The sequence below is a fragment of the Flavobacterium sp. WC2409 genome (genome assembly GCF_041200085.1).
GTDB lineage: Bacteria > Bacteroidota > Bacteroidia > Flavobacteriales > Flavobacteriaceae > Flavobacterium.
In genome coordinates this window covers 1,838,772-1,896,442 of sequence record NZ_CP165625.1, presented here as the reverse complement: position 1 = coordinate 1,896,442, position 57,671 = coordinate 1,838,772, and the positions used below count along the sequence as shown (strand labels likewise).

Genomic DNA, 57,671 nt, shown 5'->3' with positions numbered 1-57,671 from the left:
CGGCATCAATAACGGCAATCATAGTGTGTAAACCTTGTTTTTTAGCCAGTTCGATTAATTCCTGAAGCAATATTTTTCCAATTCCTTGACCATGGAAGTCATTATTCACATACACAGAATGCTCTACAGTGAATTTATATGCTTCGCGAAATCGAAACTCGCTATACATCCCAAAACCAGTGACAACACCATTCAATTCCGCTACAATAACAGGGAAGTTTTTCGCTATTTTGTCTTCTAAAATGGCTTTTTGTTGATCATAATTTCGGAGGTTATAATCATACAAAGCGGTTGAATTCAGAATATTATAATTGATGATATCTAATATCGCTTGTGTGTCTTCTGTTTTATAAGCTCTTAACTTGATTTTCATAGAGTAATTATTTGTTGTCAAAATTAATAAAAATCAACTAAAACGAACTAAAAAGAGAACGCAAGTTTGTAACTTTGCTGTTATTGAGGATTTAAACAATTTATTGTTTTTTGAACCTCGAACTTTAAACTAAATTTTAATGATTTACCCCAAAATACCTTTAGCTCAAAGTATCATTCAAACTTGTTTGGGCAAAGGAATCACCACAATAGTTATATCTCCAGGTTCTCGTAACGCCCCGTTGACAATTGGTTTTGCTAGTAATTCAGCTTTTAAATGTTATAGTATTGCCGATGAACGTTCCGCGGCTTTTTTTGCACTAGGTATAGCGCAACAAACGAAGCAACCAGTAGCCCTGGTTTGTACCTCGGGATCCGCATTGTTGAATTATTACCCTGCTTTTGCGGAAGCTTTTTACAGTCAGATTCCATTGATTGTAATTTCGGCTGATCGTCCACAGAGTAAGATTGATATCGGCGACGGACAAACGATTCGTCAAGAAAATGTATTCCAAAATCATTCCGTTTATAATGCTAATTTACAAGAAGGACCCTCTACTGAAAACGATCAAAAAATAAATGCGGCAATAAATACTGCAATAGATAAAAAAGGTCCAGTTCATATTAATGCTCCTTTTGAAGAACCCTTATACGAAACGGTTTCTGAACTTTCAGTTGCTGTCAATGTTTTTGCTTCCGCAAATGAAACCCAGACGATTTCTAATGATGATTTAGCAAAATTCGCAACTATTTGGAACAACTCTCATCGGAAAATGGTTTTGGTAGGTGTCAATGATCCAAACGTTGTGAACGAGAGAACAGTAGAGGCTTTGGCCAATGACAATTCGGTAGTTGTTTTAACAGAAACCACTTCCAATCTGCATCATCCCTCTTTTATCAACAACATTGATACTATTATTACACCATTCTCAAATGAAGATTTTGAAGAATTTTGTCCAGATATTTTAGTAACTTTTGGAGGAATGATTGTGTCCAAACGCATTAAAGCCTTTCTACGTAAATACAAACCAAAACACCATTGGCATATTGATCCGTTAAGGGCTTACGATACTTTTGGTGTTTTAACGGAGCATTTTGAAGCAGATACCAATGTGTTTTTTGATGCGTTTTTACCACTTACCAAAATAGTTGTCAGTGATTATTTTGAAAAAACAGAAAAAGTTACCCTTTTGCGAAAGCAAAAAAGCAATCTTTATTTAGCTAAAATTCCTTTTTCAGATTTTAAAGTTTTCGAAACCGTAATTCCTAGTTTACCTAAAAACAGCCAATTACAAATCAGTAATAGCTCTGCCATTCGATATGCACAATTAATCGATATTGATCCTTCGATTGAAGTGTATTGCAATCGAGGAACAAGTGGAATCGATGGAAGTACTTCTACGGCTATTGGTGCGGCTGTTGCCAATAAAAAACAAACTACCTTTATTACCGGAGATATTAGTTTTTTATATGATAGTAATGGGTTGTGGAATAATTATATTCCTAAGGATTTTAAGATAATTTTGATTAATAATGGTGGAGGGGGAATTTTTAGAATTTTACCTGGACATGAGGAAACTCCCGTTTTTAATACCTTTTTTGAAACATCGCATTGTCTTACTGCTGAACATTTGGCTAAAATGTATGGATTTGAATATAGTATCGCCAGTGATGAAACTTCGTTAAAAAATAGTTTAAGTAATTTATACGAGCAGAATGAAAAACCGTCTATTTTAGAGATTTTCACTCCAACTTTAGATAATGATCGAATTTTGCTTCAATATTTTAAGGAATTAGTTTAATGGGAGTTTATTTTAATGTAAAATCACTTTTTTCTTTGTCTTTAAATGGGTTTATAAAGATTTATTTTTTAAATTTGAGTCTATTCGAATATTAACAAAAAATGTAAACTATTATTTATGAGTGCAAGAGAAGATTTAATTGTAAAGTATGCCGCGGATTTAAAAGACAAATGCGGAGTTAATCCAGATATGGATTTATTGACAAAAGTAACTATTGGTTGTGGGCCTTCTATCTATAATAAAGACTCTTCAACTGTTGCAGGAAGTCAACAATCAGAATTGGATACAGTGAAGAATAACTTTTTAATCAAAAAATTAGGTCTTAAAGATGGTCCGGATTTAGATGCCGGAATTGATGCAGTTATTGAAAAGTATGGTCGCTCAAATGCAAATAAATACAGAGCAGTAGTTTATTATTTATTAGCAGTTCATTTTAAAAAAGAAAGTGTTTACAATTAGTAAATTGATATAAAAATGTAAAAGCGCCTTAGAGGCGCTTTTTTTGTGAAGTAATTTTTTGCTATCCCATCTTCAAACTTCGTACCTTTGCGCCTTAGAAAATTGAATAAAATGATTGAAATAGGAAAATACAATACGCTTACAATACTTCGTGATACCCAAGTTGGTTTATTTTTGGGTAGTCCTCAAACTGATCCAGAGGGAATTCACGATGTGCTTTTACCTAATAAATATGTGCCAAATGAATTTGAAATAGGTGAGGAGCTTATTGTTTTTGTTTATTTAGATCACGAAGAACGTCCAGTTGCAACTACATTAGAACCTTATATATTGTTGAATGAGTTTGCACTTTTACGTGTAAATTATGTCAATCAGATAGGTGCTTTTATGGATTGGGGAATGGAAAAAGATATTTTGGTTCCATTTAAAGAGCAAGCGCGTCCTATGGAAAAAGGAAAACGTTACTTGGTTTATCTTTATATGGATGAAAAAACGAATCGTTTAGTAGCTTCAAGTAAAACCAATCAATTCTTAAAAAATGACGAATTGACTATTGAAAAAGGAGAAGAAGTCGACTTGATTGTTTCACACATTACTGAATTAGGAATTAACGTTATTATTAATGAGCGCCATAAAGGGTTGTTGTATAAAGATGAGGTTTATGATGATGCTATTCGTACAGGAGATCGTATGCGAGGATACATAAAAAACATTCGTCCTGACAATAAAATTGATGTAGCGCTACAAATTCAAGGCTATCAAAGTATTGAACCTAATGCGGATAAAATACTAGATGAGTTAAGAGCGAGTAGAGGTTTTTTACGCTTGACCGATAATTCGCATCCAGAAGATATCAAGACGGTATTGAAAATGAGTAAAAAAACTTTCAAGAAGGCGATAGGTGCTTTATATAGAGAGAAATTAATTGAAATAAAAGAAGACGGAATTTATTTGGTTAAAGAATAATTAAATACAATTTAATACATAAAAAAAGAAAGACTAATCATACCGGTTAGTCTTTCTTCTTTTATGTTGGTTTGGATTATAAAAATGCAAGACAACAATAAAATAAATGTATTGTCATTCTTTAAAGTAGATTTATTCACTTTTAGAAGGAATAGTATGCTAATACTATTTTAAAAATATCGAATTAAGCGCAAATTACTTTATAAAATGGATTGTCGTTAAGTGCACAAATAGATGCTTTTTGAGTTAAGAATTAATTTCACGTTAAAGCCATTGGTTTTGTATATATATTGAAAGATCAGTTTTCTCGAAAATAATAATTATGCTAAATGCTAAACTTATTTTTGCAATCAAATAGAAATTTTATTTTAACCGTAGGTGTTACTCTTTATTATTTACTTTAGGGCAAATGCTTATACCTTTATACTCATTAATCTTAGCTTTAGAAATATTTTTATAACTTACTACCAAGGAAAAAGGAGTGACAAAAAAATGAATTGAATTCAAATTATTCTTTTTTTTAATTAATAAATCAGTGAACTAATTTTACCAATCAGGTCTCAAAAAAATCATACAATGTTGATTAGTAATGTTTAAAGATAATAAATATTTTTTTTAGGGATTGTTAAATTTAAAGATTAGTTGATTTTTTTTTCTTAAAATGGATACTAGATAAAATTTTACTTACATATAGACTCCCATACAATTGCTAAAAGTCTAAAAAATGATTTATTTTTACACTATAATAATTAAAACAATTATAATGAATTGGATTACTGTAAAAGAATATGAAGATATAACCTATAAAAAATGCAATGGTGTTGCACGAATTGCTTTTAATAGGCCAGATGTACGCAATGCATTCCGTCCTAAAACTACTTCAGAACTATACAATGCCTTTTATGATGCACAAGAAGATACTTCGATAGGTGTAGTTTTGCTATCAGCTGAAGGGCCATCATCTAAAGATGGTGTGTACTCTTTTTGTAGTGGAGGAGATCAAAATGCACGCGGGCATCAAGGATATGTTGGTGAAGATGGGCAACATCGTTTGAATATTTTAGAAGTACAACGCTTGATTCGTTTCATGCCAAAAGTAGTTATCGCTGTAGTTCCCGGTTGGGCCGTAGGAGGAGGACATAGTTTGCATGTAGTTTGTGATTTAACTTTAGCTAGTAAAGAACACGCTATTTTCAAACAAACAGATGCTGATGTAACGAGTTTTGATGGAGGATACGGGTCGGCATATTTGGCTAAAATGGTGGGACAAAAGAAAGCCCGTGAAATTTTCTTCTTAGGACGCAATTATTCTGCTCAAGATGCAATGGATATGGGAATGGTGAATGCTGTAATTCCTCATGCTGAATTGGAAGATACGGCTTACGAATGGGCGCAGGAAATTTTAGGAAAATCGCCAATGGCAATAAAAATGCTAAAATTTGCCATGAATCTTACCGATGATGGTATGGTAGGACAACAAGTTTTTGCTGGTGAAGCTACTAGATTAGCCTATATGACCGAAGAAGCCAAAGAAGGAAGAAATGCCTTTTTGGAAAAAAGAAAACCTAATTTTGAAAAAAAATGGTTACCATAAAAATAGCTTCAGGTTTAATGTTTAAAGTTATTTAAAAACGCTTTAAACGATTAAACTTTAAACATTAAACTAAATATATAAAATGAAACATTGGATTGAAGCGGCCCGTTTGCGCACGTTGCCTTTATCGGTATCAGGAATAATTGTGGGAAGTATGTACGCCTTGGCTAACCCAACAGATAATATACTTACCCCAACTGAAGTTTTTAATTGGAGACTCTTTGGTTTTGCAATACTAACTACACTTGGATTACAAATCTTATCTAATTTTGCCAATGATTATGGCGATGGAATGAAAGGAACCGACAATGAAGATCGTGTGGGACCAAAACGTGCCATACAAAGTGGAGTAATTTCACCACAAGCAATGAAACGAGCTATAATCATTACTTCGGGACTTACGTTGCTTTCAGCGATGTTACTAATTTATTTTGCTTTTGGTGATACAAACCTATTCTATTCTTTTTTCTATTTAGTACTGGGAATTTTAGCAATTGCATCGGCGATACGTTATACAGTAGGAAGTAAAGCATACGGATATCGTGGTTTTGGAGATGTATTTGTATTTATCTTTTTTGGATTAGTAAGTACTTTGGGCGTGAACTTTTTATATTCAAAACAAATTGATGTAGAACTTTTTTTACCAGCAATGGCAATAGGTTTTTTAAGCGTAGGAGTGTTGAATTTAAACAATATGCGGGATGAAGAATCTGATAAAAAAGTAGGGAAGAATACGCTGGTTGTACAAATTGGAGGTAAAAAAGCAAAATTATACCATTACTTTTTAATTCTTTTTTCAATGGCTTTAGTCTTGATTTTTGCTTTACTCAATAGCTTTCAATTTGACCAATACTTATTCCTACTGGCATACATACCTTTAACAAAACATTTAATTAACGTTTATAAAAACCAAGACCCAAAGTTATTAGATCCTGAATTAAAAAAACTAGCACTAAGTACATTTGCACTTTCAGTATTGCTTTCTTTGTGTATGATTTACTTTTTTTCGGATATTATTGTGAACACATTTATGGGGGGTAGATAAAAAATAAAACTATGAAAATAACATTTTACGGACACGCATCTTTAGGGATCAAAGTAGGAGGGAAACACATTTTAGTGGACCCATTTATCACAGCAAATCCATTGGCCGCACATATTGATATCGAAACTTTAAAAGCTGATTATATCTTATTGACGCATGCTCATGGAGATCATATTCTAGATGTAGAAGTAATCGCCAAAAGAACTGGAGCCGTTATTGTTTCAAATGCTGAAATTGCGGGTCACTATGCAGCCAAAGGTTTTACCGCGCATCCTATGAATCACGGCGGAAGTTGGAATTTTGATTTTGGAAAAGTGAAGTATGTAAATGCGATTCATTCCAGTTCATTTCCTGACGGATCTTACGGTGGGAATCCAGGAGGTTTTGTAATCGAAGGCGAGCATAAAAATATTTATATCGCTGGAGATACCGCTTTGACTATGGATATGAAATTGATTCCTATGAGAACCAAATTAGATCTAGCAATTTTACCAATCGGGAATAATTTTACCATGGATGTTGAGGACGCTATTATTGCATCTGATTTTGTGGATTGCGACAAAATACTTGGGTATCATTTCGACACTTTTGGGTATATCAAAATTGATCATAAAGAAAGCATTCAAAAGTTTTTTGATAAAGGAAAAGACTTAATGCTATTGGAAATAGGGGATAGTATCGAATTATAAATTTTCTTAAGGAGCTATTTCCAGCTGTTTTTTACAAACAAAGTTCACTGAACTCCTATGTAAATGAAAGTTAAGTGGAGTAATCTTATGTGCCAAAACCTGGCGCATAAGGATTTTTACTTCCATCTGGGCTACGCCAATTGCAATAAAAGAAACCAAAGTGAAAAAAATCATTGCATTGCTATTTATTAGCATTTTTTATCAGTCGGCTTTTGCTCAAAAAGAAGGCTATTGGGACAAAGACAGAGCAACTACTAAGGAAATTATTGTTTCAGCACGAGACAGAGTCATTGTAAAAACAGATGATTTTCCTGTAGGAACTACAGAGTTGATTTATCGCATTACTTTATTGGATGAAAATCAACAAATGGCCAGTAGTTTAGTTTCTCTATTGAAAGCCATTCCTGACCCAACAGGTATTAGTCAAGGCTCAGCAGGAGCGGTCTTTATTTTATCTAAAATTTCAGGAACGGATAAATGTAATTATGCTGTTTTTTCATCAAATGAGCTCGCTTTAGCGTATCAAAAAGACGATAAAACAGATAAGGCTTGTGTAGTTCAAGATGTACCATTAAGCAAAGATGCTAACCGATTGTCCATCGATAAATCAAGTTGCTTGAAATCCAATACGACTAATTTATGGTTTGGTTTCAAAAGCAGCAACTGGATTATGAAACAAAAAATAATTCTTGAAGTAGTGCCTTGGGTAGATACTAAGCTTAGTAGAGGATGGACTTTAGAAAATAGAAAATACATTATCAATCAATGTAAAACATCTGCTTTGGCTAGAAAACTATCTAACTCGGATGATTTTTGTATTTGTATTGAAGAAAAAATTCAAAAGCAGTACAAGTTTCAGGAATTCCAAAAACTACTCGCTATAGAACAAGCAAAAGCATACAAAGATTTTGGCAATAGTTGTTTTAATGAAATAAACGGTTCTAAAGGTGTTTTGGATAATTTACGTATACAAGCATCCAATTTCATTAAAAAAGGAGATTATGGCAACGCAATTGCACAATACAATACAATTATCAATGAAGGTAAAGCCACAGCATTAGATTATAATGCAATTGGGTACACTTATATTTTAACCAAGCAATATGGTAAAGCAATCAAATCTTTAAAAGAAGGAGTGAAGCTAGATGATACTGAACTGTTAGTAAAACTAAATTTAGCACATGCTTATTTATTCAATGACGAGTATAGAAGTGCTAAAACTATTTACAAAGAATATCAAACTCAAAACGTAACGGATAGCTTAAGTTGGATTCAAAAAATCAATAGTGACTTTGCTATCTTCAAGAAAGTAGGTTTGCCTTCGGGAGATTTTGAAAGAGTTTTGAAGTTGATGGAAAAATAGTTTTTGTAACCATATAAGTCATTTAAGTTTAGCAGATGTTGAGGAAACTCAAATGTCCTTAAATGGCTTATATAGTTTTAGATTTATTACTTAAAATAGGTTTTCGATTGCAATAATAAAACTTATATGACTTATACGTTTGAATTATAGAGCTAAGAACTTTAAATGCTTTAAAAAATAAATAATTTATGAAAACAGCAATTACAATTACACGTTATTTTGGGATATTTATGCTATTTATTGGCGTGGTTTTAAATCTTAAAATGTATCTATTGGTGGAAAGTCCAACCTATATGTTTACTATATTGAGTTTTTTCGGAATTTTATTAATTGGAATCTCCTACTTGATGAAACCAAAATCGTAATTCTTTAAAAACAATTTAGTTCGCATTAAAATGAAAGCTACTTACCACAAATATATTCTCGACTTCAAGCGTCCGTCTGGGACTTCTCGTGGCGTATTAACTCAAAAAGAAACTTGGTTTATTGTGCTTGAAAAAGACGGTAAAAAAGGAATAGGAGAGTGTGGTGTTTTGCGCGGTTTGAGTATTGATGATCGACCAGATTATGAAATTAAATTGCGATGGACTTGTGCTAATATTCATCTGGGTGAAGAGCAACTTTGGGAAGCTTTAATTGAGTTTCCCTCAATACAGTTTGGGGTGGAAATGGCCTTTCAATCTTTGGCAAGTGTAACACCTTTTGAATTGTTTCCTTCGGACTTTGTTGCGGGTGAAAAATCAATTCAAATCAATGGACTTGTATGGATGGGAGAACCTTCTTTTATGAAGGAGCAAATCGAGGAAAAATTAGCCCAAGGATTCAATTGTATAAAATTGAAGATTGGAGCGATAGATTTCGATAAAGAATTGGAATTGTTAGCTTTTATTAGGGTAAATTTCAGTCCCGAACAAGTCGAAATCCGAGTGGATGCTAACGGCGCTTTTAGTTTAAATAAAGCTTTAGTTAAAATAACACAACTAGCTGGTTATGTATTGCATAGCATAGAGCAGCCTATTGCTAAAAACAACACTGACAGGATGTCAGAGCTATGTAAAACCACTCCTTTGCCGATTGCTTTGGATGAAGAACTGATTGGCGTGTTTTCATTTGAAGATAAAGAACGACTATTGCAAAAAATAATGCCACAATATATCATTTTGAAGCCTAGTTTTATAGGTGGTTTTAGAGGAACGAAAGAGTGGATTTTACTGGCCGATAAGTATCAAATTGGTTGGTGGATTACTTCGGCTTTGGAGAGTAATATTGGTTTAAATGCCATCGCACAATGGACTTATTTACAGCACAATTTAATGCCACAAGGGTTAGGGACTGGAGCACTTTATACTAATAATTTTGATTGCCCATTACAAGTTAGTCAAGGGCAATTATGGTATGAAAAAGACCGTGGTTGGGACTTTGATTTTAACCAATTAGAAACGGTTTAACTATCGAAAAGGCGTGTTTTGTAAAATGTCGATTCAGGTTTTATTAGCTTATTTTTATTGCATTTTTTTAGCAAATTTTCCAATAGTTAGTCCTTGTACTAAAATAGAAAAACAAACAATTACATAGGTGATTGTTACCCATATTTCTTTGTGATATTCTGGATTAATTGATAAAGCTAGAGCAATAGAAATGCCTCCTCTTAGACCTCCCCACGTTAATATTAGTCTCGTTTTTTGAGTTATTTTTTCTTTAAGTCGTACCGAAATAGATGGAATAAAAATGGATATGTAACGAGTAATTAGTGTAATGACTAAAATAATAAAAGCTGCAATAAGTATTTTTTGATTGGTTTGAATAACTAAAAGTTCTAATCCTATAAGTACAAAAAGAAGTGCATTTAGGATTTCATCTATTAGTTCCCAAAATCCGTCTACATATCGTGCTGTTATATCTGACATACCTAAAGTTTTTCCTTGGTTACCAGTAATCAACCCCGCAACAACCATAGCTAGTGGGCCTGAGACATGAAGATAGTGTGCAAGTGTATAACCTCCCATAACGATTGCTAAAGTGATTAATACTTCTACTTGGTAATGATCTATACTGGCTATGAATTTAAATCCAATATAACCCACTATCAGACCTAGAATTAAACCTCCGATAGCTTCTTGACCAAACAACATCATTATACTAATTGCGTCCAAGTTTGCACCAGGACTAGCTAGTTTTAATAGTGTAATGAATACTACAACAGCTACACCGTCGTTAAATAAAGATTCTCCTGCGATGATTGTTTCTAATGATTTTGAAATTCCAGTACTCTTTAAAATACTCAAAACTGAAATAGGATCTGTAGGTGAAATTAAAGCTCCAAAAAGCATGGAGTGGATCAAATCTATTTTGAAACCCATAAAAGTCAATACATAATAAGATGCAAATCCTATTAGGAAGGTACTAATCAGCACGCTTATGGTTGAAAATAATAAGATACTTAATTTTTCATTGTTCAAATCTTTGAATTTAATGTGAATTGCTCCTGCAAAAAGCATAAAACTCAACATTCCTTCCAGTAGTAATTCACTAAAATTGATATTGTACATGGTAGCAGTTATGTCTCGCTTGAAATCAGGGAAATTATTCCCGAAAACTAATATAAATAGAGAAAAAACTAAGGACACAAGCATTAAACCAATAGTGCTTGGTAATTTTAGGTAACGAAAATTAATGTAAGCAAAGACTGCTGATACTACAATTAGTATTGAAAAAAGATGAAATACGTCCATTATTATTTTTTGATATTGATATTGAAATCAGGTGCTTGAACCAAGTGGAATGTGGCGGAAGCCATTTTTACCTCTCCGTTTGTAGCTTCTATTTGGCTTAAGATTTTAGAAAACAATGCCGTTTTGGTAAATCTTCTTTTTTTATAACCTACCACATAACGAAGCGTATATTCGGCCCAATTGTCATTGGCAACCAAGGAAATCATGGGTTCAGTTTGTGCGTCTTCTAATCTATATTTATTTTGAAGTTTTTTCCATTTTTCTTTTGAAGTATTGGTTAAATCACCTGCAACTTCGATACCTACATTCAATATTATTTCTTGAGCTTTATCGTAATTGCTTCCGTATTGAATGGGTATTTTTATTTCGTCCCATAAAAAAGGAAAATCTCCAGAATAATTAAAAACAGGTTCTTTAAAAACATAACTATTGGCAATCAATACTATTCTTCCATTGTATAAATCACCATCAACCCATTGCCCTGTTTCCATAATTGTAGTTCGTAGCACTCCAATATCCATTACGTCTCCTTTTATTCCTCCTAGTTGTACGCGATCTCCTGTATTATAAAATCCACCAAACATGATGGCTAACCAACCTGCAAATGAAGCAATAACTTCCTGTAAGGCAAACGCAATTCCTGCACCTGCAACGCCTAATGCAACAGTAAATCCACCTAACTTATCACTAAAAACAACAGTCAAAAAAATAATAGTTATCAAATAACCCACAAAAGTGCTGAACTTTTTAGCTTTATATCGATTGTCATTGTCTTTAATTTTTGAAAACAGCTTTTTTTGAAGGGCATTAATAATCATCCAAATTATGGCAACACCAACAAGAAAAGTCACAATTTTCCCAACAGTGGGATTATATAGGTATTCTTGGATTTGCTTTTCCATTTTTGTCTATTTGTTGATGTGTATTACTCTTTGAGGAAAAGGAATGATGATATTATTTTCTTTAAATAATTCAAATATTTTGATCCTCATTTCACTTTTTATACTTTCGACTCTAAAAACATCTTCAGACCAGAAAATAACAGAAAAATTTAGTGATGAATCACCAAAATCAGTAAATCGAACAAAAGGATTTGGTTCCTTTAGTACACCGTTTTGACTATCAACAGCTTCCTTAAGTACTTGCATTACTTGTTTTATATCCGATGAATAATCTACACCTATATTGACGTCAAACCTTGACGAGAGATCATTATGTGTCCAGTTTATTAACTGATTTTTTGTTAAATTAGAATTAGGTAGGATAATGTATTTATCATCTCGCGTTAAAACGGTGGTTGTTCTTAAGTTGATTTCCTTTACAATACATATTAATCCGTCAGCTTCTATAACATCATTTACCTTAACTGAAGAGTCAACCAAGAGTATAATTCCAGAAACAAAATCACTAAATAGGTTTTGTAATCCCAAACCAATCCCAACTAATAATGCTGCTGAACCTGCTACTAGTACCGATAAATTAAATCCAAATAGTTGTAAACCAGTAATAATCGAAATTACAATAATTAAATATCTGACTAAACTGTAAATGGAATATTTTTTAGCTTCGTCAATTTTGTCAACTTTGTAAATTGTTTTTTTAATAATTTTCAAAAGAAGACCCGTTACGATAAGAAAGACGAATAGCTTTATAATGCTAATAATCTTAATATTGAATTCTCCATCTTGAAAAAGAGTATAGTTTAATAGTTCTTTCATTGCATTGTTATTGAGAGAATTAAATAAGAGAATATTAAAATTACATAATTAAACGTACACCACCAAGTTCAGATACTCTATAAGAGAAACGATTTCCTGGAGAACCAATAAACATAAAGTTTTTTGGAATTTTCCATTTATTTGATAGTTCATCGATGATTTCAGGACCAAAAACACCTTCTAGTTCAATAAATTCGATATCAATTTCAGGATAGGCGCGATCTAATACTTTAAGATCTTTTATAAGTAAATCGTTATTTTCCCCTTCACTTTTTACATTGACAATTTTTAATTTTTTAGTGGTTTCGTTATTTTGAACGTATTGCATTACCTTATTTATGATAGCGACGTCATCCCCTTTTGTGAAAAACACAAGTTCTTGTGAATTGATTTTTAAATTCATTTTCAATAAATAACGATTACTGAAAATAACCATTCTTCGTAATGGTTTGTAAAAATATTCTAAAGCTTCAATCAATACTTTTATAAGAAAAGATCGGTTGAGCATAATTGAGACAAAAAGTAAAGCTGGAATTAAGTATTTAATAAAAGTGTAGAAAGAGTCTACATTTAATTGAACATTTCCTATAAAGGCAGCTATGATAAGTGAAACTGCAAAAACTACTGCAATTCCTCTTGCTTTTTCTGGTCTTGGTAATTTTTTACGTTTGAATTTTAATAATAAATTTCCAATTCCAAATAATCCCATTACCGCTAAGAAAGAGAAGGTGTAAACTCCAGCTAATGCAATAAGATTACCTGCCGTAACGAATAAAACGGATACACATAATATTAAGAAACTGATGATTATTCTATAATTAGAACCACGCTTATTTTGTTTTAAAAAGTAGTTGGGTAAAATACGGTCTAAAGTCATACGATTTAATAAACCTGAAACTCCTACAAATGATGTTAAAACAGCACCACAAAGTACTAGAACAGCATCTATAGAGATAAGATATGCTAACCAAGATCCACCAGTTGTGTGTCCTAAATAAGCTAATAATGACTCTTGATGTTCTCCAACTTGCGCAAGGGGGATAATACAAATTAATAATAATGCTATAACTGGATTGAAAAAACTTACTATAGCCCACATATTGCGAAGTGTTTTAGGGAAAACACCTTGCTCTTGTTCCTCAACAAAATTAGCTGAACTTTCAAAACCTGAAATACCTAACATTGCTGCCGAAAACCCTAAGAATAATGCATTGATAATTCCGCCTGAACTCACAGGTAGACTCCAGTTGATATTGAAAGTTTCTAATCCATTAGAGAAAATAAACCAAGAAGACGCTAGGACTAATATACTTAAGGTCGATAAATGAATAATAAAAATTACAACAGCAACAATTGCTGATTCTCCAATTCCTAAAATAGCTAATCCAGTAAAAGCTAGTAATACAACTACTGTTGCAATTGCGACATTAATTCCTGGAGCTATACCATGTAGATAATGCATTCCTTCAGATGCCGATATAACAGCTGTCGCCATATAAGATAATACCGTTAAGGTAGCAGCAAGTGAAGCTAACCTTTTGGAAGAAGTATTTAATAATACATTGTAAGCACCACCGTTTAGAGGAATAGCACCAACAACTTCACCATATATTTTTCGGAATAAAAATAATACAACTGCAACTAATAATAATGAAATCCAAGCATATTGCCCTGCATACATAATTGTAAGTGCTGATACGTAAAGACAAGATGAACTAATATCATTTCCGCAAATTGCGGTTGCTTGTAATTCATTTAATTTTTTATGTAATACTTTTTTCATTATTTTTTTAGATTTAGCTCAACAATTGTTGATATACATTACTCGCAAGATAATCATTTGTAATAGATTGCCAAATTAGATAATAAATTCTTGATTCATCATAAAAGAGAAATGAAAAGCATTTTTAAGTACGGATTGTATTTTTTTTTATTTTAAAATATTGATTTTCATATATTTGAATAATTTTAGTTTTTAATTCATTATCTTTAAGTACTATAAATAGAATTGTAAAAATTGGTACTATGAAGCTTCTTTTCAAATTTAAATGGTCAATTGTCACAGTGTTTTTTGATAGTTTCCAGATAAATGCTCAAAAATAATCTATAAATATTTTATTGAAGGATTCTCTTCAGTAAAAAGAAGTTTTTAAAACAATTAGTGAAGACCGGCAATTGGCAAGGCAGTTCGAATTATATTTAAAAAATAGAAAAAACACAACACATGTTATTGGTAATAAAAAGATGATAATTGGTAATAGCATGGAGATAGATTCTATAGATATAAAACGCAGTCATGGTGAATAATAGGATAGTTTATAACTTGTAAAAAATGAGTTAAATTGGATTTTGCTTAAAAAGAAGGTCTATTTTAACTAATAAAAGCAAATTACTTAATAACATTAATTGCTGGAAATAATGATGTATCACGATACTTACTGGAACATGGGAATAATGTGGGTTATATGGTTACCTATAATGGTATTTTGTTTTATTTTTTTATTTCGATTTTTTGTTAAATCCAATACTAATACGTTTTCGGAAAAGGAATCCCCTTTGGAAATTTTGAAAAGAAGATATGCAAATGGGGAGTTGTCTACAGCCGAATTTGAAGAAAGAAAAAAAATACTAGGAGATAATTAGACTCTTTAAATTGATTAGATCTATTAGAATTATTTTTGCTCTCTAAACAAAGACTAATTTATTCATTCAATAAGCGGCGGTGGTAATTTATTTGTCCTAGATGATAGGATAGGTGAGTAGTCAAATGTATGAGCATAAACTCCGTTGACGTTTTATTTTCGAAAACTAATAAAGGATAATCCATTTTTAAATCATCTTCTTTTATTGCATTTAAAGCTTCCTCTACTACAAGTATTGTGGCATCGATTTTTTGTATCAAATCGTATTTAGGAACATTCTTTAATGAAAATTCAAGAGGTCTATTTCTGATATAGTTAGTATTTCCAAAAACACTTCCTATGTATGTATTAAGATTTCCTATTAAGTGTAGGCATAGATTTCCAGCTGAATTTGATATTTCTTTTTCAACATGCCATATTAAACTCTCATTTTGATACAAATCAATTTCGTTTATTAACTGATTAAGATCTCGTTTAAATATAGTTTTTAGAGTATTAATTATCATTGTTTATTTTTTTGGTAATCCTTAAGGGATGAAATTGCTTTCTCGTGAATTTTTTTTTGCATGAAACCAGTCCAACCAAATAAGATTCCAGGAATTCCAAAAGCTTGTTTTGACCATTTCCAAATGTCAAAATCATCAGTATGTTTAATAATTAAACCGTTTTTAAAATGGAAATGAGAACTTACTTCATTTATAACTTTCCGTTTCGTTTTGCTAAAATTATAGGTGGCTACCCATTTTGCAGTACCTAAATATTCATCAGCTTCTATATTAGAGAATACTATTTTGATGTTTCCTTTACTACTTTTAATTAGCATTTTCCACATATCACAAGCTTGATTTCCTTTTAATAGACCAAAAACAGGATCTCTAAATTTAATATCTGGATGATAGCATTCGCACATTGTAGATGCATCGGCATTAGTAAAGGCAGTGTAGAATTTGGTTAGCGTTTTTTCGTTCTCGGTCATATTTAAAAATTATGAACAGTAAAAATAATAATTTTTTTGTTAAGAATTAATTTTATATTCAATATCTAAAAATGAATTTAATTTAATATTTTTAAGATTTCAATTATTTTTTAGTTGTTTAACTATCTATTTTACTTGTTAGGCAATTGTTATTTCATTTGACAAATAGATTTTTTGTACTGAATTTATGAGTTTAACACCTTCACTAAAAGAGCGTTGAAAAGATTTTCGCCCCATTATCACTCCAGAACCTCCTGCTCTTTTATTTATTACTGCTGTTCTTACCGCTTCTGCAAAATCAGTTTTACCTTTTGATTCTCCGCCAGAACTAATCATTCCAATGCGACCTGAATAACAATTTAGTACTTGATAACGGCACAAATCGATAGGGTGCTCACTAGAAAGTTTTGAATACATATCAGGATTAGTTTTAGCAAATTTTAAAGTAGTAAAACCACCATTGTTGAGTGGTAATTTTTGTTTTATAATATCTGCTTGTAATGTGACACCTAGATAATTGGCTTGTCCTGTAATATCTGCAGCAATATTGTAGTCTATTCCATCTTTTATAAAGGCTTTGTTTCGGGTGTAACACCAAAGTATAGTTGCCATTCCTAAATTATGTGCTTCTTCAAATGCATGTGCGACTTCTATGATTTGTCTGTCTGACTCAGCTGATCCAAAATAAACAGTAGCACCTACAGCAACTGCTCCCATATTCCATGCATCACGTACACTGGCAAACATGATTTGATCATATTTGTTAGGATACGTCATTAATTCATTGTGATTAATTTTTACAATAAAAGGAATTTTATGTGCATACTTTCTAGAGAGCAATGCTAAACCTCCCATTGTAGAGGCTACTGCATTACAACCAGCTTCTAATGCTAACTTTAATATATTTTCTGGGTCAAAATAAATTGGATTTGGAGAAAAGGAACTACCAGCAGTATGCTCAACTCCCTGATCAACGGGTAAAATAGATAGGTAGCCAGTTCCAGAAAGATTTCCATTGTGATAAAGTTGATTTATACTTCTAATGGATTGCTCATTTCGATTACTATTTAAAAACGAATCAACGCTATCTTTATTGGGTAAATGGATTTGATTTTTAGCAATTGTTTTGCACACATGATTCAACAAGTTCTCTTTATCATTACCTAATAAATCTAATAATTGGAATATGTCTTTCATCATAATTTTAATAAAATATTAATTTCCTCAAGAATTATAAAAAGAATAATCAGTATATCCTTTTTCATCAGCGGTATAAAAGAGATCCATATTTAAATCTTCACAAAGTGGCCAATTATTTTTAAATCGATCTACAAGATCAGGATTTAAGATAAACGGTCTACCAAAAGCAACAAGATCCGCTAAACCACTTTCAATAGCTTCTTCGGCGGTTTTATTATTAAAGCCACCGCAAAGAATAATAGCATTTTTAAAATTTTCACGAATCATTTTCTTTATTTCTAATGGAACAGGAGGGGATCCCATCGCAGAATGATCAACTAAATGGATATATGCAATATCTAATTTATTAAGTTCCTTAGATAAATAGTCATAAGTAGCATCTATTTCAGGATAATGTGACATATCGCTGGCTACTCCATAAGGGGATAAACGAATTCCTGTTTTGTCTTTTCCTATTGCATTGGCAACACCTTTTACTACTTCTAGAACAAATCGGCATCTGTTTTCAATACTTCCGCCATAATTATCAGTGCGGATATTAGTTATTGGGGACAGGAACTCTTCTAATAAATAACCATTGGCTCCATGCAACTCTACACCATCAAAATGCGCAAATAAAGCATTTTCGGCAGCACATATAAATTCAGTTTTGGCATGAATTATATCTTGTAAAGTCATTTCAGTAGGAGTTTCAAAATCTTGAAAATATTTTAAGTCGGTCCACATTTGTCCACTTGCTTTTACTGCTGAAGGGGCGAGTATTTTGGACCCAACAGGCATATTAAGTGGATGACTTATTCTTCCTGAGTGCATCAGCTGAACAATTATTTTTCCATTGTTCTTATGTACAGTTTCTGTGATTTTTTTCCAGGCCTCAACTTGTTTTTCACTAAATATCCCTGGAATTCTGGCATACCCTAGTCCATTAGGGGATGGTGCTGTTCCTTCGGTAATAATTAATCCTGCAGTTGAACGTTGTTGATAATATTCACACATAAGTTCATTTGGAATATTTTTTAATGCCCTGCATCTCGTCATTGGCGCCATAACAATTCGATTCTTTAATTCGATTGAGCCAATTTTTATAGGGGTGTATAATTGATTTTCTCTCATGATATAAGTGTTAAATTGCTGATATAAAGATAATTATATTTATTGATTTAATTGGTGAAAATGGTTGCAGAATTGAATTCTAAATGGTGAAAGTGTTATTTTTTATTTATAATTAAATAAAAATGGAGCATAAAAAAAGAGGATAGACTTTTAAGTTTCTATCCTCTTTTTCAAATTATAAAAAATATATTCACTTTTATTTAGTAGCAGGAATAATATCAATTATTACTGTTCTATTATAAGAACGCTCTTCTGGAGTTTTATTTTCAAATGGAGCTTTATTTTCATCTTCCCCAAATCCATGTAATTCAAATTTCACATCATTTCTTCCAGTTTTTGACAAACCACTTTCAATGATATTTTTCACATCATTAGCACGAGCTAAAGACAATTCTTGATTATGGACTTCTTCACCAATTACATCAGTGTGACCATGAATAATTACAGTTGCTCCATTAGGAATTTTTGGTGCAATAACTTCAGTTAGGTATTTTTCATAGATTGTAATCGCTTTAGATTTATTAAATTCATAAATAATACTATATCTAATTCCTTCTTCCACTTTAGCAGGTGTCCAAAGCACAACATGTATTGGGCTTTCTTTCTGTACAATTTTACCGCTTTTAGATTGACCAATCATTTTTACATTGTAATCCCCTTCTGCACGGTTACCTAAGATTGCTTTACCAGGTATACGAACTACATCTTCTGTATATGGACCAAAAGATTGTACTTTTCCTTGTTCATCAGCAATTTGTAAAGACCATGACGATAAAGCTTCAGTAGCTCCTGTATTATCAAAAGTAACATAGCTTTCAATTGGTGCTTCTTGTAGTGCTACAATTTTTACTGGTTTCAATTGGGCATCAGGTCCGTTTTGAAATTCCATCAATAAATCTGGTGAAGTACTTTCAATTGATACTCTACGATCTCCTTCATTAAGAAGTTCTAATTCTAATGTTCCTCCTGGTTGTAAAGAAGGGATATTAGGTTTTGTTTGACCTTTAGTTATGATTCTTGACGCATCAATTGCAAATACATTTACTAAATACGTTTTAACAGATTCTGCCATTACTAATCCATCTGTAGGACCATTTTCTGAAGACCCTACTAAAGAAATTGTTGATGTAGGATTTTTTTGCATACGATCACCTAAAATATTCAAAATATTATAGTAAACAGTCATTTGTCGTTTTGAACGGTCAGACAAGTTTTTAGGAGCATAAACTTCTAATTGATCTTCTTTGAAATCTTTTACCTGATTTTTAGTTAATAAAACATAACGGTTTGGAATTTCAGTTGAACCGGCATTAAAATACACATAGTTTCTAAGTGGGAATATTTCATTATATCTAGACTCACCTGGTAGATTACTTGGTGAATTAATAGAGAATTTCACTTCGGCGTCTTTTACCATATCAGTAGACTGTTGGATATTTTGGCCTTGTCCAAATTTAAGTGCAACACCAGCTCTTACAGTAGTAATATTCCAAGTTTCAGTTGAACGAGGATCTTGACCAAAATAAGGTTGGAAAGAAACAAAAGGAGACAATACAAATTGCGTTTTGTTACTATCTGTTGAAAGTGGAATGTCATATCCAGCTCCTATTTGCATAGAAACAATCGTTTTATTGACATTGTCAAAATCACCTTTCACAGCTGGATTAGCTGTTTGATCTGGATATGCAGGATTTATACCTAATTGATAGGTAAATGATTTATCCATATTGAAAGCCAAACGTGGACCTCCATATATATAGAAATTAGATTTGAAAGGAGCGAAACGCAAACTTGGCTCCACTGTAATATAACTCACGTTCGTTTTTAAATCCGCAGGACAGTCACATGCTGTAACTACTTGGTCAAATTTACCCTTACGATTGTCATATCCAGCTTGTAACATAACTCCCCATCTTGAATCAGCAGGACGATATTCTAAAAGTGGTGCAATAAAAAGACCAGCTCCAAATCCATCATGAAATGTTTTAGGAGAAGTAAAACTAGCATTCATTTGCTGTGTTGACCCTCTGTAAAAATTAAAATTAGCACCACCAGCTAAACCAAAATACCATGAAGGTTTTGTATACTTAGCTTCTAGAGTCTCTTGTGCTTGAACTGAAGTTTGAAAACTCAACCAAGCTAAAGTAATAATTCCGATACTTTTTAAGGTACTATTAGTAAGAGACCATGCAGTAGATGGTGTCTCGTTATAAATATTTTTTGATTTCATTTTTGATGTATTTTATTATTAGGTTTTATTTAAATGAATCCCGCCCTAAGACGGGATATTTAAAACTTTGATTGTTTACTTAATTAGCAGGGATATTAATAATTGTATTTACCATAGTTACAGAAGAAACTAATGAAATAGCTCTACCATTTAATACTGTTTCTTGACCTACAAGAGTTGTACTATTTCCTGGAGAAGACAATGTCACACCATTATTAGCAATAATGTTTCCTACCATTACACCACCACCACCGTAGTTAATTACGGCTGTGCTACCTACGTACCAATACACATTATTTGCTGAACCAACTCCATTTTTAAATTTAACACTTCTAGAAGCTGCTGGAGATCCCACTGTTAGGGATGATGCTGCTTGGAAATACCAAACTGCATTTGCATCACCTTGTGCATCTAATTCTAAATCACCATTTGTAATTTTATAGGTACCACTTGCTGATTTATACACACCAGGCGCCAATGATAAGGCTCCTAATTCACCAGATCCTTGATCACTTCCACCTGGTTTCGAAGCTGGAGAAATACTATTATAAACATCTCTTGCAGCATTCAATCCTTCAAGTGCTATTTGTGCTTTTGTACCATTTCCTGGTGCAGGTGCTGCAGCAAAGACTCCACCAGCTACAAGACCGTTATTAAGAGGTGTAACAGTATATACTTCAAATGGTGAAGCTAAAATATCTGTAAAACCTGTTACTAATGTAGAAGCAGCTGTTGTACCAATTCCTCCATTATTAATTCTTGTTAATAATCCTTGATTCGTTATTCCAGCATTTCCACCAAAGACTCCGAAAGTTAATTTTGAAGTAGAAGGGATAGTTGGGTTTGTAACCAATGTTGTAAAGCTCCATACATAATCATTAGCTAAAGCAACACCTGCAGCATTTTTTGCACCAGTTGTAATTGTCGCAGTATAAAGTTTCCCTTCCAATAGATCATTTGTTGGATTAAAAGAGGCAGTTGTTCCAGAATAGCTTACTGTTCCTGCAATTGTTGTTATACCTTGTTTTAAAGTAAAAGTCGTTCCATTAATTGTTAACGGATCCATAATCATACTAAAGTTAGCTGTAACCGTTTGATTTAGATTAATTCCTGTCGTATTGTTTATTGGATCTGTTGCAGTTACTGTAGGAGCTACTAAAGCACCCGTTGTAAATTTCCATACATAGTCACTTAATAATGCAGTATTATCTAAATTTGTAACTGCTTTAGAAACTGTTGCTGTGTATACAGTATTAGGAGCTAAAGGTCCTGTTGGAGTAAAGATAGCAGTAGTACCACTATACGATACAGTTCCTGAAACTGCTGTAGTTCCTTGTTTTAAAGTAAAGTTAGTTGTATTAATAGTTGAAGCTTTCATTGGCATATTGAAATTAACACTTACTAATTTGTTTAAAACAACATTATTGGTGTTATTTTCAGGATCAGTTGATGATACCATTGGGGTAATTGTTAAACCAGTACTGAAAGTCCAAATAGTTTCGGTTTGTAATGCGTTACCCGTAAGATCTTTTACAGTTCTTGTTATTCTTGCACTGTACGTAGTGTTAGGAGTAAGCAATGCAGATGGAGTAAAAGTTGCTGTAGTTCCACTGTATGTTACTACACCTGCAACTTGAGAAGTTCCGGTTAAAGTAAATGAAGACTGATTTATAGTTTCAGGATTCATTTCTTCATTAAAGCTTACAGTAATTATTTGATCAAGAGGAACGTTTATAGCTCCATTGACTGGACTGGTAGTTGTCACAAGCGGACAAACACCATCTACTTCTTGAAAATCATCATTTGCACAGCCATAAAATAAGGCTATGAATAGTACTGAGACGGTTAATAGTAATTTTCTTGTTTTCATTTTTATTTTATTTTGGGGATTGATTGTTAAGTGAGACAAAGGTTCATTGTTAATGCCTCTAACTTGTTATACTATTAATTTTCATTGTTTTATAATTCACTGATACAAAATTCAGTATTTTTTGTAATTAATTATATATCAGTATTTTATATTGTAATTTTTTTTGAAAAATCTTATTTTAAATTTTAAAATGTCGGTAGTTTTTATATAAAAAAAGAGTACGGGTGTAAGTAAAATCGCATAGGTGTCAATATAGTATGGGTTTTATATCATGCTATAAAAAAGATTCCCTCTTAAAAACAATTTTAATTGTTTTTAAGAGGGAATCTTTTTATACAAAATCCATAGACATTTAGGATTCCATCTCCTAAAATTTAATATAATCCGTTTACAATGGCATTTACATTTTTACTTTTTTCTTTAGATATAAAACATGTGCGTTTAACTCTCTAGTTAAAAGGTCTAGTGATAATGCGGATTCTTTTATGTAATCGATAGATTGTTTAATTTCTTCTTTTGAATCTTTAGTTATATCAATCATGAGAGACAAACCAATAATATTAGCAATTGGCTGTCTGACTTTATGTGAAGTCAAATACATGATTTTTTCTAAGCCCCTAATATATTCTTTTTGTGATTCTTCGGCATTCTTAAGTTCTATATTGGTTGCCATTAATTCTGCTGCTCTTTTTTCTTTTTCATCATTTTGAAAGGCGAGTTCTTTATTAGCAATAATTAATTCAGCTGCTCTTTTTTCTTTTTCATTATTTTGAAAAGCGAGTTCTTTATTGGCAATAATTAATTCAGCTGCTCTTTTTTCTTTTTCATTATTTTGAAAGGCGAGTTCTTTATTGGCAATAATTAATTCAGCTGCTCTTTTTTCTTTTTCATCATTTTGAAAGGCAAGCTCTTTATTGGCAATAATTAATTCAGCCGCTCTTTTTTCCTTTTCATCATTTTGAAAAGCGAGTTCTTTATTGGCAATAATTAATTCAGCCGCTCTTTTCTCTTTTTCATCATTTTGAAAGGCGAGTTCGGTATTGGCGATAATTAGTTCAGCTGCTTTTTTTTCTTTTTCATTATTTTGAAATTCAAGCTGCAAATTAGTAATTATCAAATCTTCTTTTTTCATTTTCATGTCCATAATAAAAAGCTACTTTTTTGTGATTTACCGACAACAATTCATGAAATCTTAAATAGTTATAAATAAATCGTATGCCTTTTAAAAGTAATTTATTGGTCTAAAAAAACAATTACTTATATAAATTAACGGCATTATTAATTTAAATAAATTTGATTGAATTATAAAGTGGAGTGTTTAGAAACAAAATTTGAAACTACAAATTGAAATACAGAACCCAAAACTCTTTTTACAGGATTTTGTGAACTACCTAATATTAATTTCCTAGACAAATATCCTGTTGATAGGCCTATGACGTTATTGAGAATGCTATTTTTAATGACTGGAGAATCTGTTAGATCTGTAAAAGCATTTTTAATTAAATTCATTGGTTTTATGCTCTCATAAGTAGTATGAAATTGTTCTTTAAGAGATTCGAATTCATCTGCTTTTTTTGTTTTTAGAGCTAAAATCGTTTGGTCTAAAAGATCGGTTTCGTTTAATTTTTTCATTTTATTTCTGTTTTAGCATTTTTCTAATGATAAAATTGCTTACCGGCATTTTTATCCATTGATCTTTATAGTAATACAATACAATAGAAATAATGAGGTAGAATGCGGCTACAATAAAAAAACCATAAAAGAAATTACCAAGTGTTTCGCCAATCCAAAAAGACAATCCAAAATTAAAGAGTAAAATGAACATAACAAAAACAATAGCAATTGCTAGTCTTGAAATTAATGAGGATAAAACGTCCGAAGATTTATCTATAACATTTAGCTTCGCTAACTCTATAGAAGTGCGGGTGTAATTCTCAGCCTTTTCAAAAAGAATTTCTATTGTTGATGTTGTATTATTGTTCATAATATAAATTAGTTATTTAAATTCTTGATATCTAAATTTTCCAATTCTTTTTTTGTTTTATCAAATTTTGATTTTCCTTCTATATAAAGATCTTGACCTTCTTGTTTTAGAGTTTCATATTTTTTAGAAATAGTATCTAAAGCAGTCTCGTATTTGTCTTTTAAATCATCAGCATAATCATTGCTTTTACGTTTGATTTTTTTTCTAGTTTTTTCGCCTTTATCTGGAGCAAATAAGATTCCCATTATTGCACCTGCTGCAAGTCCACCTAATACTCCTAATATTACTTTATCTGTTTTCATAATAATTTTTTTAATGTTTACTTTTTTAATTTTTAGTTGATTTTTTATAATCTTCTTCCTTGGATTATTCTTAATATTATTGCTATGATTGCAATAACTAATAAAATATGTATTATCGATCCTAAACTGTATGCAAAGAATCCAATTGCCCAAAAAATGATTAAAATGACTGCTAATGTGTAAAGTAGATTGCTCATGATCTTTAGTTTTATTAATTAATATTTGTTTGTTGAGTTTCTGTTTTTATATATAACAAAGGTCATTATTTTACTAAAGGAATCTGTTACACAACTTTATTTAAAAGTTACATTATTAACACTTTTTACTTTTTTTGATGCTGTAAAATTTTGAAAAGAGTCACTTTTATTCATTCAGCTATCTGCAATAGCTATTAAATGGAATTAAGAATTTGGTATATTTCAACTTCTGTTTTGCCAAGCTTAAGTTTAAGCTTCTCTATCATTTCATTTTCCTTACCTTCCAGAAAAAGAAAATCAGTATCTGTTAGTCCAGCAAATTTTTCTTTTAACTTTGCTTTCTGTACCTCCCAGGTCTCTTTAATTTTTTCTGATTTATTTTTCATTATATTTAATTTGAAATATGTTTTACAAAGGTGGGGGGGTTTATGCTAGAAAGTCTTACATAACTTTTTAAAGAATTTATATGATTTACTTATTTTGGTTTATTTTATAGAAGAGATAGGCTATAATTTAAAAAAAAACACCACATTTATTTAAAAATGAAGTGCTTCTTTATAATTTTTAAAAATCAGTAATGTTTTACTATTTACTTATTAATCGTTAAAAAACAGTTGTTTAAAATGTTTAATCTTATTTTTTTTGTTCAGTATTGATCTTCTCTTTTTTTGCGTTTTCTATTTCTTCGATTTTCTTTTCTTCTGCTTTTTTCTTTTTATTAAAATATCCTTTTAGTAGAAAATTATGTTTTGCCGCTTCCATATTCTCACTCAATCCTTTGGAACCTGTTTGTAGGTTTGTAAGTGTTTTTGTTAGACTGTTAGCAAATTTTTCATCGGTAATTAATTTATTCAAAGCACCATTTCCATTATTCATCTTATAAGTAAATTGAGCAAGCTCATCGGTTATTATGCTAGCATTATCAATACTGGTTTTAAGGCTTCTCATTATTTCATCCATTTCAATGGGGTTTATTGAGGCTATATTATCATTGTCCTTTACTTTGTTTTTTGAAGCAGTACCTGGAGAAATAATAAGTACTTTATCACCCATTAATCCATCTGATCCTATGCTTGCATGGGCATCTTTTTTTATGAATTTTTGCACGTCTTTTTCTATTAATAATCGAACAACAACTGATGTATCTGTTATTAATTGAATCTCACTAACAGTTCCAACGTTTATACCCGAAAAAAGCACATTATTCCCCACTTCTAAACCACTTACATTTTTAAAATGTGAGTTTAAAATGAATGTAGAGCCAAATAAATTTTTTTGTTTTCCAACAAAATAAATAGTGGACGTAAAAGCGACCAATCCTATTAATACAAACATTCCTAATTTCCATGTACTTCCTGATTCCTTTTTCATTCTTAAATTCTTAAATTAACTAATTATATAAAAAAGGAACGAACCCATTCGTCCTTACTGTTTTCTAATTCTTCGTAACTGCCTTCAACATGAATTACTCCATCTTTTAATATTGCAATGTTGTCTGCGGTAAGTTTTGCACAAGCCATATCATGGGTGATAATAATTGACGTTGTGTTATTTTTTTTCTTTATCTCTAAAATCAACTCACTAATTTCCCTAGAAGTAATTGTATCTAGTCCAGTAGTGGGTTCATCATAAAGAATAATTTCGGGTTTTAAGATTAGAGTTCGAGCAAGTGCAATTCTTTTTCTCATTCCTCCAGAAAGTTCTGAAGGCATTTTATGAATTGCTTCCGCCAATCCAACACTTTCCAATACATCTATAATTTCCTTTTCTATTTCTTCATCGGTTAAATTTTTCACATGGCGGGTTAATGTAAATGCAAGGTTTTGTTCTACAGTCATAGAATCATATAAGGCTGAATTTTGAAATAAAAAACCAATTCGAACTCTTATTTTATTTAGTTCCTCTGTTTGCAAATCAAGTATTTCTTGACCAAATACTTTTATTTCTCCTTTATCTGCCTGAACTAATCCTACAATGCATTTTATAGTTATTGATTTTCCAGATCCAGATTTTCCTAGAACGACTAAATCCTTGCCTTTGTTAAGTGTAAGGTTAACTCCTTTTAGAACGGAACTATTTTTTCCAAAAGACTTGTGTAGATCTTTTATTTCAATAAGGGGAGTTGCATCTTTTACAATGACTGGTGTTTCTAAAACTAGGTGCTCTTGTTTCATTCTAAAAAAATAAATCGGTTAATTGAACTGCTAACATGTCTATAATAAAAATAGTTAATGATGCAGTCACGACTGCTGAATTTGCTGCTTTACCCACGCTTTCAGTTCCATTCTCGGCGGTGAACCCTTTGTAACAGCCAATCATTCCAATGAAAAAACCAAAGAAAAAGGTTTTGATTGTTGCAGGAATGATATCAATAAAGGCTAATGAATCGAAAACTTTAGAAACATATCTAAATAGATTTACATCTCCATGCATATTGATTCCTATATAACCACCTAATATTCCAATTCCATCTGCGAAGATGACCAACATGGGAATCATAAGTGTAGTTGCTAAAATACGAGTAACAACGAGGTATTTAAAAGGATTAATTGCTGCGACTTCCATAGCATCTATTTGTTCAGTCACTTTCATAGAACCTAGTTCAGCACCAATTCCAGATGAAATTTTACCTGCACAAATTAATGCAGTTATCACAGGAGCAATTTCTCTAATCAATGAAAGTGCCACCATTCCAGGTAACCAAGATTCAGCCCCAAATTTGGCTAGGGTAGGACGTGATTGAAGCGTAAGTACTAAGCCCATTATAAAACCGGTAAGGGCTACTAAGGGCAATGATTTGTATCCAATAATATAACACTGCTTTATAAATTCTTTAAATTCATAAGGGGGAGCTACAGCTTCTTTGAAAAATTTTGATGCAAATTTTGTTACATCACCTACATCACTAAAGAGGTTCTTAAAATAAATAATCAAAATGGTGGGTGTTATTAAGTTTAATGTTTGGTAATTGAAAAATAGTTATGTTTGAATAAATCATACTGTTTAAGACTCTTCAGATTACATTTGATTTTAGTAGATAAATATTATAAACGATGAGAGTGAATGTTTAATGATTTCATTTTGTCATGATCATCATTAATTAAAAAATATTGATTGTTTAGCATCGCCTTTTGTTTATAATTAAGGTTGCCTAGATTACTGTATATTGCTTCATAATAACTTTGAATTATAATAGACTCATTTCGTTCACAGGAATATATTATATTGTTTAAATCAGTATTAAAAACAAATTTTGTAAACTTCAACCAAAAGTGATGAAGCAAAGTATTTTTACTTTTTTCTTCAATTGGTGTGCCTCCTAATTTTATAATTTCTTTTCTAAGTTCTTTTTTACATGCTAGACTCGTTTTTTGAAAACTCATAAATGTTTTTTTCAAAAAAGATTCCTTGCTATCTGTCGATGCCCATTTATATCTTTTAATTCTAGCATTATTGATTACTATAAATGAATTTAATACGCTAATTGCTTTTTCATTATCCATTTTTTTAATTTTTAGTTAGAAATTTTATTTTATAAATAAACATAGGCTTAGTTTTCAATTGAAATTATGTATTATGGTCATTTCATTTCAAGTTATTTTATCCGAAAACCAAAATGACCTGCATTAAATCATTACCATTTATTACTATAAAAATTAGTTGTTTGCGAAATATTTTAAAATAAAATCATGTTGCTGATTCAAACTCATTTTATCAGTTTCTTTAATTTCAATTTTCATTTTTAAGAAACGTTCATCCTCACTTAAAACATCAAAGAATTCCATTTTTGCACATGATGGACCAAATAGAATTATTTGTTTATAATTTTTTATTGCGTCACCTATTTTATTATAATATTCATATAAAACATGTTTTTCTGTGTTTATTAAAACTGTTGCTTTTTTTGAGATTTGTAACTCTTTTTCTTCTATTGAAAATTGTGATTCTATCGTTTTTATTTCAAATGGATTATTTGTAAATTCCATTAAATAAGCAATGGAATGATCCATCCATATACCTAATTTTTTAACTCTTTTCATACCTTTTGCTTTAATTAATTATAGTCTAACTAATACTTTGTAAAAGGTTAAATTTCAGTATTTTAATTGTAAATTACATTATACAATTTCAACGGAAATTTATATAATTAACGTATGTGTTTCATTGATGAAATAGCAAAAATGGAAGAAATGTTATTTGATTTATAAATAGTTAGTTTGTGCTTGTTATTTTTTTTGCAATTTCAGTAGGTGGCACAACACCGGTGTAAATTTTTGCGTAGGCGGCCGTAAATTCGGCCCCAAAAAACAAAATCATAGAGGAGTAAGAAACCCATAATAAAATTAAAATTACAGACCCCGCTACACCATAAACAGATGCTGGTTCAGCCGTGCTAAAGTAGTATGCTAAAATAGTTTTACCAATTGTAAAAAGGATACCAGTAACTATTGATCCTAACCAAACATGTTTCCATTTTATTTTTGCATCGGGTAAAATTTTGAACATTAGAGCAAAAAGTATTGATATAACAGCCAATGAAAATATAAAATTGATGCAATTGAAAAAAAGAACGGAATAATTATAAGTATATATTCCAATCCAATTTCCCATACTAGAAAGCATTGTAGATATAACTAGAGAAATCATCAATAAAAATGCAATAGCTAATATTAATCCAAAGGAAAAAAAACGTGCTTTCAATATTGTAATTATCCCTTTCTTTGGTAATACTTCCACTTTCCATATTAAGTTCAGCGTTTTTTGTAGTTCAACAAAAACTGCCGTGGAACCAATTAGTAACACTATAACACCAACAATTGACCCTAAAAAACTTGATTTCGTTTCAGTAGATTTAGCTAAAATTTGGCTAATTTGAATGGCAGTTTCGGACCCCATTGTATTAGTAATTTGTTCTAATATATTTTTGTTTACACTTTCTTTTCCAAAGAAATAACCAGCTATAGAAATAATTAAAACTAATAAACCAGGTATACTAAAAATAGCATAATAAGCAATTACAGCACTTTGTCTAAACGGATCTTTTTCATTCCATCCTTCATAAGTTGTTTTCAATAGTTTGCCAGTATGTTTAATATGAAATTCCATGTAGATTCTTTTTTGTAATTGGACTTAAATTGGAATTGTTTTTTAGGGGTTTAATTGATTTTAGAACTCCTTTTAAGATATCCTTAAAACGTAAATTTTTGATAGTTTAATTTCAGATAAAAAAAAGGACTGTAGATTAAAACAGTCCTCAATTCAACCAAAAACCAACCAAATCTTTATTTTTTAGACTATTTATTTTAAAAGGTACTTGTTTCCATTATAAGTTGCATTCCCGGATATTGAACACCTGCATTATCCTCTGCAGTTATAAATATTTTCGAAGGCTTGAATGGAGTTACAGTTTCAAAAGAAGCCTTAAGTTTAGAAGATAAAAACTTTGAATCACTTTTTATTTGACCAATATTTTTCACTGAGGAGTCATCAGTCTCCATCCAAACAACATACGCACTTTTTGGAGGCTCAATTCGGTTAACTTCAGCAAGATTTTCCAATTCAATTTTAATCAAGTAATTTTTATTTTCATCTTTTTTTATTTTTACATCTCCACGTGCTGCAGGTACAATGGATGAGGTTTGAAAAGCCACTTTTTTGGCACAAGATGTAAAGGATATTAGTGTCATGAGAGCAAATACACTTAAAAGTATTTTTTTTGAAATTATATTGAATGTAATTTTTTTCATTTTTGTTTATTATTTATGAATGTATTTTTATTTCAAATGGTTGTTTTACTAATAAAAATATTTTCAATTGTTAAGATTGGTTATTTACGATGTAAATCTTTGAAAGCTTGTATAATTAACTTAAATAGCGTCTTAATATCCAAGCTGTCGTCTCATGTTCTGTCATTAAGCTTGTTAAAAAATCGGCTGTACCAATATCTTTATTATCTTCTTCAGACTGCTTTATTCCTTTGCGTAGCGCTACAATAACAGTTTCATGGTCATCAAGAAGCTCTTTAATCATTTCTTTTTGTGAAGGATATTTATTAGGCGATTCTTTTAGTTTTGAATGTGCTATAAACTCATTCATTGTACCGATAGTTTTTTCGCCAAGCTTGCTGATACGTTCTGCTACATTATCAATACTTTCTTCTAATTGTTTGTACTGATTTTCAAATAATTTATGAATTTCCATAAAACTTTCACCAGAGACATTCCAATGAAATTTTCTAGTTTTAATATATAATGTCATTTCATCTGCTAAAACGGATGAAAGTAAATCAGTACTGTTTTTTAAATTATCGGCTGTTATTCCTATTTGTGGCTTCATATTGTAAATTTAAATTATTACGTAATCTTGTAATTTGGATTCTATTATTTTTTGTCACGTACTACAAGTAGTACTCCTCCAACAAGTAGAACAATACCTACAATTGGTGACCATTGTACTGGGTGATTTGTTTCTTTATTGATTTCAATAGGTCCAATATCAACTACTTTTTCTTTAGTAATATAATTGAACCCGTTATAAAAAATCATGATTGCTCCAATTACAATTATAAGAATTCCTATGTTTTTTGATTTCATAACCTGTTTTTTAATATTGATTTCGATTTCTTAAATAATTAAGACTAATTCTTTCGATTAGTTAAGATTCATCTTTTGTTGTGCGTACTAAGCTTATTCCGGCACTAAAAAACACAATACCTAGTACTCCGTAAATAATTAATGCTTTAACATCATTATTACTACCACCTGTATTTGCAAATACAACAGCTGTATAAATAAGAGCTCCAATTCCAAGCGCTGTAAGTAATGCTCCAAAGATTCTTTTAAGATTCATAATTTTATTTTTTTAAGAATTAATAATTTGTTTATTTATATTTTAAATTCGTTTTAAAATACAAATGCTGTTAAAATGAATATGCATTAGTATAAATTTTTAATCTTATTTGACTTGTTAAATATCTAGTGCTAATTTCTACAACAAAGATAAAGGTCTTGTACCCAGTAAGTTTTACATTATTTTAAATAATACTTTCATCTTTCACACATTTAGAGGTGCTACTATTCCTTTTAAGTAAAGAAAAAGTGCTGTTTATCAGTTGATAAACAGCACTTTTAGTAGTTTAAATAACCAAATGTTTATTGGGGTAATACAACTGTATTCATTTGAAGTGTAACAGCAGTTTGAGCAAGCATTCTTCCGTTAATGGAGGCTCCTGTTTTTAAATTAATACCAGTTTGGCTTAATATATTTCCTTCAAAATGGCTAGTTGTTCCTAGAGTAACTGCACCAGCCGTCTGCCAGAAAATGTTTTTGGCTTGTGCACCTCCAGCTAAAGTAATTCTAACGGCTGAACTCATATTAAGATTTCCTGCAACCTGAAAAATCCAAACATCAGTTGGACTACCTGAGATTGTAATATCAGTTGGGATGTTTAATGTACTTGTCCATGTATATAAACCTGGTGTAAGTGTTTTTCCACCTATACTTCCAGCTCCTAAATTTAGAAAATCGGGATTAATACGACCCGCGGCATTCGTATACGCCGTTTCCATATCACCTACAGCTGTTGTTAATCTGGTTGCATCGGTTATCTTGCATGCAGGACCTGTAGCGTCAACTGAATAAACAGTTCCGGTTACTTCATCACATTTTAAAAGAATAGCCGCTCCTGTAATTGGACTTGCTCCTACATCACCAGTGACCGCGGATTTATAGACATCGGTAATACCTGTTTTTGATAGTATTGCAAAATTTCCTGCAACACCAAGATTTATTGTTTCTAATGTAGCGCTGTTTGTCAAATTTGAGGTTGACTTGTCAGTTGAAGGTATTGGTGTGGTTTTAAAAATTGAATTTGCAACAACAGCTGTGCCTGAATCCGTATCAGTACTACAGCTCGTCATTAATCCAACTAAAAGCACTGCCAAAACAGGAAACATTTTTACTATTTTCATAATTTTATTTTTGAAATGTGACTTATTTATCACATTCCAAAATTCAGTTATTTATATGCTAATTAGTTGCTGTATTGTCGTTAAATGTTGTGAAATTCGAATGTTTGAATGGTTATGGGTGTTTTTAACTGAAAAGAGCAATGCTCCTCTAATGAGGAACATTGCTCTTTTATCTTAAAAGAGAATAGTTTTAAATTACATTCTGGCCATATACCAGTTTAATTCTTTTTCAATTCTTTCAAAATGGAAAAAGGCTGTAATGTTTTTTTGAAGGCGTAAAAAAGCAGTTTCGCTTTTTACAACATAATCAAATGCCTTATGGTGCATACAGCTAATGGCTACATCAATTTTATCTTGAGATGATAACATTACTACTGGAATATCAGGATTAAATTCTTTTATTTTATCCAATGTTTCAATGCCATTCATAGCATTTTTATCAATTCCATCCAGATGGTAATCAAGAATAATTACGTCAGGTTTCTTTCCTAAATTGGCAATGCATAGCTCACCAGTTGCAAAAGTTTCAACAATAAAATCAGTGTGATGAAGAAATTCTATTTCTAATGATTTTAAGAAAACGGCATCATCATCTACTAAAAAGAGTTTTATTTTGTTATCGTTTTTCATTAGTTACTATTTTTTATATTATTAAATTCTATTTCTAATTCTTTACAAGATAAGGTACAAATGGTTTCTAGCTCTAAAACCAAATGTCCTATTTCTTCTATATTTTCATGTTCAAGAGCACTATCTTGAACTTTTTTTGCCATATCTTCATACTTTGGGCTTATTCCCATTATTGAAAAGGACGGGATCATCTTATGTACAGAAGCTTTTAACAGTTGCCAGTCTTTGTCTTTTAAGCTTTCTCTCATGGCAGTTATTAATGGGGGTGTTTGCTGTAAATAAGCATCTATCATTGCCATCATTAATTCTGGATTCGATTTAGTCCTAGTTTTCAAATATTCCAAATCAATACTTTTTTGGATATCTTTTGGTTCTAATTCATCTGATTTTAAAGAGGAAGTTTTTTTTACAATACTTACAATTTTGCTATATAATAATCGTTCATCTACTGGTTTTGCAATGTAATCATTCATTCCTACTGCCATGCATTTGGCTAAATCTACAGTGGTAACATCAGCAGTTAAAGCAACAATTGGTATTTGTGAATTCATTGTTTTTCTAATGTATTCAGTTGTCTCAAATCCATTCATTACTGGCATTTGTAGATCCATTAAGATAATGTCATAGGAGTTGTTTTGCAATTTTTCAATGGCGATTTTTCCGTTTTCGGCTATATCTCTTTCAAAACCAAAATCATCTAACAAGGTTTTCATCAACAACTGATTCAATGCAATATCTTCAACTACTAATACTTTTATATTATTAATTTCAGTATCCAATTCAAGAAATTCGTTATTTACTTCTGCGTCAAGGTTTGTTTTTTGAAAGTCTAATCTAAAACTAAATGTAGTTCCTACATTAACTTCGCTTTCTACATTTATAGTTCCTCCTTGAGGTTCTACTAATTGTTTTACAATGGCAAGTCCTAATCCGGTACCACCATAAATTCGGGATGTTCCACTTGTTGCTTGCTGGAAATTGTCAAATACGGTTGCGATTTTTTCTTTAGAAATTCCAATTCCCGTATCTGTAACTGCAAATTCGATAGTTATATTTTCTTCATCTTCATCAATTAGATTCACACTAACTGTGATTTTTCCTTTTGAAGTAAATTTTACTGCATTACTTACTAAATTTAAAATGATTTGATGCAAACGTACTGGATCACCAATTACAATTGGTGGAATGCTTGGGTCATATTCCTTTACTAATTTTAAATTTTTCTCTTGAATTTTTGTTTCAAAAAGATGAAGCATAGAAGAAATTGAAGACTTTAATTTGAATGGTATTTTTTCAAAAGTCATTTTACCTGCATCTACTTTTGCTAAATCAAGAATGTCATTTATAAGAACAATAAGTGCATCACCACTCATTTTTATGGCTGTCAAATATTCCTTTTGTTTTGCCGATAATTCAGTTTTAAGAACTACTTTCGTAAAGCCGATAATGGCATTCATGGGAGTTCTTATTTCATGGCTCATGTTAGATAAAAACTGTTGTTTTGCCTTTACCGCATTTTCAGCAATTAATGTTGAAAGTTCAGCATTTCTTTTTTCTTCCTCAGCAATTCCAGTAGCTAGTTCAGCAAATACTTTAGCTTCAATTAATTCGGTTTCAATTCTTTTTTGATCTGTAATATCTCTGGCTACAACAACAACACCAAGTACATTTCCTAATTCGTTTTTATAAACTGAACCATTAAAAAGCACATCTGTCAGTTTCCCATCTTTATGACGAAGAGTCAATGGAGAATCAGCAACAGATCCTTTTGCAAATACTTCTTGATAAACTTCCCGAGCCATTTGTGGTTCTGTGAAATAATCTAAGAAATCGGTGCCAATTAGTTTTTCACGATCGATGCCCGTAATTTTCACGGTGGCTTCATTCATATCCGTAATCTTACCTTCTATGTTTATTGTTACCAATGGATCACGACTAGCTTCAATTAAACTAAGAGAATATTGAGATGCTAATTTAGAAGAGTCACTAAGTGATTTGAGTTCCTCGTTTACAATATCTTGTTTTTCTTTTTCTTTGTTTTGAAAGTCTAGTTCGATGCCAGCAATTACTAATTCAGCAGCTCGTTTCTCTTTTTCATCGTTTTGAAAAATTAGCTCTTTATTGGCCAAATATAATTCAGCAGCTCGTTTTTCTTTTTCATTATTTTGAAACAAAAGTTCCTCGTTTGCAATAATTAATTCATTGGCTCTTTTTTCTTTCTCTTCGTTTTGAAAAGCAAGTTCTTCGTTTGCAATAATTAATTCATTGGCTCTTTTTTCTTTCTCTTCATTTTGAAAAGCAAGTTCTTCGTTTGCAATAATTAATTCATTGGCTCTTTTTTCTTTCTCTTCGTTTTGAAAAGCAAGTTCTTTGTTTGCAATAATTAATTCATTAGCTCTTTTCTCTTTCTCTTCATTTTGAAAAGCAAGTTCTCTATTAGCAATTCGTAAATCCAAGGCCCACTTTTGCTCAGCAATATCTCTCGCTACAATTACAATTCCTAATACAGCTCCTTTATCATCTTTATAAACAGATCCATTAAACAAGACGTCAGTCAACTTACCGTTTTTATGTCGAATTGTTAATGGGGAATCAGCTACTGATCCTTTAGCAAATACTTCTTGATATACTTCTTGAGCCATTTTTGGTTCAGTAAAATAATCTAAGAAATCAGAACCAATTAATTTTTCACGATTAACTCCAGTTATTTTAACTGTTGCTTCATTCATATCAGTAATCTTTCCATTGATATTTATTGTTACCAATGGATCTTTACTAGCTTCAATAAGACTAAGTGAATAATTAGATAGTAATTTTTGGGAGGCTGTAAATGTTTCTAATTCTTGATTTCTAATTTTTAAATTCTTGACTATTATAAAAACAAGGGTAAATATGACTAAGATTAATAATAGTAGTAAAAAAAATAGCACTTCTGAATTTTGGCGACTATTTTCGTTCTCCGTTTTTCTTAGTTTTAAAGAATTATACTCATCATAATTAATATCAGATATAATATCCTTTATCTCATCAGTAATAATTTTTCCATTCTTAAGAATCGTAATTTTCTCCTCTTCATTTAATAGTTTTATATTTCTGTCGTCAATTAATTTTCTCAATAAAATTAATTTTTCGGCTGTTTTTGCCTTTAATGAATTAACTTGTTGTTGTTGTTTTGGATTGTTTTGAGTAAGTACTGATAATGCTGATAGATTCCTGTTCATGGCTTTTACGGCATTATTGAATGTTTCTAAGAAAAGGCTATTTTCAGAAATAATGTACCCTCTTACTCCAGTTTCAATATCAAGAATATCCAAAAGAACATTATCGTTTTTGCGTAATATTTCTTGTGCTAAGTCAGTGGAGTCACTTGTAGATTTTACTTTTAGATTGTTATAATAAAAAACTGCCAAAACCATTGCTAGTATAATAGCTATAAGAATGGAGTAGAGTTGAAATCTTTTTTCTGAAATTAATTTCATGATGGTTTGGCAACTTTAATTGATGCTATTTGTAATAGTGTTATTTTTAATTCCTACTTCTTCAATTGGGCAACGTCTTTTATCTTTCATGTTTTTAAAGTGAGAAGGGGTAAGCCCAGTGACTTTTTTAAACTGACTGGATAGATGCGCAACACTACTGTATCCCATTTTCCATGCTATTTCAGTGATATTATGTTCTCCATAAATAATTAGTTCCTTAACGCGTTCTGTTTTATGAGAAATGATAAAATGTTCAATAGTTGTTCCTTGAACTTCTGAAAATAAATTAGACAAATAGGTATAGTCGTGATTTAATTTATCACTTAAATAATTAGAAAAGTTTACCTTAATAATTTCATCAGAATGGTGAACCATTTGAATAATTACATTTTTTATTTTTTCTATTAGCATCGATTTTTTATCATCCATTAATTCAAAACCCGAATTAAGTAGACCAGCTTTTAATAGTTCGCGTTGTTCCATTGTGATATTTTCCATCACGTCAACTTCTCCTAAATCAACAAGAATAAAGTGCAATCCAAGTTTTTTCAACTCTTCTTTTACTGCCATTTTACAGCGATTGCTGACCATGTATTTGATATATAATTTCAAATTTTTTAATTTTAAACTAATGAGTAAATTTTGCGCTATTTTATTGAAAAAACTTATATAATAGTAAAAATAAGTTGTATAATTTACTGATTTTTAATGCTAAATAATTTCAATGATTGTAAGGTACGAACAAAGGTGTGTAAATTGTATTTGTAAATAGTAATTTTACTAGAAATTAAATAAGATAAGGGTCAAGTATGTTTCAGTAGCAATTGCTATACCTGAAACATACTTGACCCTTATTTTCCGATAATACGGTATTATTTTATAAAGAAGTTAACTCTTTAGCTGTGACATATTTTCTTTTAACTTTATTATTTGATGATTCAATAAGGGATGTTTTATTATAGGCGGTAAAATTCCCTAATTGACTACTAAATACATTGTAATCTCCTTTTATATTAAACCGTATGGATGCGATATCAGTATTTTTTAGTTTTTCCATTTCTGAATTTGAAAATGAATAATACCCAATTATTGTATTACCATTAACCTCTGAATTCCCTTTGTCTAAACAAGTAATAATGGTATTATCAGTTAAATAAACATAAATAGTTCCTGCAATAATAAATTTGGGATTTGTAGTCTCAACTGCTAATTTGAGGATTCCATTTGTATCCGTTTTTGCAATTTGTACATTTACAAACCCTGTCAAGGCGTAGTTTTCACAGATAAAATTCCATTGACTAGTTGCTTTGTAGCCTTTATGACCGTTAAAAGACATTAATTCTTGACTTGAAACTGTAAATGAAACTAATAATAATAGAACGAGAAGTTTGTTATTCATTGCTTATTGTAAATAGGGATTAATTAAGTATTATTTTCTTTCAAATAAGTCTACCCAATCCATTGATTTTATTGCTGAAATTTTGTTTTCCTCATTCATATAAACTCGAAGTTCTTTATTCGCCACTTTTTTACTATATAATGCTTTGTAACGAAAAATGGTAGTGCTTTTATTTATGTCTTTGTATATTTCCATTAACTGTAAATCTTTAAAATCACCATACCATTGTCTGTATTTTGTACATGTTTTAGACAGCTTTTCTAATGTAATATTATTTATTACTGATCTAGTTGCTTCACTTTCAGTAAAAGGTTTAAATTTTGATGTGTTGCAAGTCATTAATATGCGTTTTCCCAAATTATAGGCTCTGTCTTTTTGAAAAGTAGAGACTTCATTAATTGCTAATTTTACCGTAGTAACTTCTTCTACAATAGGTGTGTCTATTTTTTTTGATTTACATCCGGCTAATACAATAATACTTAAGATTAGAATTATTTTTTTCATTTATTGTCTTTTAATTTTTAGTAATAGGTTAGGGTCTGGGCAGTTTTCTAAATAAAAGGGTAAATCCTTTTTACTGCAAACACCAGGATAATCACCAAGATTATTGGCAATATTTTTTATAACTTGAAAATGTAAATGCGGGGAATAGTCTCCATTTACACTAGCGTCTCCTAATGTTCCTATGGCTTGTCCTTTTTTGAAAAATGCACCAATTTTTAGATCTTCTAAACTTTCTAACGATAAATGACCGTATAAAGTATAAAAAACTTGATTTTCGATTTCATGTTCTAAAATAATTGTTGGACCATAATCTCCCAAGTCAGCATTGTTTTTAAAACTATGTACTTTTCCATCTAATGCTGCCAATATTGGAGTTCCTGCTTTTATCCATAAATCTAGACCAATATGCATATTTCGCTCTGCTGTTGTGTCATCTTTAAATATGATACTTCGCTTATAAAGGTTTCTTTCTTCATTGTATCCACCAAAAGCTACTTTTGAGTTATTTGTAGATAAGTAGTGCTCAATGTATTTTTCGAAAGCAACAGCATTTCCAATTGATTCTTCAGCTAATTGAATATTAGAAACAGATAAATCTAAAGGGATATATTGATTACTAGTAATAGAATCAGGAATTACTTTTACGTCTTGCGTTTGATATAGTAATTTTTCTAAAAGGGTCATTTAAGAGCTTTTTATTATGAGGTTTAAAATAAATTAAAAAAAGCCAACATAAAAAATTTACGTTGGCTTTATAACTTTTATTTAAGACTAAGTATCTTATTTCTTGATTTCAACTTTAGCATCACCACCACCAACTGTAACATTGGTTTCGCTTGCCCCGTCTTTTGTACTTACGTCTACACCATCAGTTCCTACACTTATTGAAGTTCCATCAGGATTTGTTTCTTCTGGTTCTGCTGCTGGAGTAGTTACTTCCACAGTTGTTTCGGTAGGTTGTGGTGTTTCTTCTTTCTTTTTACAAGATATAAATGCCATAATTGAAAGCATTCCTACGAGCAGTGTTATTTTTTTCATTTTCATTTTTTTAGATTTGTGACTAATTTATTGATTCACAATATACTATTTTTATTTTTATAAAAAAAATCCCAATCGGTACTAGATTGGGATTTTAGATTTTGTTTAATATAAACTTGGAAATTTCGAAGGATTTACTTCGTTCATCATAGCATATACTTTTTCAAAAATATCTTCTGCAGAAGGTTTTGAGAAATAATCTCCATCTGTTCCATAGGAAGGTCTGTGTGCTTTTGCAGTTAATGTTTGTGGCTTACTGTCTAAATAATTATAACCATCTTGTTGTTCAATAATTTGTTGTAAAATATATGCTGATGCACCACCAGGGACATCTTCATCAATTACTAAAAGGCGATTGGTTTTGCCAATACTTTTTACAAGATCGTGATTGATATCAAAAGGTAATAATGACTGTATGTCAATCACTTCACAGTCAATTCCTAATTCCAAAAGTTCATTGGCCGCTTGTTCTACTAATCGTAAAGTGGATCCATAAGAAACTAATGTGATATCACTACCGTTTTTTATGGTTTCAACCACTCCGATAGGAGTTTTAAATTCTCCATAATTCAATGGCATTTTTTCTTTTAAGCGGTATCCATTTAAGCATTCTATTACTAATGCTGGTTCATCACATTCTAGTAATGAATTATAAAAACCAGCTGCTTTTGTCATATTTCTAGGAACTAATACATGAATTCCTCTAACAGCATTAATGATCATTCCCATAGGAGAACCAGAATGCCATATGCCTTCTAATCGATGTCCACGAGTACGAATTATTAAAGGTGCTTTTTGTTTTCCTACCGTTCTGTATTGTAATGTAGCTAGATCGTCACTCATGATTTGGATCGCATACAATAAGTAATCTAAATATTGTATTTCGGCAATAGGTCTTAAACCTCTTAATGCCATACCAATTCCTTGTCCTATTATTGTAGCTTCACGAATACCAACATCGGCAACGCGTAATTCACCATATTTCTCTTGCATTCCCTCTAAACCTTGGTTTACATCACCAATAGCCCCTGAGTCTTCACCAAATATTAAAACTTCAGGATATTTTGTAAAAATTGCATCAAAGTTATCACGTAAAATCATTCTACCATCCGTTTCTTCTTTTATACTTTCAGAATATTTAGGCAAAACTTCTTTGGCAGAAAAAACATTTGAATCAGATTCTGAATATAAGTGACTGCTAAATTTATATTGATTTTTCTTGGTGTAGCTCGTGATCCAATTGGACAATTCGTCTTTTCCTTTTTCATTAAAGATTAAACGCAATGTTTTGCGAGCAGCAATTAGTATTTCCTTTTTCAAAGGATCCTTAATTGTATTTAAATTTGTTGAATGTTTTAAGATAGCAACTTTATGTATGCTTGTTTCCGCTATTTTATTTAGTAAGGCAACTAATTCTTTTTGTTCCGCTACAATAGGCTGTATAAATGTTGTCCATGCCGCTTTTTTACCTTCAAGAACTTCTTTTTTGGCATTGGCGTCAATAGCATCAAGTTCTTCTGGCGATGCAATATTGATTGCAATCATCCATAATCTCATTTGACGAATACAGTCATAATCCTTTTCCCAGGCTAGGCGATCCGCATCTTTATATCGTTCATGAGAACCGGAACTAGAATGACCTTGTGGTTGCGTTAATTCATTAACATGAATTAAAATCGGAATGTGTTTTTCACGAGCAATAGCTGAAGCTTTTTCATAAGTCGCAATAAGATCAGAATAATCCCATCCTTTTACTCTTAAAATTTCATAACCTTTATCGTCTTTATCTCTTTGATATCCTTTTAAAATTTCCGAGATATTTTCTTTAGTTGTTTGATGTCTGGCATGAACTGAAATTCCATATTCATCATCCCAAACACTTACAATCATTGGTACTTGTAAAACTCCAGCCGCATTTATAGTTTCAAAAAATAGGCCTTCAGATGTACTAGCATTTCCGATTGTTCCCCATGCAACTTCATTTCCGTCAATCGAAAAATTTTCTTTATTCGGAATTCCAGGTACTTGTCTATAAATTTTAGAAGCTTGGGCAAGACCTAATAGACGAGGCATTTGCCCTGCTGTAGGAGATATGTCCGCACTAGAATTTTTTTGTTTTGTTAAATTTTTCCAAGAACCATCTTCATTCAAACTATGAGTGACAAAATGGCCTCCCATTTGTCTCCCAGCAGACATAGGTTCTTGTTCAATATTAGTATTGCCATATAATCCGGCAAAAAATTGTTCTACAGTCAATTGACCTATCGCCATCATAAAAGTTTGATCGCGATAATATCCAGAACGAAAGTCACCATTTTTAAAAAATTTCGCCATGGCTAGTTGTGGAACTTCTTTTCCATCACCAAAAATCCCAAATTTAGCCTTTCCAGTCAACACTTCTCTACGACCTAACAAGCTACATTCCCTACTTATTATAGCGATCTTGTAATCGTTTAATACTTCAGTTTTGAAATCTTCGAATGTTAATGTAGAATTAGTTTTTTCTTTTATCATAATTGAAAAGGGTTACTTAGCGGGACAAATTTACTTAAAAACTGGCGATTATCATAATTCATTGAAATAAATATAATTTAATTATTAACAAATAAAAACGTTTATACCGAAAAAAATATTAATTATATGTAATGAAAAATCCATATTACAGAATATAATTCAATATAAACACTTAAAATCATTTAATTAGAACCATTTTCTATTAAATAAATTGATTAATATTTTTGGTGATAAAGTAATAACGAAGCGTATTTTTTCATTGTAATTTTTCTGACTTATTTCCCAGCCGTTAGAAGAATAAACAGGAAGATACATTTCAAAATAATCAGGAACTAAATTTAGACGAATGCCACTGTCATACGAAAACGTTTCATTTTGATGTTTATTTTTTAGAAATCCAACATCACCGTAAGCCTCTATAAAATTCCAAATGGTGTAACTTCCATTCAAAGTTGTAATCCATTGATTGGCAAATGGGGTTGCTAGTTTTGACTTAAAACCACCCTCGGCTACAATTAATTGTTGACTAAAAAAACCGCTATTTTCAGATCGGCCATAATAGTTATAATCAAATAAATAATCTGTTGGTCTGTCCAAAGCAAAACTAAAAAAGTCTGAATTGGTATTATTGTATAAAAAACTACCAGCAAAAAGGCGTAAATTGATTTGACGGTTGTTTTCAAATAGTTTTCTGTATTCGAATTCTGTCGATAGTTTTCCAAATTTCTTTGATAATTGCAAATCACCCATGAAGCTTAAATGTTTGGTGATTTCGGTTTTAGTATCGTAATATTTAGCATTAAAAACCGAATAATTTACATTTGAATTGTCAAGAACAATTTCACTTTTTTCTCTGTTTACCAGTACTTGCCGTAATAGAATTAACTGTTTTCTATTGTCTCTAAAATCATTTTCCCTAAATCGCATGGTCACCATTGGATTTATTTTTAAATAGGCAGCATCAGGAGCATAATGAAAATAGGCTCCATACAAGGAATATCTTACATTGTAAAGAGAACTTTCTCTGTAATTTTGATTTACTGCAAAGGATCCAGAACCTGAAAAAGTCTGAGCTTTTGTTGAATATGCGGGATTAATATCAAAGATAAAAGGCTTTTCTAAAATGGTTTTATTATGCAACCTCAATCCAGGTGAAAACCCATCATATAGATTGTAAGTTAAAGTAGGAACATATAAAACTTGATTATAGTAAGGATCTTCAAGATCCTTCATGAATACAAACTTGATAGGACGGTTATTTGGAAAAAAGGGTTTTAATGATTTCCAGTTATTTCTTAAATTATATTCGGGTACTTCATTTTTATAATTTAAAATAATTTTATCGGCATTTTTTCTATCTATCCTATAAATGCTATCGGTATCATTGGGTTCTAACCATTTTTTGAATACAATTTCTCCGTTTTTGATGCCGTAAATAGGAACAGGGACAATAACTCCAGTCTTGTTTTTTAGTGAAAAATAAATGGAATCATTGGTTTTTGCGACAGCTGAAAATTTATAATCAATAATAGCTCTAGACTTTATAATCGTGTTAAAAAACCAATTGATATTTTTGGCTGTGTTGCTTTTCAAGATGGTTTCAAAATCTTTTTCTGTACTTTGCTTTTCCTTATTTAGAGCATAGAATTGTTGGATGCTTTTGTCTACTGAGTTTTGATCTAAATAACTGTCTAGAAAACGTAAACTTAGTCCAGCTCTATATTTACTTGCAATTTGTTCATTGAATTTTACAAGTGTATTTTTAGGATCTCCAAGTGCTTGATCTAAGTTTTTTCGAGCCATTAACATATAAAAATAGCTGTATTGTTCATTAAAATCTAAATTGGTCAGGTTGAAGCTTTTTAACAATTTAAAACTGGATGCACTTCCTAGCATTTTACTGTTTGGATGATTTTCATCGATATATTTCATCATGGTATACACCTGAATCGCATCGTAAATCCAACCGTCTTTCCTGATATCTGCGCGCAAACTATTTTTTAGGTAAACATTCAAATAGGTTTTTAGAAACTTAATTTCATACGTAAACTCATCAGAAAAGGGTCTGATAAAAGAGGGCAGCTGATTCAAACCATAAAATGGATTTCGATCGTAATCCGCCTGAGTAATCATTATTTTATCAAATGGATAGTCCCCAACGAGTGTATTTACATAATTAACTACATTGTTGATAACCAAGGATTGCTCAATGATACTTATTTTATCCTCTTTTAAATTAGTAATCACCTCAAGAGAATTATTTTTAAAACTATGAAAACTAATTTTTGGTTCTATAAAAAGACCAAAATTGAGTCTGTTTTTTCCAGTAAGCATGTAAATTGAAAAATCTTGATTTTCAATCGATGCTGTACTTTTTAAATCGGTAGTAACTTGCAGTCCTTTAGTAACTTTTAGTTCAATATCAAAATCAGATACTGCATTGGCAATGTCATCGAGATTTTCATTGTTGTACACTACAAATTCATGGTTTTCATATCGGGCAGGAGTAAGGTACCATGTTTTTAAGTTCATGCCTCCCAGTCCACCATAACCATATTTTGTAAATGCATCACTAGGAATCTTGACAATATACGTAAGATGAATTGTTGTTTTTTGATGTGGCGCTAATGGCGCTCTCAACTTGACAGTAAGTACATCAGGGTTTTCTTCTGTTCTTAGCCAAGTTAAAAAAAGTTTTTGGTCATCAATTATAGTGATGTTGTTTGTGCTTCCTCTTTCGGCTTCCTTGGCCAAATGAAATCCACGGTAAAACTCATCCGAAAAACGTTTTGCCAATGGAGAATTAACATTAGAATAAGCATTGTTCCAATCATTTAAAACGATTGCTTTTAAATTGTCATCAGATTCATTAAAATAGGTAATATCCTGTTGAATATTGAGCGTCTTTTCATCAGAATTAACTTCAACCACCATTTGAGAATGATGTTGCGCAAATTGTTTTATTGATGTCAATAAAGCCAAAGAAAAAAAAACGATTTTAGCGAATGATTTCAATTATGTATTCCAGATTAAATTGGATTCCAAGATACGTATATTTAGATAAAAACGTAATAAAGAACAAAAAAAAGCTGTTTTAAAAAAAACAGCTTTAGGATTAGAAATTAGGTTTTAAATTGTATTTTTTATAGAAATTGTCTAGTACTTCAACCACTTCGTCTTCGGTATCCACAATTTTAATTAAATTCAAATCATCTGGACTTACCGTTTGTTCTTTTTCGATAAGTACCGTTTTTACCCATTCTATCAGTCCAGACCAGAAACTCGTTCCCACAAGTATAATAGGGAATTTAGCAATTTTCTTAGTTTGTATTAACGTAATTGCTTCAAATAATTCGTCCATAGTACCAAAACCTCCTGGCATTACCACGAAACCTTGAGAATATTTTACAAACATTACTTTTCGAACAAAGAAATAATCAAAATTTAAATTCTTATCACCGTCAATATATGGATTAAAATGTTGCTCAAATGGCAACACAATATTTAACCCCACGGATGTTCCTCCGCCCAAGTGCGCTCCTTTATTTCCAGCTTCCATAATTCCAGGTCCACCACCAGTAATGACACCATAACCCGCTTTACTAATTTTAAAGGCAATACTTTCGGCAAGTAAGTAATACTTGTCTTCGGGCTTAGTTCTCGCCGATCCAAAAATAGAAACACAGGGTCCAATGCGCCCCATAGTTTCATAACCGTTTACAAATTCGGCCATGATTTTAAAAATCGCCCAGCTGTCATTAGTTCGTATTTCATTCCAAGTTTTTTGTTTCAAATGGTCTTGGATTACCTTATCCTCATCATTGTCAAAATCTTCTAGTCTCATATTTGTAAAATTGATAATTGAATATCAGCAACTTAGAGTTATTGATATTTAGTGTTAAAGTTATCAGGAGCTTTTTCCAGCTTTTCACTGTATCTTTTCCTTGCTGAAAATAGCAAGTAAAAGGATGCCGTTGCAATCTGGGCTAGTACTCTTGGATACTAAAGTAATTCTTTTTTTAAAAATGATACAATATTGTTTTTCTTATTTTTATAGGTTTTTTTGTAAAAAGGATAGGAGGAGGGTTAAAACTGCTGTCCTACAATAAATTAGTTGGTTCTGAGCTGAAAGATATAATTTCCTGAAAAAATTAGTTTCGATTGGGTTGTTTTATTCTTTTATACGGTATCGTTCAAGATCAATTCCATTTGAATGTTACATCGTTTGTAAGGCGTTGTGTGTCCAACTATTTTTTGAAAACCCAATTTTTGGTACAATTGGATAGCTGGTTTCAAAATAGTGTTGCTTTCCAAATATATATTTGAAGCACCTAGTTCTTTGGCCATATTAATAACTGCCGTACCCAGTAAAAAACCAATATTTTTACCTTGTGCTTTGGGAGAAACGGCCATTTTTGCCAGTTCAAAATCATAGGTGTTATCATTCATTTTAATGAGAGCACAAACGCCAAGAGGTTCATCGTTGTAAAGAGCAACAACTATTTTGCCTCCTTTATTTATTATATATTCGTTTGGATTGTCTAGTGCTTTGTAATCGGCTTCTTCCATTTCAAAGTAGGTTGAAATCCATTCTTCATTAAGTGACTTAAAAGCTGATTGGAATTCAGCACTGTACTCAATAATCTTAACATTTTTACTTTCACGTAATTTTTTTTGTTCTAGAACTCTTTTAAATAGTGATTTTTGTTCTAAAATATATTCCCATTCCTCAATAGCCTCCCAAAGGTTATGGGTCGCTTCATTGATAATAGATTCTATAGCCAAATCAACATCTTTATATTGAAGACTTATTTTTTCTGAAAGTTTTATTCCTTTTGTAGTTAATGCAACTACGTTTCGGCGTTTATCATCTGAATTTAGGTTTATTTGAACTAGTGTAGCAGCAGTCATTTCTTTAATTATTTTTGTGACAGATGGTTGTGAATGTCCTATTTCATTTGCAATTTCAGTAATTGTCTTTTCTCCATCTTCTGAAAGAATAAAAAATACGGGAAACCATTTTGGCGAAAAGGTTACATCGTATAATTCATAAATTTGTGAGGCATCCTCCGTTACTTTGGCAGTCATTAAACGCAGTCTGCTACCTAAAGCCATTTTTCCAGTTTTTTCAAAAAAATCCATATACATATTTAATTATATAATTAGTTATGTAAATGTAATAAATAAAATAATCGAGCAAAATTTTATTTTATTTTTTTGAGGATATACTAGTGAAATAAATTTCACTTCGAAAAGTAGTGCTTGTTTTTTTATTAAAAAGAAGTAATGATACACCTCCCAGATTCATTTCTAATAAAGTTATACATGTAACAAGGAATTTATTAGCACTCTTATTCAATGCTTTGTAATAGTGTTGTAAAGTTTAGGTTTATGCTTTAAGTTATTTATGAGCTTGAATTATTAAGGTTAGGATTAGGTCTCAAATACTCTATTTTAAATGATCTTATTACTTTTTTGTTGCGGCATCAAAAACACGCAAGTAATTACCACCACCAATTTTTTCAATATCATTTTGATTAAAACCTGTTTTCAATAAGGCATCTACAACAACATAATAAAAACCTTCTTTTTGTTCTTTCCATGCAGTATTAGTTGTGCCACCTTGTCTTTTAATGAAACCCTCTGGGACAACCATTTTAGTGTCAGTTCCTAAACAAACGTGGTCAATACCAATAGTATTTACCATCGCTTTTATATTTTGTGCATACTCCATCGGTGATTCGGCAAGATGTGTCCAAACTCCAATTACTCCTCCAGATTTTGCAACAATTTTGGCTTGTTTTTCACTAATGAGCCTTGGCCTCATCATTTTGGACATTTTAGGGTCGTTTCCTAATTGAGTATCAAGTCCAGTATGAGAAATAATTATGGGTTTTGTAGATAATTGTAGTGCATCATTTATGGTATCATTACTGCAATGGGTAAGGTCAATTAGAATACCAAGACTATTGCATTCTCTTATTACTTTTTTACCCATTTCTGTAAGTCCTCCAAATCTAGGGGTATCAGTATAAATATCGCCTAACGGTATAAGAGATTGATTGTCATGTAGCAATCCTAAATGTCTGACTCCTCTATTATAAGCAATTGCGATACGTTTTATTTCCCCTTCTATAAAATGACCTCCTTCTACAGACTGGATGACAATAGGTTTATTTTCTTTTTTAGCTTTTTTTAAATCATTTAAATTAAGAGCACGATTGATATCGTTTCTTTTTAAAATTTCATCCATTTCATCTAAGCATGTGTTGAATCTTTCGTAAGCTTCACCTTCTTTTGTTAAATCAGGGCGATCAACTTGAAAAGTCATACATACTGCTGTCAAACCTGATGTTTTCATTTGCTCGGCTAAATTATATTTCTGCCCAATGAATTCTTCTTTCCTATAAGGCACATCCATATGGCTGTGAGTGTCAATTCCAAAAGTTTTAGCTACTATTTTGGCTATTCTTGGGTCAAATTCTTTGCTGCTCGAAGCCCAACTTGAAAAAGGACTCAACACAATTGCTGTTCCAGCTCCAGTTGCACTAATAATAAATTTTCGTCTTGACCATCCTAGGTTACTGTTGTCCATGTTATCTTTCATGTATTATTAGCTTTGAGTTGTCATTAATAAGCATGGTCTTTTTTTGAAATACTGAAAATCAACACAATTTAGCTAGGTGAATTAGCAGCATTCCTTTTTGTAAATTAATTATCTTTTGGACTTAAGATTTTTAAAAAGGTTTAATTTAAGGTTTGTTTTTTTTGAAATAGTATTTTACCACTTTCTATCTAGTAAATTAATAGGCGCTTGAAGTGTTGAAAAAGCATATTTGTTTTTTCATGTATGGGATGTTAATGGATATAAAAAGGAAATCCGCCTTGCAGCGGATTATAATTATTCTAATTCTTTCTTTAAAAACTGCGCCGTATAACTTTTTTTGTTTTTAATGATTTCTTCAGGAGTTCCCTTGGCAACTAGTGTTCCACCACCTTTTCCACCTTCTGGGCCGATGTCGATGATGTAATCGGCTAGTTTTATAACATCCATATTGTGCTCAATAATTAAGATGGTATTCCCTTTGTCTACCAGTTTATTAATTACAGTCATCAATACGCGAATGTCTTCAAAATGCAGGCCTGTGGTAGGTTCGTCTAGAATATAAAACGTATTTCCAGTATCTTTTTTAGACAGTTCTCCCGCCAGTTTTATACGTTGCGCTTCACCACCAGATAGGGTAGTGCTTTGTTGACCTAGCGTGATATATCCCAAACCTACATCTTGTATGGTTTTTACTTTTCTATATATTTTAGGAATCATTTCAAAAAAAGGAACCGCTTCATCAACCGTCATATTTAATACATCCGAAATGGATTTTCCTTTAAACCGAATCTCTAATGTTTCTCTATTGAAACGCTTTCCTTGACAGGTTTCGCACTCTACATACACATCGGGCAAAAAGTTCATTTCGATGGTACGAACCCCTGAACCTTCGCAGGTTTCGCAGCGTCCCCCTTTTACATTAAAACTAAAACGTCCTGCTTTATAACCGCGTATCATACTTTCGGGAGTTTTGGTAAACAAAGCCCTGATTTCGGTAAATACTTCGGTATAGGTGGCAGGGTTAGAACGCGGTGTTCTACCAATAGGACTTTGGTCAATATCAATTACTTTATCGATATGTTCCAGTCCTTCAATTTTTTTATATGGTTTTGGTTTTTTGACACCATTAAAATAAAAGGCGTTCAAAATAGGGTAGAGGGTCTCGTTGATTAACGTTGATTTCCCACTGCCCGAAACTCCAGTGACGCAAATCATTTTACCCAAAGGCAAGTCAATAGTAACATTTTTTAAATTATTTCCGGTAGCGCCAGTCAATTTCATGAATTTTCCGTTGCCTTCTCTTCTTTTCTTGGGAATTTCTAATTTCATTTTCCCGTTCAAATACTGAGCAGTAATAGTATTGGATTGAAGTGTTTCGGCAGGTGTACCAATGCTGATAATTTCTCCACCAAATTTTCCCGCTTTCGGACCTATATCAATCACATAATCAGCTTGCTCAATCATGTCTTTATCATGTTCTACTACAATAACTGAGTTTCCAAGATCGCGTAATTGCTCCAAGGAATGAATTAGTTTTTCATTGTCTCTCTGGTGTAAACCTATACTTGGTTCATCTAGAATATAAAGAACTCCCACTAGTTGAGAACCTATTTGAGTGGCTAATCTAATGCGTTGTGCCTCTCCTCCAGAAAGCGATTTTGAGCTTCGGCTTAAAGCCAAATAATCCAAACCTACATTCATCAAAAAGTGCAATCGATCCTTGATTTCTTTAATAACTTCGGTAGCGATTCTTTTTTGTTTATCTGATAAATGGGTGTTTAAATCATGGAACCATGCAGTCAAATCAGAAATATCCATATCACATAATTCCGCTATGTTTTTCTCGTTTATTTTAAAGAATAACGCTTCTTTTTTTAATCTAGATCCTTCACAAACGGGACATTTTATTTCGTCCATGAATTCCTTGGCCCAACGCTTAATAGTAGTTGAACCACTCTCATCATGTTGGTTTTTTATGAAATGAGAAATACCTTCAAAATCAATTTTATAATCTCTTGCAACTCCCAAAAGAGCCGAGTTTATCGTGAATTTTTCTTTCCCACCATTCAAAATCATTTCCATCGCTTCCTCTGGAATTTTTTCTATGGGATCTGTAATTTTAAAATCGTATTTCTCTCCTATGATTTCCAGTTGCTTAAAAATCCAAGAGGATTTGTATTCGCCCAAAGGCGCAAAACCCCCTGCTTTAATAGATAATTTAGGATTAGGAATAATTTTTTTAACGTTGATTTCATTTACCGTTCCCAGACCATTACAATGATCACAGGCTCCTTTTGGAGAGTTAAACGAAAATAAATTAGGCTCTGGATTTTGATAGGATATTCCCGTTGTAGGACACATTAAATTTCTACTAAAATAACGTACTTCGTTAGAATCTTGGTCCAGCACCATCAACACATTTTCTCCATGATGCATGGCTGTATTAATACTTTCTGATAATCGTTTTTGATTGTCGGGCGTGTATTCGACTAGCATTCTATCCACAACAATTTCGATATCGTGTGTTTTATAGCGATCCAGTTTCATTCCAGTTGTAATTTCGCGAACTTCTCCGTTTACACGAACTTTTAGAAAACCTTGCTTGGCAATTTGTTGAAACAATTCGCCATAATGCCCTTTTCTAGCTCTAATTACTGGAGCCAGAATATTGATGCGTTTATTGGTAAAATCATGGGTAATTAAGTCTTTAATTTGCTCATCACTGTAGCTCACCATTTTCTCACCCGTGTTGTAACTGTAAGCATCGGCGCCACGAGCATAAAGCAAACGCAAGAAATCATATATTTCTGTAATAGTTCCCACGGTCGAACGCGGACTCTTACTAGTCGTTTTTTGTTCAATGGCAATAACAGGCGAAAGTCCATCAATTTTATCGACATCCGGACGCTCTAAACCGCCCAAGAATTGTCGTGCATAAGCCGAAAATGTTTCTACATAACGACGCTGTCCTTCGGCATAAATAGTATCAAAAGCCAATGAGGATTTCCCAGAACCCGAAAGCCCAGTTATAACAACTAGTTTCTCTCTTGGAATCGAAACATCTATGTTTTTAAGGTTGTGAACGCGTGCCCCTTGAACTTCTATGGTATTGTCTTTGTCTAACATAATTTTTGCAAAAAAGCAAAGTTAACCTTTTGATTTATTCTTTCCATAGAACACTTTAGAAGTTTATGTTAAAATGGAGTGCATTTTTTAGAAAAAAGCTGTTGTTTTTTAGGAGCAGTACGATTTAGTTTTCAATTAGGTTGTCTTCCCGCTTTTCGTCTCAATCTTGTGTGGCAAAACACTTGCCCCACAAGGATTTCCACTTCAATCGGGGCTAGAGAGAGGCTTTTGTTGTTGAAATGAGGAATTTGTATTGAGCACTAAATTTTTATTTGAGAGTTAAATACAAAAACGCTAACAATTGTGTTAGCGTTTTCTTTTTCTTGTAGTCATATAATTTTCGACAGCTTCCCTTGTAGTAAGCCAGTTACGACCTTCTTTGTAAGCATCTATTTTACCTTGTCTTGCTAATAAGCTAATATATTCTTGACCATAAGCCATCCCTGGTTCTTGAACAAGATTCGAAATTTCAATGTATTCATTATCATTACCAGGAAGTGCATTCAAGTAGATATTAAGCGTACGCTCCAAAGCTTGGCACATCAATAAGGTCATTTTTTGATAATTACCACCATTGGCTTGGTTGAGTGCTTCATAGTATTTCTTGCGGTCATTTTTTAAGATAATCGCAGGTGGAAAACCACAACGCATCAATAATAAATTCATAGCTAAGCGAACCGTACGACCATTTCCATCAAAAAAAGGATGAATCCAAACGAGTTTATGATGAAAAATTGCCGCGAGCTCAATATCATTAAGACCTAGCGGATTTGTATTGATAAAATCTATTAACTCATCTAGCAAATCAGAGACTTTATTGGCATTTGGTTGGACAAAATTAGCTCCAGAAATTCGTACACCTCCATTGCGCAAGCGACCTGCAAAATCATCTTCAATGGAACGTAAAACTAGTCCATGCAATGATAAAATATCAATACTGCGCAATACATAATCATCGTTTACAATTGAAAATAAATAATCGATTGCTTTATCGTGATTGTGTGTTTCAAAATGTTCTCGTAATGATTTTCCTTTGATGGTTATTCCTTCTTGTAGGACCATTTGAGTTTCTCTTAAACTTAGTGTGTTTCCTTCAATACTATTAGAATTGTAAGTCCATTCTATGGAAAGACTTTCTTTGATTTTATTCAAAGCGATATTGGGCAAGGGTCTGCTGGTTTGCAAAACTTGCTTTTTTTCATACAAACGATCAAAGGTTGTTTGAAATTCTTCTCTATAGCTTAGATCTATCTTCCACATAACTACAAAGATACTCTTATTATCGGGAATATCACAAAATTAACCTATCCGATATTAAAATAAACTATTTTATTGAATTTATTCGATGGTCATTGATTTTAACTTGGTTCTGTAAGCTTCTAACGCAATAGATTTTGAGATGAATCCATGGTATTTTTCATCTTTAATAACAGGGAGAAAAGCCATTTTGGATCTTTCAAACTTATTCATAACCGTCTCCATACTATTAAAAGGATAGATAACTTCTGCAGGGGTTGACATAATATTTTTGACCAAAGTGTATTTAACACGATAAGAATTAAATATAATTTCTCGGATATGATTGAAATGAACTATACCTAATAAATGTTTTTCATTGTCAACAACAGCAAAAATCACTTGATTGGAATGTGATATTAAATCAACTAATTTTTCTAGATTTTCATCTGGAGAAATGGTTAAATAATCCGTTTGTATGATAGAATTAGTGTCTAGGGTTGAAAGTACATTGGTATCTTTATTACTTGTAAAAGCATGTCCTTTTTGAACTAAATCTTTTACGTCCATCGAATGTTTTTCAAAACGTTTTGAAATAGCAAAACTAATAGACGCCACAATCATTAGTGGGAGCATTAAACTATAGCCACCTGTGATTTCAGCAATAAGGAATATAGCTGTTAACGGTGCATGAAACAAGCCACTCAAAATTCCAGCCATTCCTACCATGGTAAAATTACTAACGGGTAATTTTGTAAGTCCAGTTAAATTTATAAATTTTGAAAAGAAATAACCAAGATAAGAACCCAAGAATAAAGCAGGGGCAAAGTTCCCTCCATTTCCTCCAGAACCTAATGTAATTCCCGTGGCGAAAACCTTTAACATCATTGTACAACCAACGAATGCTAGTAGAACCCAACTATTATTTCTAAAATCACTAAAAAGGGTGTTTTCTAATAATTTTCCAGGATCATTATCAGATAATACTTTAATACTTTCATAACCTTCTCCAAATAAAGTAGGGAAAATGAATATTAGAACGGCTAAAATGGAGGCACCTAGTAAAGCTTTTTTATAAGGGTTTAATTTGAGTCGGTGAAAAAAGTGCTCCGTTTTCTGAAAATTTCGGGTATAATAAATAGAAATAAATCCAGTAAATATTCCTAAAAGAATATAAAAAGGTATTTTGTGGTAATCAAAAACTTGCTGTTGTCTAAAATTTAATAAGATTGTTTCATCCAATACAATTTCGGATACAAGTGCTCCTGTTGCAGCAGCAATCATAATAGGTGTAAAAGCAGAGATACTCACATCCACTAGTAGAAATTCGATTGCAAACAAAACTCCCGCAATAGGTGCATTAAATGCAGCAGCAATTCCGGCGGCTACTCCACAACCTATGAGTAAAGTTCGGTCTTTATAACTCAGCTTGTATTTTTGAGCATAATTAGATCCAAAAGCCGCACCAGTAACTACAATTGGGCTTTCCAGTCCTGCAGATCCTCCTAAACCTACTGTAAGGGAACTAGTAAGTATTTGTGCATACATTTGTTTTTTGGGGATGATGCTGGCCTTCTTTGCTACACCGTATAATATTTGTGAAGTTCCTTTTTCAATGGAGCCACCTAGTACTCTTTTAACTACAAAAACGGTAAGTAAAAGTCCGGCAATGGGTAAGACACTATTGATGAAACTCAATTTTAAAATTCCGTTGATATAAGTTGCAAATGAAAAAACCCAGTGGGCAAATGTCTTTAAAACAATTACGGCAAATGCGGAAGTAATACCAACTAATACGCTAGATAAGAAGATGAATTGCTTTTCTGTCAGTATGGATTGGGACCAAGCAATTATGCTTTCTAATTTAGATCTAAATTTTTTGAACATTTATCTTTATTTGAAAATGCTAAATTACTATTATTTTAAGCATTACTTAAATTTTTTAGGGCTTCTTTTTTACTCAAATTTTTTAAGGTTGCAACCGCAACAAAGTTTTTCACGGCTTCTGGATTTGTTTTGGCATATTCTCGTAATGACCATCCAATTGCTTTTTGAATAAAAAATTCGGAGGAATCTTGATGTTGCAGACAAACCTTTTTTAATAGATCAAAATTGGTTTTTGTTTTATACCCTAGTTGAAATAAAATAGCACTTCTATTCAACCACATATTTTCGGAATTTGAAAATTCAGTTACGATTAAGTGAATAGATTTTGGAAACTCAACTAAATATTGACCTAAAATATATTTAGAAATAGTATCCACACTGTCCCACCAAGAATGGGTTGTAATTAATTTCTTAATAAGTTCAATATCTTCATATTGGTATTTCCCTTTGAGTTCTTTGATTAAAATTTCTATGGCACAGTAATGAAATTCCCTTTCTTTCTTTTCAAATAAAAGTACCGCTATTGCTCTTGCGTTAGCGGTGACTTCTGTTTTGTTTTTCTTCCAAATTGCTGTAAAAAGACTTCTTCTTTCGGGCGTTTTTATCCCAAAAAAAGTAAATTTATTTTTCATGTATTTTGCCATAGCAAAACCATTTTCGGCATGGCTATTTTCTTGAAAAGTATTTTCTAGCTCACTAATAAAATGCATAATCTAAAATCCTATTGCTTTGTCATCCCCTCTAAAATCAGCACCACCTTCCAGTTTTCCATTTGGAAGTGCAAGAATAGCATCAACTTTACCGATAACAGGAGTCGTTTTTTCGTTAATCAAATACCCTTTTTCTTTTAATGTTTCTAATGTTTTAACGTCAAAAGTATTGGGTTCAAAAGTAATTAAATCAGGCAACCATTGGTGATGAAAACGAGGTGCATTTACCGCATCTTGCATACTCAATTGGTATTCATATACATTCAAAATGGTTTGTAATACCGAAGTGATAATAGTAGAGCCTCCTGGTGAACCCACGGTCATAAATAATTTTCCGTTTTTTTCAACAATCGTTGGAGTCATAGAACTCAACATTCTTTTTTCGGGAGCGATACTATTGGCTTCATTCCCAACTAATCCAAACATATTTGGGGTTCCTGGTTTTGAACTAAAATCATCCATTTCATTATTCAACATAAAGCCCAGTTCGTCACAATAATATTTAGAACCATATCCTGCATTCAGTGTTGTTGTTGCCGAAACTGAATTACCAAACTGATCGACAATAGAGTAGTGGGTGGTCTCCATGCTTTCATTATAAGTCACTTTTCCTTCTTTTATATCAGAGGATAATGTGGCTTTATCCACGTTAAAACTACTCATTCTTCCTTTTAAATAGGTGTCATCCATTAACGCTTTCAACGGAATTTTTACAAAATCTGGATCACCCAAAAAGTAACTTCTATCAGCATAAGCTCTTCTCTCAGCTTCTACAATAACTTGAATTCCTTGAGCCGAATTGTGACCCATTTTTGCTAAATCATAAGGAGCAATCATTTTCATAATTTGCGCCAAGCAGATACCACCACTGCTAGGAGGCGCCATAGAAATAATATTTAAATCTTTATATTTAAACGTAATGGGATTTCTCCATTTGGCCTCGTACTTCGCCAAATCTTCCATGGTAATAATAGCTCCTTTTTCTTTTAAATAAGCTACTAATGTTCTTGCTGTTTCTCCTTTGTAAAACTCATCTCTTCCATTTTTTGAGATTCTTTTTAACGTTTTTGCTAAAGCGGGATATTTAATAGTGTCATTCTCTTTATACACTTTAGAAAGAACAGAGTTAGCTCCGTTTATTTTTGTCAGTTCCTCTCGGTATTCATTTAAGCGTTCTTCTTGTTTGTGAGTCACAATCACTCCGCGTTCAGCTAACTCGATAACAGGTTTCAAAATTTCAGCCATTGGTAAAGAACCCAATTTTTTATGCACAGCAAAAACACCAGCTATAGTTCCTGGAATTCCTATGGCCAAAGG

At 31.7% G+C, this 57,671-nt stretch carries 55 protein-coding genes (2 of these 55 cut by a window edge); 10 read left to right on the top strand and 45 right to left on the bottom strand.

What is annotated here, in order from left to right; genetic code table 11:
• Positions 1 to 373, bottom strand: the 5' portion of a protein-coding gene (locus AB3G34_RS08140) for an N-acetyltransferase family protein (protein ID WP_367770597.1). The gene continues 125 nt to the left of window position 1, outside the view; 373 of the gene's 498 nt are visible here — the first part of the coding sequence; its start codon is at positions 371 to 373; its stop codon lies off the left edge, out of view.
• Positions 374 to 512: 139 nt separating this feature from the next.
• Between AB3G34_RS08140 and menD the strand changes: the two genes are divergently transcribed.
• The 9 genes from menD to AB3G34_RS08095 all read left to right on the top strand — a co-directional run bounded on the left by menD (position 513) and on the right by AB3G34_RS08095 (position 9,738).
• On the top strand, positions 513 to 2,174 hold the full coding sequence (gene menD / locus AB3G34_RS08135; RefSeq protein ID WP_369754040.1) for a 2-succinyl-5-enolpyruvyl-6-hydroxy-3-cyclohexene-1-carboxylic-acid synthase: 1,662 nt from the start codon (positions 513 to 515) through the stop codon (positions 2,172 to 2,174).
• 117 nt (positions 2,175 to 2,291) lie between these two features.
• Positions 2,292 to 2,633, top strand: a complete 342-nt coding sequence (locus AB3G34_RS08130; protein WP_367770592.1) for a DUF2853 family protein — start codon at positions 2,292 to 2,294, stop codon at positions 2,631 to 2,633.
• A 111-nt stretch (positions 2,634 to 2,744) separates the two neighbouring features.
• Entirely contained in the window at positions 2,745 to 3,599 is an 855-nt protein-coding gene (locus AB3G34_RS08125) for a S1 RNA-binding domain-containing protein (RefSeq protein WP_367770590.1), read from the top strand.
• Positions 3,600 to 4,362: 763 nt separating this feature from the next.
• Positions 4,363 to 5,193: a 1,4-dihydroxy-2-naphthoyl-CoA synthase gene (locus AB3G34_RS08120; protein WP_367753676.1), complete on the top strand. Its 831-nt coding sequence runs from the start codon at positions 4,363 to 4,365 to the stop codon at positions 5,191 to 5,193.
• A gap of 82 nt (positions 5,194 to 5,275) precedes the next feature.
• Positions 5,276 to 6,238, top strand: a complete 963-nt coding sequence (gene menA, locus AB3G34_RS08115; RefSeq protein ID WP_367770584.1) for a 1,4-dihydroxy-2-naphthoate octaprenyltransferase — start codon at positions 5,276 to 5,278, stop codon at positions 6,236 to 6,238.
• 11 nt (positions 6,239 to 6,249) lie between these two features.
• Positions 6,250 to 6,927 carry a metal-dependent hydrolase gene (locus AB3G34_RS08110; protein ID WP_367753672.1) on the top strand — a complete coding sequence of 226 codons (678 nt, stop codon included), beginning with the start codon at positions 6,250 to 6,252 and terminating at the stop codon, positions 6,925 to 6,927.
• Positions 6,928 to 7,087: 160 nt separating this feature from the next.
• Positions 7,088 to 8,290 (top strand): tetratricopeptide repeat protein, encoded by a 1,203-nt coding sequence (locus tag AB3G34_RS08105; protein ID WP_369754037.1) that lies wholly within the window; start codon positions 7,088 to 7,090, stop codon positions 8,288 to 8,290.
• 188 nt (positions 8,291 to 8,478) lie between these two features.
• The gene (locus tag AB3G34_RS08100; RefSeq protein WP_367770575.1) at positions 8,479 to 8,655 is read left to right on the top strand and encodes a hypothetical protein; all 177 of its coding nucleotides are present in this window, start codon (positions 8,479 to 8,481) and stop codon (positions 8,653 to 8,655) included.
• Between the two features lie 30 nt (positions 8,656 to 8,685).
• The gene (locus AB3G34_RS08095; RefSeq protein ID WP_369754034.1) at positions 8,686 to 9,738 is read left to right on the top strand and encodes an o-succinylbenzoate synthase; all 1,053 of its coding nucleotides are present in this window, start codon (positions 8,686 to 8,688) and stop codon (positions 9,736 to 9,738) included.
• Positions 9,739 to 9,792: 54 nt separating this feature from the next.
• On the opposite strand, the gene AB3G34_RS08090 is transcribed toward AB3G34_RS08095, so the two are convergent.
• Genes AB3G34_RS08090 through AB3G34_RS08075 form a run of 4 tightly spaced genes read right to left on the bottom strand, consistent with a single transcriptional unit; the run spans position 9,793 to position 14,523 of the window.
• Positions 9,793 to 11,022 carry a cation:proton antiporter gene (locus tag AB3G34_RS08090; RefSeq protein ID WP_367770570.1) on the bottom strand — a complete coding sequence of 410 codons (1,230 nt, stop codon included), beginning with the start codon at positions 11,020 to 11,022 and terminating at the stop codon, positions 9,793 to 9,795.
• A gap of 2 nt (positions 11,023 to 11,024) precedes the next feature.
• Positions 11,025 to 11,924: a mechanosensitive ion channel family protein gene (locus tag AB3G34_RS08085; RefSeq protein WP_367770567.1), complete on the bottom strand. Its 900-nt coding sequence runs from the start codon at positions 11,922 to 11,924 to the stop codon at positions 11,025 to 11,027.
• Positions 11,925 to 11,930: 6 nt separating this feature from the next.
• Positions 11,931 to 12,740 carry a mechanosensitive ion channel family protein gene (locus tag AB3G34_RS08080; protein ID WP_367753660.1) on the bottom strand — a complete coding sequence of 270 codons (810 nt, stop codon included), beginning with the start codon at positions 12,738 to 12,740 and terminating at the stop codon, positions 11,931 to 11,933.
• Positions 12,741 to 12,780: 40 nt separating this feature from the next.
• The gene (locus AB3G34_RS08075; protein WP_369754033.1) at positions 12,781 to 14,523 is read right to left on the bottom strand and encodes an APC family permease; all 1,743 of its coding nucleotides are present in this window, start codon (positions 14,521 to 14,523) and stop codon (positions 12,781 to 12,783) included.
• Positions 14,524 to 15,158: 635 nt separating this feature from the next.
• Here AB3G34_RS08075 and AB3G34_RS08070 point away from each other — a divergent pair.
• Positions 15,159 to 15,383 (top strand): SHOCT domain-containing protein, encoded by a 225-nt coding sequence (locus AB3G34_RS08070; protein ID WP_369754032.1) that lies wholly within the window; start codon positions 15,159 to 15,161, stop codon positions 15,381 to 15,383.
• A gap of 58 nt (positions 15,384 to 15,441) precedes the next feature.
• On the opposite strand, the gene AB3G34_RS08065 is transcribed toward AB3G34_RS08070, so the two are convergent.
• The 40 genes from AB3G34_RS08065 to ggt form a co-directional block, all read right to left on the bottom strand.
• Positions 15,442 to 15,888, bottom strand: coding sequence for a DUF1572 family protein (locus AB3G34_RS08065; RefSeq protein ID WP_369754031.1), 447 nt, complete (start codon positions 15,886 to 15,888; stop codon positions 15,442 to 15,444).
• Complete coding sequence (locus AB3G34_RS08060; RefSeq protein WP_369754029.1) at positions 15,885 to 16,358, bottom strand: nuclear transport factor 2 family protein; 474 nt, start codon at positions 16,356 to 16,358, stop codon at positions 15,885 to 15,887. The genes AB3G34_RS08065 and AB3G34_RS08060 overlap by 4 nt, the downstream gene beginning before the upstream one ends.
• Before the next feature lie 138 nt (positions 16,359 to 16,496).
• Complete coding sequence (locus AB3G34_RS08055) at positions 16,497 to 17,555, bottom strand: class I fructose-bisphosphate aldolase (protein ID WP_369754089.1); 1,059 nt, start codon at positions 17,553 to 17,555, stop codon at positions 16,497 to 16,499.
• Between the two features lie 27 nt (positions 17,556 to 17,582).
• Positions 17,583 to 18,671, bottom strand: coding sequence for an alkene reductase (locus AB3G34_RS08050; RefSeq protein WP_369754028.1), 1,089 nt, complete (start codon positions 18,669 to 18,671; stop codon positions 17,583 to 17,585).
• A 196-nt stretch (positions 18,672 to 18,867) separates the two neighbouring features.
• Positions 18,868 to 20,901, bottom strand: a complete 2,034-nt coding sequence (locus AB3G34_RS08045; RefSeq protein ID WP_369754027.1) for an outer membrane beta-barrel protein — start codon at positions 20,899 to 20,901, stop codon at positions 18,868 to 18,870.
• Between the two features lie 79 nt (positions 20,902 to 20,980).
• Positions 20,981 to 22,771, bottom strand: a complete 1,791-nt coding sequence (locus tag AB3G34_RS08040) for an Ig-like domain-containing protein (protein WP_369754026.1) — start codon at positions 22,769 to 22,771, stop codon at positions 20,981 to 20,983.
• Positions 22,772 to 23,171: 400 nt separating this feature from the next.
• On the bottom strand, positions 23,172 to 23,903 hold the full coding sequence (locus AB3G34_RS08035; protein WP_369754025.1) for a diguanylate cyclase: 732 nt from the start codon (positions 23,901 to 23,903) through the stop codon (positions 23,172 to 23,174).
• Positions 23,904 to 24,073: 170 nt separating this feature from the next.
• A complete protein-coding gene (locus AB3G34_RS08030) occupies positions 24,074 to 24,403 on the bottom strand; it encodes a hypothetical protein (protein ID WP_369754023.1) in 330 nt (109 codons plus the stop codon).
• 1 nt (position 24,404) lies between these two features.
• The gene (locus tag AB3G34_RS08025) at positions 24,405 to 24,755 is read right to left on the bottom strand and encodes a hypothetical protein (protein WP_367753640.1); all 351 of its coding nucleotides are present in this window, start codon (positions 24,753 to 24,755) and stop codon (positions 24,405 to 24,407) included.
• An 8-nt stretch (positions 24,756 to 24,763) separates the two neighbouring features.
• Complete coding sequence (locus tag AB3G34_RS08020; RefSeq protein WP_367753638.1) at positions 24,764 to 25,057, bottom strand: YtxH domain-containing protein; 294 nt, start codon at positions 25,055 to 25,057, stop codon at positions 24,764 to 24,766.
• A 44-nt stretch (positions 25,058 to 25,101) separates the two neighbouring features.
• On the bottom strand, positions 25,102 to 25,254 hold the full coding sequence (locus tag AB3G34_RS08015) for a lmo0937 family membrane protein (RefSeq protein ID WP_367753636.1): 153 nt from the start codon (positions 25,252 to 25,254) through the stop codon (positions 25,102 to 25,104).
• A gap of 194 nt (positions 25,255 to 25,448) precedes the next feature.
• A complete protein-coding gene (locus AB3G34_RS08010; RefSeq protein ID WP_367770541.1) occupies positions 25,449 to 25,640 on the bottom strand; it encodes a hypothetical protein in 192 nt (63 codons plus the stop codon).
• Between the two features lie 247 nt (positions 25,641 to 25,887).
• Positions 25,888 to 26,625: an MlaD family protein gene (locus tag AB3G34_RS08005; RefSeq protein WP_369754022.1), complete on the bottom strand. Its 738-nt coding sequence runs from the start codon at positions 26,623 to 26,625 to the stop codon at positions 25,888 to 25,890.
• A gap of 23 nt (positions 26,626 to 26,648) precedes the next feature.
• The gene (locus AB3G34_RS08000) at positions 26,649 to 27,428 is read right to left on the bottom strand and encodes an ABC transporter ATP-binding protein (protein WP_367770536.1); all 780 of its coding nucleotides are present in this window, start codon (positions 27,426 to 27,428) and stop codon (positions 26,649 to 26,651) included.
• A gap of 1 nt (position 27,429) precedes the next feature.
• Positions 27,430 to 28,188, bottom strand: coding sequence for an MlaE family ABC transporter permease (locus AB3G34_RS07995; RefSeq protein WP_367753628.1), 759 nt, complete (start codon positions 28,186 to 28,188; stop codon positions 27,430 to 27,432).
• A gap of 110 nt (positions 28,189 to 28,298) precedes the next feature.
• A complete protein-coding gene (locus tag AB3G34_RS07990; RefSeq protein WP_367753626.1) occupies positions 28,299 to 28,757 on the bottom strand; it encodes a PA2169 family four-helix-bundle protein in 459 nt (152 codons plus the stop codon).
• Between the two features lie 153 nt (positions 28,758 to 28,910).
• A complete protein-coding gene (locus tag AB3G34_RS07985) occupies positions 28,911 to 29,294 on the bottom strand; it encodes a hypothetical protein (protein ID WP_367753624.1) in 384 nt (127 codons plus the stop codon).
• A 172-nt stretch (positions 29,295 to 29,466) separates the two neighbouring features.
• Positions 29,467 to 30,360 carry a YihY/virulence factor BrkB family protein gene (locus AB3G34_RS07980; protein ID WP_367770532.1) on the bottom strand — a complete coding sequence of 298 codons (894 nt, stop codon included), beginning with the start codon at positions 30,358 to 30,360 and terminating at the stop codon, positions 29,467 to 29,469.
• 197 nt (positions 30,361 to 30,557) lie between these two features.
• A complete protein-coding gene (locus AB3G34_RS07975) occupies positions 30,558 to 31,001 on the bottom strand; it encodes a hypothetical protein (RefSeq protein WP_367753620.1) in 444 nt (147 codons plus the stop codon).
• Between the two features lie 115 nt (positions 31,002 to 31,116).
• Positions 31,117 to 31,590 carry a Dps family protein gene (locus AB3G34_RS07970; protein ID WP_367770530.1) on the bottom strand — a complete coding sequence of 158 codons (474 nt, stop codon included), beginning with the start codon at positions 31,588 to 31,590 and terminating at the stop codon, positions 31,117 to 31,119.
• Positions 31,591 to 31,634: 44 nt separating this feature from the next.
• Complete coding sequence (locus AB3G34_RS07965) at positions 31,635 to 31,847, bottom strand: hypothetical protein (RefSeq protein WP_367753616.1); 213 nt, start codon at positions 31,845 to 31,847, stop codon at positions 31,635 to 31,637.
• Positions 31,848 to 31,908: 61 nt separating this feature from the next.
• Positions 31,909 to 32,103, bottom strand: coding sequence for a hypothetical protein (locus AB3G34_RS07960; RefSeq protein ID WP_367753614.1), 195 nt, complete (start codon positions 32,101 to 32,103; stop codon positions 31,909 to 31,911).
• Between the two features lie 302 nt (positions 32,104 to 32,405).
• Positions 32,406 to 33,224 carry an ice-binding protein gene (locus tag AB3G34_RS07955; RefSeq protein ID WP_367770527.1) on the bottom strand — a complete coding sequence of 273 codons (819 nt, stop codon included), beginning with the start codon at positions 33,222 to 33,224 and terminating at the stop codon, positions 32,406 to 32,408.
• 195 nt (positions 33,225 to 33,419) lie between these two features.
• Positions 33,420 to 33,854 (bottom strand): response regulator, encoded by a 435-nt coding sequence (locus AB3G34_RS07950; protein ID WP_367770525.1) that lies wholly within the window; start codon positions 33,852 to 33,854, stop codon positions 33,420 to 33,422.
• Positions 33,854 to 37,333: a PAS domain S-box protein gene (locus tag AB3G34_RS07945; RefSeq protein WP_369754020.1), complete on the bottom strand. Its 3,480-nt coding sequence runs from the start codon at positions 37,331 to 37,333 to the stop codon at positions 33,854 to 33,856. The genes AB3G34_RS07950 and AB3G34_RS07945 overlap by 1 nt, the downstream gene beginning before the upstream one ends.
• Before the next feature lie 15 nt (positions 37,334 to 37,348).
• Positions 37,349 to 37,924 carry a helix-turn-helix domain-containing protein gene (locus AB3G34_RS07940; RefSeq protein ID WP_367757943.1) on the bottom strand — a complete coding sequence of 192 codons (576 nt, stop codon included), beginning with the start codon at positions 37,922 to 37,924 and terminating at the stop codon, positions 37,349 to 37,351.
• A 286-nt stretch (positions 37,925 to 38,210) separates the two neighbouring features.
• Complete coding sequence (locus AB3G34_RS07935; RefSeq protein ID WP_369754019.1) at positions 38,211 to 38,732, bottom strand: hypothetical protein; 522 nt, start codon at positions 38,730 to 38,732, stop codon at positions 38,211 to 38,213.
• 30 nt (positions 38,733 to 38,762) lie between these two features.
• A complete protein-coding gene (locus AB3G34_RS07930; RefSeq protein ID WP_367770518.1) occupies positions 38,763 to 39,236 on the bottom strand; it encodes a hypothetical protein in 474 nt (157 codons plus the stop codon).
• The gene (locus AB3G34_RS07925) at positions 39,237 to 39,920 is read right to left on the bottom strand and encodes a peptidoglycan DD-metalloendopeptidase family protein (RefSeq protein WP_369754018.1); all 684 of its coding nucleotides are present in this window, start codon (positions 39,918 to 39,920) and stop codon (positions 39,237 to 39,239) included.
• A 96-nt stretch (positions 39,921 to 40,016) separates the two neighbouring features.
• Positions 40,017 to 40,274, bottom strand: a complete 258-nt coding sequence (locus AB3G34_RS07920; protein WP_367770512.1) for a hypothetical protein — start codon at positions 40,272 to 40,274, stop codon at positions 40,017 to 40,019.
• 105 nt (positions 40,275 to 40,379) lie between these two features.
• Entirely contained in the window at positions 40,380 to 42,788 is a 2,409-nt protein-coding gene (locus AB3G34_RS07915) for a thiamine pyrophosphate-dependent enzyme (protein WP_369754017.1), read from the bottom strand.
• A 186-nt stretch (positions 42,789 to 42,974) separates the two neighbouring features.
• Positions 42,975 to 45,722, bottom strand: coding sequence for an aminopeptidase (locus AB3G34_RS07910; RefSeq protein ID WP_369754088.1), 2,748 nt, complete (start codon positions 45,720 to 45,722; stop codon positions 42,975 to 42,977).
• 181 nt (positions 45,723 to 45,903) lie between these two features.
• On the bottom strand, positions 45,904 to 46,632 hold the full coding sequence (locus tag AB3G34_RS07905; RefSeq protein WP_367753596.1) for a TIGR00730 family Rossman fold protein: 729 nt from the start codon (positions 46,630 to 46,632) through the stop codon (positions 45,904 to 45,906).
• A 335-nt stretch (positions 46,633 to 46,967) separates the two neighbouring features.
• Positions 46,968 to 47,930 carry a GNAT family N-acetyltransferase gene (locus tag AB3G34_RS07900; RefSeq protein WP_369754015.1) on the bottom strand — a complete coding sequence of 321 codons (963 nt, stop codon included), beginning with the start codon at positions 47,928 to 47,930 and terminating at the stop codon, positions 46,968 to 46,970.
• 325 nt (positions 47,931 to 48,255) lie between these two features.
• Entirely contained in the window at positions 48,256 to 49,395 is a 1,140-nt protein-coding gene (locus AB3G34_RS07895; RefSeq protein WP_369754013.1) for a dipeptidase, read from the bottom strand.
• A gap of 294 nt (positions 49,396 to 49,689) precedes the next feature.
• Entirely contained in the window at positions 49,690 to 52,521 is a 2,832-nt protein-coding gene (gene uvrA / locus AB3G34_RS07890) for an excinuclease ABC subunit UvrA (RefSeq protein WP_369754010.1), read from the bottom strand.
• A 306-nt stretch (positions 52,522 to 52,827) separates the two neighbouring features.
• Positions 52,828 to 53,781, bottom strand: coding sequence for a Fic family protein (locus AB3G34_RS07885; protein WP_369754009.1), 954 nt, complete (start codon positions 53,779 to 53,781; stop codon positions 52,828 to 52,830).
• A 78-nt stretch (positions 53,782 to 53,859) separates the two neighbouring features.
• Entirely contained in the window at positions 53,860 to 55,644 is a 1,785-nt protein-coding gene (locus tag AB3G34_RS07880) for a chloride channel protein (RefSeq protein ID WP_367753588.1), read from the bottom strand.
• A gap of 35 nt (positions 55,645 to 55,679) precedes the next feature.
• Complete coding sequence (locus AB3G34_RS07875) at positions 55,680 to 56,354, bottom strand: DNA alkylation repair protein (protein WP_369754007.1); 675 nt, start codon at positions 56,352 to 56,354, stop codon at positions 55,680 to 55,682.
• A gap of 3 nt (positions 56,355 to 56,357) precedes the next feature.
• A protein-coding gene (gene ggt / locus AB3G34_RS07870) for a gamma-glutamyltransferase (RefSeq protein ID WP_369754006.1) crosses the window boundary here: on the bottom strand, positions 56,358 to 57,671 show its 3' portion. Its footprint extends 372 nt past the window's final position; the window shows 1,314 of its 1,686 coding nt (coding positions 373-1,686); the start codon falls outside the window, past its right edge — the gene reads right to left on this strand; the stop codon is at positions 56,358 to 56,360.

Coding starts and splice junctions, on each gene's coding strand:
- AB3G34_RS08070 (WP_369754032.1), top strand. CDS start 15,159: ATGATGTATCACGATACTTACTGGAACATGGGAATAATGTGGGTTATA.
- AB3G34_RS08040 (WP_369754026.1), bottom strand. CDS start 22,771: ATGAAAACAAGAAAATTACTATTAACCGTCTCAGTACTATTCATAGCC.
- uvrA (WP_369754010.1), bottom strand. CDS start 52,521: ATGTTAGACAAAGACAATACCATAGAAGTTCAAGGGGCACGCGTTCAC.
- AB3G34_RS07880 (WP_367753588.1), bottom strand. CDS start 55,644: ATGTTCAAAAAATTTAGATCTAAATTAGAAAGCATAATTGCTTGGTCC.
- AB3G34_RS08120 (WP_367753676.1), top strand. CDS start 4,363: ATGAATTGGATTACTGTAAAAGAATATGAAGATATAACCTATAAAAAA.
- AB3G34_RS07960 (WP_367753614.1), bottom strand. CDS start 32,103: ATGAATCTTAAAAGAATCTTTGGAGCATTACTTACAGCGCTTGGAATT.
- AB3G34_RS07975 (WP_367753620.1), bottom strand. CDS start 31,001: ATGAAAAAAATTACATTCAATATAATTTCAAAAAAAATACTTTTAAGT.
- menD (WP_369754040.1), top strand. CDS start 513: ATGATTTACCCCAAAATACCTTTAGCTCAAAGTATCATTCAAACTTGT.
- AB3G34_RS08015 (WP_367753636.1), bottom strand. CDS start 25,254: ATGAGCAATCTACTTTACACATTAGCAGTCATTTTAATCATTTTTTGG.
- AB3G34_RS07875 (WP_369754007.1), bottom strand. CDS start 56,354: ATGCATTTTATTAGTGAGCTAGAAAATACTTTTCAAGAAAATAGCCAT.
- AB3G34_RS08025 (WP_367753640.1), bottom strand. CDS start 24,755: ATGAACAATAATACAACATCAACAATAGAAATTCTTTTTGAAAAGGCT.
- AB3G34_RS07905 (WP_367753596.1), bottom strand. CDS start 46,632: ATGAGACTAGAAGATTTTGACAATGATGAGGATAAGGTAATCCAAGAC.
- AB3G34_RS08090 (WP_367770570.1), bottom strand. CDS start 11,022: ATGGACGTATTTCATCTTTTTTCAATACTAATTGTAGTATCAGCAGTC.
- AB3G34_RS08130 (WP_367770592.1), top strand. CDS start 2,292: ATGAGTGCAAGAGAAGATTTAATTGTAAAGTATGCCGCGGATTTAAAA.
- AB3G34_RS08080 (WP_367753660.1), bottom strand. CDS start 12,740: ATGAAAGAACTATTAAACTATACTCTTTTTCAAGATGGAGAATTCAAT.
- AB3G34_RS07885 (WP_369754009.1), bottom strand. CDS start 53,781: ATGTGGAAGATAGATCTAAGCTATAGAGAAGAATTTCAAACAACCTTT.
- AB3G34_RS07920 (WP_367770512.1), bottom strand. CDS start 40,274: ATGAAAAAAATAACACTGCTCGTAGGAATGCTTTCAATTATGGCATTT.
- AB3G34_RS08030 (WP_369754023.1), bottom strand. CDS start 24,403: ATGAAAAAATTAAACGAAACCGATCTTTTAGACCAAACGATTTTAGCT.
- AB3G34_RS08050 (WP_369754028.1), bottom strand. CDS start 18,671: ATGAGAGAAAATCAATTATACACCCCTATAAAAATTGGCTCAATCGAA.
- AB3G34_RS08045 (WP_369754027.1), bottom strand. CDS start 20,901: ATGAAATCAAAAAATATTTATAACGAGACACCATCTACTGCATGGTCT.
- AB3G34_RS08100 (WP_367770575.1), top strand. CDS start 8,479: ATGAAAACAGCAATTACAATTACACGTTATTTTGGGATATTTATGCTA.
- AB3G34_RS07955 (WP_367770527.1), bottom strand. CDS start 33,224: ATGAAAATAGTAAAAATGTTTCCTGTTTTGGCAGTGCTTTTAGTTGGA.
- AB3G34_RS07915 (WP_369754017.1), bottom strand. CDS start 42,788: ATGATAAAAGAAAAAACTAATTCTACATTAACATTCGAAGATTTCAAA.
- AB3G34_RS08060 (WP_369754029.1), bottom strand. CDS start 16,358: ATGACCGAGAACGAAAAAACGCTAACCAAATTCTACACTGCCTTTACT.
- AB3G34_RS07950 (WP_367770525.1), bottom strand. CDS start 33,854: ATGAAAAACGATAACAAAATAAAACTCTTTTTAGTAGATGATGATGCC.
- AB3G34_RS08085 (WP_367770567.1), bottom strand. CDS start 11,924: ATGGAAAAGCAAATCCAAGAATACCTATATAATCCCACTGTTGGGAAA.
- AB3G34_RS07970 (WP_367770530.1), bottom strand. CDS start 31,590: ATGAAGCCACAAATAGGAATAACAGCCGATAATTTAAAAAACAGTACT.
- AB3G34_RS07925 (WP_369754018.1), bottom strand. CDS start 39,920: ATGACCCTTTTAGAAAAATTACTATATCAAACGCAAGACGTAAAAGTA.
- AB3G34_RS08010 (WP_367770541.1), bottom strand. CDS start 25,640: ATGAAAAATAAATCAGAAAAAATTAAAGAGACCTGGGAGGTACAGAAA.
- AB3G34_RS07900 (WP_369754015.1), bottom strand. CDS start 47,930: ATGGATTTTTTTGAAAAAACTGGAAAAATGGCTTTAGGTAGCAGACTG.
- AB3G34_RS07985 (WP_367753624.1), bottom strand. CDS start 29,294: ATGAAAAGAGTTAAAAAATTAGGTATATGGATGGATCATTCCATTGCT.
- AB3G34_RS08020 (WP_367753638.1), bottom strand. CDS start 25,057: ATGAAAACAGATAAAGTAATATTAGGAGTATTAGGTGGACTTGCAGCA.
- AB3G34_RS08110 (WP_367753672.1), top strand. CDS start 6,250: ATGAAAATAACATTTTACGGACACGCATCTTTAGGGATCAAAGTAGGA.
- AB3G34_RS08125 (WP_367770590.1), top strand. CDS start 2,745: ATGATTGAAATAGGAAAATACAATACGCTTACAATACTTCGTGATACC.
- AB3G34_RS07910 (WP_369754088.1), bottom strand. CDS start 45,722: ATGGTGGTTGAAGTTAATTCTGATGAAAAGACGCTCAATATTCAACAG.
- AB3G34_RS07965 (WP_367753616.1), bottom strand. CDS start 31,847: ATGAAATCAAAAAACATAGGAATTCTTATAATTGTAATTGGAGCAATC.
- AB3G34_RS07940 (WP_367757943.1), bottom strand. CDS start 37,924: ATGGTCAGCAATCGCTGTAAAATGGCAGTAAAAGAAGAGTTGAAAAAA.
- AB3G34_RS07990 (WP_367753626.1), bottom strand. CDS start 28,757: ATGGATAATGAAAAAGCAATTAGCGTATTAAATTCATTTATAGTAATC.
- AB3G34_RS07935 (WP_369754019.1), bottom strand. CDS start 38,732: ATGAATAACAAACTTCTCGTTCTATTATTATTAGTTTCATTTACAGTT.
- AB3G34_RS07930 (WP_367770518.1), bottom strand. CDS start 39,236: ATGAAAAAAATAATTCTAATCTTAAGTATTATTGTATTAGCCGGATGT.
- AB3G34_RS08035 (WP_369754025.1), bottom strand. CDS start 23,903: ATGAAAAAAGAAGATTTGATAATTACTAATTTGCAGCTTGAATTTCAA.
- AB3G34_RS07945 (WP_369754020.1), bottom strand. CDS start 37,333: ATGAAATTAATTTCAGAAAAAAGATTTCAACTCTACTCCATTCTTATA.
- AB3G34_RS07895 (WP_369754013.1), bottom strand. CDS start 49,395: ATGAAAGATAACATGGACAACAGTAACCTAGGATGGTCAAGACGAAAA.
- AB3G34_RS07980 (WP_367770532.1), bottom strand. CDS start 30,360: ATGGAATTTCATATTAAACATACTGGCAAACTATTGAAAACAACTTAT.
- AB3G34_RS08075 (WP_369754033.1), bottom strand. CDS start 14,523: ATGAAAAAAGTATTACATAAAAAATTAAATGAATTACAAGCAACCGCA.
- AB3G34_RS08095 (WP_369754034.1), top strand. CDS start 8,686: ATGAAAGCTACTTACCACAAATATATTCTCGACTTCAAGCGTCCGTCT.
- AB3G34_RS08055 (WP_369754089.1), bottom strand. CDS start 17,555: ATGAAAGACATATTCCAATTATTAGATTTATTAGGTAATGATAAAGAG.
- AB3G34_RS08005 (WP_369754022.1), bottom strand. CDS start 26,625: ATGAAAAAGGAATCAGGAAGTACATGGAAATTAGGAATGTTTGTATTA.
- AB3G34_RS08065 (WP_369754031.1), bottom strand. CDS start 15,888: ATGATAATTAATACTCTAAAAACTATATTTAAACGAGATCTTAATCAG.
- AB3G34_RS08000 (WP_367770536.1), bottom strand. CDS start 27,428: ATGAAACAAGAGCACCTAGTTTTAGAAACACCAGTCATTGTAAAAGAT.
- menA (WP_367770584.1), top strand. CDS start 5,276: ATGAAACATTGGATTGAAGCGGCCCGTTTGCGCACGTTGCCTTTATCG.